We start from the raw sequence: 55,578 nt of genomic DNA, 5'->3' as shown, positions 1-55,578 counted from the left end.
GCCGTATCTGTCGAGGAAGAGCTTCTGGTCCGCGCTGCGGGGCGCGGTCTCGCGGCCGTCGAGCGTGGAGACCTTGTGCCGCTTGGCGTCGTAGTAGACGAAGTATCCGCCGCCGCCGACACCCGCCGAGTACGGCTCGGTGACCCCGAGCGCGGCGGCGGTCGCCACCGCCGCGTCCACCGCGTTGCCCCCGTGCCGCAGTACGTCGATACCGGCCGCCGAGGCGTCGGGGTCCACGCTGGAGACCGCGCCGCCGTAGCCGACGGCCACGGGCGTCTTGGCCGGAGCGCCCTTGTCGGCGCTCTCGTGCCCGGCGGCACCGGCCGGGACGACACCCAGCACCGCGACCATTCCGGCGGCGGCCGCGAGCGCGGGCAACCGGCGCCGGACGGCCGTCCCGGCGGATGCGACGGTGGTGGACCTGGTGGACCTGGTTGACGATGCGGCTGGTCGTGCGGCGTGCCCCATCCGTGACCTCCAAGCGAAACGACAGGGGCCGGAGCCTACCCGCGAGCCACGCACCCCCAACAGGGGTGGATCGGTCCCCCCTCTTTCAAGGGCTCGGTTCGCCTCCGGGGCGCTTATGCCGCTGTCGACAGTCGACGTGCTCGGTCGCTCGTACCTCGCTCCCTGCGCGCGACTCCCTTTCGACAGCGACGCGCCCCTTCGGCTCACTCGCCGACCGAGTACCCCAATACCTGATGGCAACCTTTGCGACCTCTGAGCGCTCGAACATCGACCCGGTCGGCCGCTACGATGCGCGGCCATGACAGACACCCTGCAGGATCTGATCGCCTCCGCGGCCGCCCTGATCGTGGGCCTGGCCGCCGGCTGGGCCGTGCACTCCGCGTTCGCGCGCCGCAAGCGCGCCCGCGAGCAGCGCTTCTTCGGTCTGCCGGACGGTTCGGAGTGTGTGATGGTCACCCATCGGGACAGCACCTCGGCCCACTGGAGCATCCCCCGCCATGATGCGCTGGCGCTGCTGGGGCTGGCGTCGGTCGTGGAGAACTGCGGGGCGCACGCCGAGGTGGCCCCGCATGACACGGGGCTGCAGGGCTTCGGGGCGCGCACCGAGTTCTGCGTCGGCGATCCGACCGCGCACCGCAGGCTCGCCGCCCATATGGCCAATCTACTGCCGGGTGTCGCCGTGCACGCGGGGGACGACTCCGGCACGGACCGGGGGATGTTCACCATCGCCGGTACCCACTACCGCCCGGACCCGGGCGCGGTCGAGCATGTGCTGCTGGCCCGGCTGACGGCGGGCGACGACAGCCGCCCGGTCTTCCTGGCCGCCGGCCAGCGGCCGGTCACCCATCGCGCCGCCGTCCGCCACCTCGTCCGCAACCGCGCCCGGCTGGCCCGGAAGTACGGCGCGCAGGGCTCCTTCTGCGTGCTGCTGAAGGTGGTCAACTCGCAGGCGTACGGCCCGGATCTGGTCGAGGTGGTCGCGGATGTGACCAAGCCCGCGACCACCTCGGTGGGACCGCGCGCGGCGGCGAAGGCGGCCGCGAAGGACGACTGAGTCGGCCAAGGACGGCTGAGTCAGCCGCGGACCCGCCCGAACAGGCGCGCCCCGCCCATCAGGCACAGCGCCGCCAGGGCCAGGGTGACGGCCGCCCCGACGGCGACCGTGGTGTTGGCGTAGTGCCCCAGGAACACCTGGCGCACCGCGTCGACGGTGTAGCGGAACGGCACGGCGCGTGAGGCGCCCGCGAGCCATCCGGGGGCCAGGGCCATCGGCAGCAGCAGCCCGGAGAGCAGCATCAGCGGCATGCCCGCCGTATTGGCGATGGCGGCGAACTCCGAGGGCGTACGGACGTTCATGGCCAGCCCGTAGGAGAGCGCGGACAGGGCCGCCGCGAGCACGGCCACGAACAGCAGCCCGAGCAGCACGCCGAGGAGCGGCGCACGCAGCCCGAAGGCCAGACCCAGCAGCACCAGCAGCACCGACTGGGCCACCAGCTGGACGACATCGCGCAGGGTGCGGCCGAGCAGCAGCGCCAGCGGGCTGACCGGAGTGACCCGCATCCGGTCCAGAACCCCGAGGTTACGGTCCATCAGCAGGCCGAGCCCGACGTAAGACCCGCCGAGCAGGGCGAGCTGGACAAGCACACCGGGGACCAGCGTCTGCCAGGACGATCCGCTGACGCCCAGGTCGAGTTCGGTCAGCAGCGGGCCGAAGAGGGCAAGGAATAGCAACGGCTGAAGCATTCCGAAGAAGAGATTGGTCTTCGAGCGCAGCGTTGAGCGCAGACAGCGGCCGAAGACGATGCCGGTGTGGGCGAGAAGAGTCATGAGAGGCCCTTGGGTGGGTCGGAACGTTCTGGATGGCGCTGATCGCTCTAGATGGCGAGGGGCTGCTCGGCCGTGCCCCGACCGGTGATGGCCAGGAAGGCATCCTGAAGACTGGCGGCCGGATCGCCCGCATAGCGGCTCTTGAGCTCGGCCGAGGCGCCCTCGGCAACGATCCGCCCAGCGTCCACGACCACGATCCGGTCGGCGAGCGCGTCGGCCTCGTCCAGGTAGTGGGTGGTGAGGAACACCGTGGTGCCGTGCTCGGCGCGGACCCGCCGCACCAGGTCCCACAGCTCGGCCCGGCTTCCCGGGTCGAGACCGGTCGTGGGCTCGTCGAGGAAGAGCACCTCGGGCCGGTTGACCAGGCCCAGCGCGATCTCCACCCGGCGGCGCTGGCCGCCGGACAGGGCGGCGGTCGGGCGGTCCATGAGCCCCGACAGGCCGAGCCCACCGGCGAGTTCCTCGGCACGCCCGGCCGCCGCGCCCTTGGTCATCAGATGCAGCCGCCCCTGGGTGACCAGTTCCTCGCGTACGGAGCACCCGGGATCCAGGCCGCCGGACTGGGCCACATAGCCGATCCGGCGGCGCACGCCCGCCGGATCGCGGAGCAGATCGCGCCCGGCGATCTCGGCCTCGCCCCCGCTGGGCGGCAGCAGGGTGGTGAGCATGCGAAGGGTCGTGGTCTTACCGGCCCCGTTGGGGCCCAGGAAGCCGAGGATCTCGCCGCGGCCGACGGTCAGATCGATCCCGCGGACGGCGTGCACGGGGCCACTGCCCAGCGAGAACGTCCGGGTGAGGCCCCGAACGCGGATGACGGATGAGGACATGGCCCGATCAGAGCACAACGCACGCCAAACTTGCAATCGACTTAAAACTTCGCAGCTGATGCAAGTTTGCAACGGGCTACACTGACAGCCATGAGCGAAGGACTGCGGGAGAAGCACAAGCGCCGTACGCGCCGGCGGATCGCGGACGTGGCCACCGGTCTGTTCCTGGAGCGCGGCTTCGACCGGGTCACGGTCGCCGAGGTCGCCGAGGCCGCGGAGGTGTCCGTCAACACGGTCTACAACTACTTCCCGGCCAAGGAGGATCTGGTCCTGCCGCCCGACCAGGCGTCCCCGCGGCGGCTCGCCGACATCGCGCGCGACCGCCCGCCCGGCCGGTCCGCCGCCCAGGCGGTGCTGGACCGGCTGCGCGAGGAGGTGGAGCGGCGCGACCGCTCGCTGGGGCTGACCGAGGGCTTCGGCCCGTTCTTCGCGATGATGCAGGCCGCCCCCACGCTGGTGGCCCGGCTGGAGGAGCTCGGCCGCCGGATGAACGACGAACTGGCCGCCGTGCTCGCCGAGGAGACCGGCGCGGCGCCGGAGGATCCGCTGCCGCGCGTGGTGGCCGCCCAGATCAGCGGCTATCACTCACTGATCTTCGGCGATATCGGACGGCGCGTCACGGCGGGCGAGCGCCCCGACGCCATCGCCAAGGCCGTGACGGAACTCCTCGACGCCATCGAGGAGATGCTCGGCGCGCCGATGCTCGAGTACGCCGTACGGGAGGGACCCCCTTCCCCGCCCCTTCCCGCTACCAGGGGCTCCGCCCCTGGACCCCGGTCCTCAAGCGCCGGACGGGCTTGATTTGCGGCCGCCGCCCGGGGCGTCGACCACGTCAGCAGATGCGACCGTCGTCCACCCCTGGGCCCCGGGGTCTGGGGCGGAGCCCCACACGCGGCGGAGCCGCATATCGTCAGGTGTCGGGAAGGGCCGGGGAGGGGAACAGCCCACCGCAGGCGTCGCGATCCGTCGGACACCCCCTGAGCATGGGGCTCTGGGCCCAGCCCGGGGCCAGGGCCGGACCCGAGGCCGGAGTTCGCCCCGGGGAGGAATGTCGGCCCGGCGCCGGGGCTCGCCGCAAGGCCAAAGCCCGGCGGTCGGCGGGGGCTTCCGCACCAGCGGAATTGGGCGGGGCCGGACCCTGGCGGGCCCGGCCCCCGGATAGCGCCCCGGGCCGGGCCGGCCCCGGCAGCCGACCACGACCCTCTATCGTTACCCATGCGTAACTTACCGCGCTATTACCGCCGGTAAACACCCGAGTTACCGTCAGGTCACAAGCACCGGTGCTCCCCTGCCCCCACGGCATCCCCCACCAGGAGCCATCCCAGGAGCCATCGTGACCCCTGCCCGAAAAACCCTCCGCCCCACGACCGCCGCCGCCCTCTCCGCCACCGTCATGGCCGGAGCGGCATTCGGTCTCGCTCCCTCCACCGCCACCGCCGCCGCCGCGGCACCGGCATCGGCCCCGACCGCCACCACAGCCGCCTCCACCGCCACTACTTCCTCCGGCGTCTCCATCCGCTTCGTCGACATCCCCGGCGACGGCGGCGTCAACCTGGCCGCCAACGTCGTGGCCCCCTCGAACGCCGACGCCTCGCACCGCCTCCCCCTCGTCGTCCTGCCCACCAGCTGGTCCCTTCCCCAGGTCGAATATCTCGCCCAGGCCAAGAAGCTCGCCGAAACCGGCTATGTGGTGCTGACCTACAACACCCGCGGCTTCTGGCAGTCCGGCGGGAGGATCGAGACGGCCGGGCCGCCCGATATCGCCGACGCCTCCAAGGTCGTCGACTGGGCGCTCGCCAACACCCCCGCCGACCCCGACCACATCGGCATGGCCGGGCTCTCCTACGGCGCCGGGATCAGCCTGCTCGCGGCCGGTGCCGACCCGCGGATCAAGGCCGTGGTGGCCATGAGCGGCTGGGCGGACCTGGTCGGCTCGATCTACAGCGGCCGCACCCAGCACGCCCAGGCCGCCGGGCTGCTCGCCGGGGCCGGGACGCTGACCGGCCGGCCCAGCGAGGAGTTCCAGCAGATCCTCGACGACTTCTTCTCCTCCAACCTCGCCAAGGAGAAGGATCTGATCGCCTGGGGCAAGAAGCGCTCCGCCGCCACCTACCTCGACCGGATCAACGCCAATGGCGCGGCCATCATGCTGGGCAACTCCTGGGGTGACTCGATCTTCCCGCCCAACAGCTACGCCGACTTCTTCGAGAAGCTGACCGGCCCCAAGCGGCTGGAGCTGCGGCCCGGCGACCACGCCACCGCCGAGTTCACCGGGCTGCTCGGACTGCCCAACACCACCTGGACCCACGCCCGGCAGTGGCTCGACCGCTACCTCAAGGGCGAGCGCAACGGCATCGACCGCCAGGCGCCGGTGCAGCTGACGTCCCGTACGGCGGACGGAGACGGCTACGAGGGCTACCCCAGCTGGTCGGCCGTCCCCTCCGAGCAGCGCCGCGTCCCGCTCGCCGGCACCGAGAAGGTCACCGCCAACCACGACTCCGGCGCCAACGCCGGAACCGTGCTGCTCGGCGGGGCCCTCGACCAGTTCCTGAAGCTCCCGCCGCTCGCCTCGATCCCGCTGCTGCCCCGGTCCTACGCGGCCGTCTGGCAGACCGGGGCCTACGCCCGCGAGCAGCGCGTCCGCGGCACCGTGCAGCTCCACACCACCGTGACCAGTGACCGCTCCGACGGTACGGCCGCGGCGTATCTGTACGACGTGGGCCCGCTGGGCGTCGGCAAGCTCATCACCCACGCCCCGTTCACCTTCCACGACCGCACCCCGGGCACGCCCTCCGGAGTGGACCTGGAGCTGTTCTCCACCGCGTACGACGTCCCGGCAGGTCACCGGCTGGCGCTGGTGATGGACACCGTCGACCCGCTCTACATCGAGCACAACCCCGACGGCGCCCATCTCACGTTCTCGTCCCCGGACTCGGACCCGTCCCACCTCACGATTCCGGTCCGCGACTGAAGCCGGTTCAGTCGCGGGTGTCCCCCGGCATCGGGGCGGCCGGTTCGGCTGCGGCGACCTCGACCTGACGGGTCTTCACACTGCGCCGCTCCCGCTTGGCCACCCAGTTGGCGAACCACGACAGCAGCATGCACATCCCGATGTAGATGGGTGAGATCACCATGACCACCGGGATGAACGGCAGGTCGTAGTCGAGATTGGACGCGATCAGCTTTCCGGCGTGCAGAAACTCCTCATAGGTGATGAGGAAGCCGAGCGAGGTGTCCTTCAGGGCCACCACCAGCTGGCTGATGATGGCCGGGAGCATCGCCCGCACCCCCTGCGGCACCAGCACGGACATCATGACCTGGGTCTTCCGCAGGCCGAGCGAGTACGCCGCCTCGCGCTGGCCGCGGTCCACCGAGTTCACCCCGGCCCGGAACACCTCGGCCAGCACCGAGCCGTTGTAGAGCGTCAGCCCGGTGACCAGGGCGGGCAGCGGCTGGACCCGCAGCGCCACGAAGACGAAGAAGATCATCACCAGTACGGGCATCGCCCGGAAGAACTCCACCACCAGCGTGGCCACCCAGCGCAGCGGGCGGTGCTCGGAGAGCCGCCCGGCGGCGAGCACCCCGCCGAGGGCGAGCGAGAGGACCGCGGCCATGCCGAACGCCTTGAGGGTGCCCGCGAGCCCGTTCAGCAGCAGCTCCTGGATGCCCTTGTACTCGAAGGGCATCCACTTACGGTAGGCGAACTGGCCGGTGTGGATGAGGAGATAGACGATCCAGCCGAGCAGGACCAGCAGCACGGCCGTCCCGGCCAGCGCGTACATCCGGTGCCGCCGCCGGGTGTGGGGCCCGGGGACGTCGTAGAGGGCGCTGGTGGTCGCGGGGGCGGTCATCGCGGCACTCCCCAGCGCCGCTCCAGCACGGAGAAGATCGCGCTGATGGCGAGGGTGATGATCAGGTATCCGGCGGCGATCCAGACGAAGGACCAGATGATGCTGTAGCCCCGCTCGTTGAGCGGTTTGTAGGTGCCGAGCAGCTCGGTGACGCTGAACGACCCGGCGATGGCCGAGTTCTTGGCGAGCGCGATCAGGGTCGAGCCGATGGGCGGGATGACCGTGCGGAACGCCTGCGGCAGCACCACCGCGCTGAGCGTCTGGTCGAACGTCATGCCCAGGCTGCGGGCCGCCTCGCCCTGCCCCACCGGCACCGTGTTGATGCCCGCTCGCACCGCCTCGCAGATGAAGGCCGAGGTGTAGCAGCCGAGCGCGATCACCGCGAAGACCGTGAACGGCAGCACAAGACCGAAGCGCGGCAGCCCCAGCATCACCGCGAAGAACAGCAGCGTCAGCGGGGTGTTGCGGAGCACCGACACCCAGACGGTGCCGAACACGCGCAGCGAGGCGACCGGCGCCACCCGGAAGGCGGCCATGAGGATGCCGAGCGCGAGGGCGAGCAGCGAGGCGTAGACGGTCAGCTGCACGGTGCCGAGGAAGCCCTTGCCGTAGAGCGAGAAGTTCTGGGTGAGCACGTCCATGGGGTGGCCTTCAGCCGGTGCGGTAGCGGTCGATGGGCGGCGGCTTGGGGGCGGGCACCCCGGAGAGGCCGAGGGTCGCGTCGTACGCCTTCTTCCAGTCGCCGTTGCGCTCGTGGAAGAGGATCGCGTCGTCCAGCGCGAAGCGCAGCGCGTTGTCCCGCTTGGGCACGCCGATGCCGTACGGCTCCTTGGAGAAGGGCCGGCCCACCACCTTCAGCTCCTCGGGGGCCTTGGCCGCGTAGCCGAGCAGGATGGTGTTGTCGGTGGTCACCGCGTCCACCTGGAAGCTGAGCAGGTTGTCCACGCACACCGAGTAGGTGTCGTACGCGACCGCGTGGGCCTTGGGGTAGTCGGCCTGGATGCGCTGGAGCGGGGTGGAGCCGGCCACCGAGCAGACGGTCCTGCCCGCGAGGTCTTCGGGGCCGTGGATGTCGTCCTCGTCGGTGCGCACCAGCAGCGACTGACCGGCCATGAAGTACGGCCCGGCGAAGCCGACCAGCCGCTTGCGCAGCGGATTGATGGTGTAGGTGCCGACGTAGTAGTCGATCTGGCCGCTCTGGAGGGCGGTCTCGCGGTTGGCGGAGGCGATGGTCTGGTAGCGGATGGTGCCCGGGGCGAAGCCGAGGGAGGCGGACATCATACGGGCGATCTCGATGTCGAAGCCCGAGTAGCGGCCGGTGGCTGGGTCCCGTTCGCCCAGATAGGGCTGGTCCTCCTTGACCCCGACGGTGAGATGGCCGCGGCGCTCGGCCCGGCGCCAGGTGGGCGAGGCGGGCAGCCGGAACTCGGTGTCCACCTTGTAGGTGGGCAGCTTCTCGGCCCGGGGGCCCTTGGCGGGCGGGCTGCCCTCCTTGCCGCAGCCGGGCACGAGCAGCACGACCAGGACCGTGGTCAGGGCCGTGGTGAGGGCGGCGGTCGCACGGCGCAGACGCCTCATGTCCGTCATCACCCGGCTCAGTGCTTGAGGATCTTGGACAGGAAGTCCCGGGCGCGCTCGCTCTCCGGGGATCGGAAGAACTCCTCCGGCGTACGGTCCTCGACGATCCCGCCGTCGGCCATGAAGACCACCCGGTTCGCGGCGGAGCGGGCGAAGCCCATCTCATGGGTGACCACGACCATCGTCATCCCCTCCTGGGCGAGCTGCCGCATCACCTCCAGCACCTCGTTGATCATCTCGGGGTCGAGGGCGGAGGTCGGCTCGTCGAAGAGCATCACCTTCGGATCCATCGCCAGTGCGCGGGCGATGGCCACCCGCTGCTGCTGGCCGCCGGAGAGCTGGGCGGGGAACTTCCCGGCCTGGTCGGCGAGTCCGACCCGGCCCAGCAGCTCGCGGGCGCGCCGCTCGGCGTCCTGCTTGGCGCGGCGGCGGACCTTGGTCTGACCGAGCATCACATTGGCCAGCACGGTGCGGTGGGCGAAGAGGTTGAACGACTGGAAGACCATGCCGACCTCGGCCCGCAGCCGCGCCAGCTCCTTGCCCTCCTCGGGCAGCGGACGGCCGTCGACGACGATGGAGCCGGACTGGACGGTCTCCAGCCGGTTGATGGTCCGGATCAGGGTGGACTTGCCGCCGCCGGAGGGGCCGATGACCACGACGACTTCGCCGCGTCCGACGATGAGCTCGATGTCCCGCAGAACGTGCAGCGCGCCGAAGTGCTTGTTGACGCCGCGCAGCTCGATCAACGGCTCACCGACGGCCATACCCGGCCCCACCCGCCTTCCGCTGTGTCCCGGTCAGCGCAAGCTATCCGGACAACTGCGGAGCATTGGGTACGGACACGCATCGATGGCCGTATACCGCCCGACAGGGCCCACGGGGGGGGTGGCTGGCGGGCTGCTCCCCTCCCCGCCCCTTCCCGTAACCAGAGGCTCCGCCCCTGGACCCCGGCGTCGACGAGCCGACCGTCGCTGCGGTGAGCAGTGGGCCAGGCATCCGCGGGTCAGGCGCTGTTCGCGGCGGGCGGCGATGGCGTGAACACCTGCACCGGCGGGCTGATCGCCGTCGGCCCGCCGACGCGGCGGATAAACGGGCGCCCGGCCGCCCACCTCCGTGCCGTCCGGCCAGGATCTGGGACGAAGCCCCGGTGCGGGGGCTGGGGCGGAACCCCGGTGCGGGGGCTGGGGCGAAACCCCGGGGTCTGCGGCAGAGCCCCGGTACGGGGGCTGGAGCGAAACCCCGGCACGGAGGCTGAGGCGAAACCCCGGGAACTGGGGCGAAGCCCCGGTGCGGGAGCTGGGGCGAAGCCCCGGTACGGGAGCTGGGGCGAAGCCCCGGGGTCTGGGGCGAAACCCCGGGGTCTGGGGCGAAACCCCGGGAGCTAGGACGGAACCCCGGTACGGGGCCTGGGGCACAGCGCCGGGAGCTGGGGCGCAGCCCCAGGGCCTGGAGCGGAACCCCGGCACGGGGTCTGGAGCGGAGCCCCGGGTCTGGGGCGGAGCCCCGGTGCGGGGGCTGGGGCGGAGTTCCAGTTTTGGGGAGGGGTGGGGTGGGGGACAGCGTGCCGCAGGGGTCCACAACCCGTCAGGCGCCCCCTACGCCTCCGCGACCTCGGCATAGCGCTGGCAGAGTTCGGGGGCGCCGTCGGCCGCCCACTGCTGACCGGCCTCCACGACGTCGACCTCGCGGCCGGAGGCCAGCCTGACGACGGGTCGGCCGTTGGGCCACACCTGCCAGACGGCCCCGGGGACGGTGCGGACGATGACCGTGCCCAGGTAGAGTCCGGCATCGTTACCGAGCCAGGGGAGCTCGTCCGGGTCGTCGCGCCAGCGCGGCGCCATCTGGTCCAGCGCCTCCAGGGAGGCCGTGGAGTCATCGAGCCCGATGCCCGCGTCGGAGGCCCGCGCGCGCAGGAGTTCGCATTCGGAGAGCAGTTGGGCGACACCCTGGGGGTCCTCCTCCTGGGCACCCATCAGGGCCGCGCCCGAGGCGGGGCCACGTCGCTTGCGCCAGTTGCCCAAGAAGGAGATGTTCATACCGCTCAGCGTGGCATCCAGGCCACCGGCGCACCACAGGGCGCGCGGTATGAGCTGTGACCCGATGCTTGTCTTGACGACACCCACCTGCCTCCATACGTTCTCCGGGCACCTGTCGAATCGCCGGTCGGGTTGGTTGGTTGGTTGCGAGAGGGGACACATATGCGCGTCGCGAGACCGTGGACGACCGCCGGGATCGTCGCGGGAGGTGTCGCCCTCGCACTGCTCGCACCACCCTCCTCCGCCGCACCGGCCGCCGCACCGGCCGGTGTGCCGACCCACAAGCCGCTCCCTCTGGAGCGGCTTTTCGACAACCGGGCGGTCAGCGATGACACCCGCCCGGGTGACGCCGACTTCGACGGCGCGGGTGCCTCGCTCTCCGCGCAGGATCTGCGGGCCGCCGGCTGGACGCCGGGGCGCGATATCGCCCTGGACGCGGCGCGGCTGACCTGGCCGAGGAGCGCGGGGGCACGGCCGGACAATGTGATCGCCGACGGCCAGGCGGTGCGGCTGCGCGGCCGGGGCGAGGCGTTGACCTTCCTGGTGGCGAGCAGTTCGCCGAACGGGCCCGGCGCCGGGGCGAGCGGTGTCGGAACGGTGCGCTACCGCGACGGGTCGAGCCATCCGTACACGCTGAGCGCACCGGACTGGCGGGCGGGCCCCGCCGCCACCAAGGCCGTGGGCCTCCCTCATCTCAACACCGCCGCCGGGCAGCGGCAGGAGACGGCCCGGCTGTACGCGGTGACGGTGCCGCTGAAGCGCGGCCACGAGATCGCGTCGGTGGTGCTGCCGAGGGACCCGGGCCCGGCGGCCGACCTCCATGTCTTCGCCGCGTCACTGCGGCAGCCCGCGTACGGCTGGACCGGGAGCTGGGCGGCGAGCACCGCCGGGTACACCAAGGTGGGGCCGTGGACCGATCAGACGCTGCGGCTGGTGGTGCACACCAGCGCGGGCGGGCCGAGGGCCAGGGTCCGGCTGGAGAACACCTTCGCCGCGTCCCCCGTGGAGATCGGCCATGCGACGGTCGCGCTCCAGGCGAGCGGCGCGGCGGCGCAGGCGCCACCGGTGCCGCTGACGTTCGGCGGGCAGCCGGGGACCTCGATCCCCGCGGGCGCGCAGGTGTTCAGCGATCCGGTGGACTTCCCGGTTCCGGCGGACGCCAATCTGCTGGTGAGCTTCCATCTGCCGGGTCCGGTCGCGGCGGTGCCGGTGCACAGCCAGGCCACCCAGCGGTCGTATCTGAGCGCGGCGGGCAGCGGTGACCGGACCGCCGAGCCGGGGGCCGAGTCCTACACCGGCACCCTCACCACCTGGCCGTTCCTGACCGGGATCGATGTGCGGGGCGGGCCGGGTTCGGTGGTGGCGCTCGGCGACTCGATCACCGACGGCACCAAGTCCACCAATGACGCCAACCGCCGCTGGCCCGATGTGCTCGCGCGGCGGCTGCGCGGACAGTCCGAGGTCCCGGCGTACGGGGTGCTCAACGCGGGCATCTCCGCCAACCGCGTGGTGGCCGACCGCTATCCGGGAGAGGGCGTCTCCACGGACACCGGCGGGGTCAGCACCCAGCACCGGCTGGAGCGGGATGTGCTCGCCCAGACCGGGGCCCGTACGGTCGTCGTCTTCCAGGGCATCAACGATCTGCGGTGGGGCAGCTCGGCCGAGGAGCTGATCGCGGGTCTGCGGTCGGTCGCGGCGCGGATGCGGGAGCGCGGGCTGCGGGTGGTCGGGGCGACCATCGCCCCGTGCGAGGGCGAGTCGCTGTGCACGGCGGACGCGGACGCTCGGCGCTCGGCCGTCAACGCCTTCATCCGGGACAGCGGCGGGGCGCTCGACGCCGTGCTGGACTTCGACGCGGTGGTGCGGGACCCCGAGCACCCGGCGCGGATCCTGCCCGCCTATGACAGCGGGGACCATCTGCACCCGGGCGACGCGGGGTTGCGGGCGATGGCGGAGTCGATCGATCTGCGGAAGCTGGTGGGGTGAGGGGGAGCCGCGAGGGCTCCCCCTGCGACGGTGCTCCGCCGAGGCGGGTCATACCTCCAGGTCGACGACGACCGGGGCGTGGTCGGATGCGCCCTTGCCCTTGCGCTCCTCCCGGTCCACATACGCGTCGCCGACCGCCTTGGCGAACGTCTCGTTCCCGTAGACCAGGTCGATGCGCATGCCGCGGTTCTTGGGGAAGCCCAGTTCGCGGTAGTCCCAGTAGGTGAAGGGGCGGTCGTACTTCAGCGGCCGGGGCACCACGTCCGAAAGACCCGACTCGCGCAGCGCCGCCAGGGCCTCGCGCTCCAGGTCCGTCACATGGGTCAGCCCGTCGAAGGCGGAGCGGTCCCAGACGTCCTCGTCGGTCGGCGCCACATTGAAGTCGCCGAGGACCGCGAAGGGGCGCTCACCGGCCGCGTCCCCGGCGACGGCCGTGCGCAGCGCCTCCAGCCAGCGCAGCTTGTAGTCGTAGTGGGGGTGGCCGATCTCCCGGCCGTTGGGCACATAGACCGACCAGAGGCGGACCGGGCCGCAGGTGGCGCCTATCGCCCGCGGCTCCTGGCCACCGTCGTAGTCCGGGCCGCCGGGGAGGCCCACGGTGACGTCGGTGAGCCCGGCCTTGGAGAGCAGCGCCACTCCGTTCCACCGGCCGGTGGCGTTGACCGCGGCCTCGTAGCCGAGCTCACGCAGCGGCTCGTACGGAAAGGCGGACTCGGCGCATTTGGTCTCCTGGACGCACAGGACGTCCGTGCCGCTGCTCTCCAGCCAGGCCAGCAGCCGGGGCAGCCGGGCGGTGATCGAATTGACGTTCCAGGTCGCGATGCGCATAGGGCACAACCTACATCCCGGCTCTGACAGCCGGCCCGGCCCTCAGAGGGTGAGGGATTCACCCGGGGCCAGTCGCAGATGCTCGGCGCCTTCCGTGCCGGGGCCCTCGGGGCCGAGCATCCGGCCGTAGACCATGTGCGCGGCGTCGGACAGCAGGGCGTCGTGGATGTCGACGGCCCGGCGCGGGCCGACCGCGCGGACGTAGTCGAGGATCTCGGCGAACTTGTTCCAGGGGGCGTGCACCGGCAGCATCAGCGTGTCCACCCGCCGCCCGGCGGGCACGGTAAGGGCGTCGCCGGGGTGGAAGAGCACGCCGTCCAGCAGATAGCCCACATTGGTGATCCGCGGGATGTCGGGGTGGATGACGGCGTGCAGCTGGCCGTGGACCTCGATGTCGAATCCCGCCGCGTTGAAGCTGTCGCCCTCCCCGATGGTGTTCACCCGCCCGGGGAACGCCGCGGAGATGTGGTGGGAGACGCTGCGGAGCGTCCAGATCTGGGCGGCGGGGTTGGCGTCGAGCGCCGTGCGCAGCCGCTCCTCGTTGAAGTGGTCGAAGTGCTCGTGGGTGACGAGGATCGCGTCCGCGCCGATCGCGGCGTCCTCTTCGCTGAAGGCCCCGGGGTCGATGACGAGCGTCTGCCCGTCCTTCTCGATCCGGACGCAGGCATGGCCCTTCTTGGTGAGCTTCATGGAGATCATTGTGCTACCGCGGCCCCCGTCGACCGCACTGCCCTCCGGGCTTGTCTCCTCAGCCTTCCGGCCTCGTCCTGCTCAGCCCTCCGGGCTCGTCTCCTCGCGGATGATCCGCTGGGCCACGGCGAAGGCGGAGTTCGCCGTCGGCACCCCGCAGTAGACGCCGGTGTGCAGCAGCACCTCCTTGATCTCGGTGGGGGTGAGCCCGTTGCGCAGCGCGGCCCGGGTATGGAAGGCGAGTTCGTCGAGGTGGCCGCGGGCGGCGAGGGCGGTGAGGGTGACCACGCTGCGGATCCGCCGGTCGATTCCGGGCCGGGTCCACACCTCACCCCACGCGTAGCGGGTGATGAAGTCCTGGAAGTCGCCGGTGAACTCGTCGGCCAGGGACTCCGCGCGGTCCACATGGGCGTCGCCGAGCACCTCGCGGCGCACCTTGATGCCCTGGTCGTACGCGTCGGCGCGGGCGTCCAGCAGCGGTTCGGGCACGTTGTGGTCGAAACCGACGACCTCGGCGCCGGGCGGCATGGGCGAGAGCACGGGCTTGGGCGGGGGCGCGGGGATCGCGGTCATCCCGGTCGGGTGGTCCGGGCTCTGCCAGGAGCTGGAGAAGTGGCGCACCAGCAGATCGGTGACGGCCATCGGCTGTTCGACGGGGGTGAGATGGGAGGCGCCGGGGACCAGCGCGAGCCGTGCGTCGGCTATCCCGGCGACCAGGACGCGGGCGTCGGCGGCCGGGGTGACCTGGTCGTCGGCGCCGGCCACCACGAGGGTGGGGACGCCGATCCGGCTGAGCTCGGCGCGGATGTCGAAGGCGGCGAGTGCCTCGCAGGCGGCGATGTAGCAGCCGGGGTCGGTGGTGCGGACCATCTGGACGGCCCACTCGACGATGGCGGGCTGGGCGGCGGCGAAGCCGGGGGTGAACCAGCGCTCGGGGGTGGCGCGGGCGATCGGGTCGAGGCCGTTGGTGCGGACCACGACGCCGCGCTGCCGGAAGGAGTCGGCGGTGCCGAAGCGCGGGGAGGCGGAGACGAGGGCGAGTGAGCCCACTCTCTGGGGATGTCGCAGGGCGAGTTCGGCGCCGATGGCCCCGCCGATCGAGCAACCCGCGTAGCCGAAGCGCTCGACGCCGAGCTGGTCGAGGGTGGCCAGCAGCCGGGCGGCCAGCTCGGCCACGGAGGGGGCCGGATGGGCGGGGGCGCCGCCGTGGCCGGGGAGGTCGAAGCGGAGGACGCGCCAGTGGCGGGAGAGCTCGGGTATCTGGCGATCCCACATGTGCCAGGTGGTGCCCAGCGACGGTCCGAGGACGAGCACGGGCCCGTCCTCGGGGCCGTCGGTCCGGTACTGAAGTGTCTTCGTCTCGCTCACCCGAAAACGGTATCCGACACGGGTGGCGGGGTTTTCGGGCGCGATGTACCCAGGATGTGAAGGCCTTACGGCGTGACCGTGGAGACCACGTAAACCTTCGGATGCGCCGGGTTGTCGAACTTGACCGTGATCCTCAGCTTGGGTTGCGGATCTTGTTGCTTGATGACCATCCCCGCCCAGTCGTGACCGGGGGCTCCGACCTGCCAACCGACCCTCTGCGCCTGCGCCTTGGTGATGGGCACCTCGCCCTTGTCCAGGGCGGAGCGGCGGGTGCCGAGCTTGGTCAGGAAGGAGTCCAGACCGTCGCGGGACGTGACGAACTGCACGTACAGCGAGCTGACCTTCCAGGAGTTGGTCTCGTAGAAGGCGACCTTCTTGGAGTACGGCGGCACCGGCACGTCGTATATGCGCCGCTGCACCCGGGTCGGGTAGCCCGCGCTGAGGCCCTTGGCCGACGCCGCCTCCGCCTTGTCCTCACCGCCGTTGCGGCTCTGGAGGGCGGAGATCACCAGATAGCCCGCCGGGATCGTGATCAGCAGGAAGACGACCACGGCCTTGAGCCAGCGGCGGGGCGGACGGCCGCCACCGGGCATGGGCCCGCCGGACGTGGGGCCGCCCGGTGTGGGCCCGCCGGGGCGCATACCGTCGGCCGGGGGCATCGCGGCGCCGGGCCGCTGGTCGGCGGCGGTCATTCGCGGCCTGCCTGGCTTCGCGGCGCGAGCCGCAGCGGGGAGGAGGACCCGGCGCGCTCGTACCGCTCGACGCGGCGGCGGTTGGCGCGGCGGAAGCGGCGGGCGACCAGCCGGGCGAGGTCGGCGGCGCCGACCATCCCGGCCTCGGGGCCCAGCTGCGCCTTGACGATCCGGGCCTCCGGCCGGTAGCCGCGGCCGGTGAGGGTGCGCCGGAAGGCGTTCCGGGCGGGGTCGATCAGCAGGTCGTCGGCGGCGCTGACGCCTCCGCCGATGACGAAGCAGGAGGGGTCGAGGGCGGCGGCGAGATTGGCGATGCCGACGCCGAGCCACTGGCCGATGTCCTGGAGCAGTTCGACGCACATGGCGTCGCCCTGGCGGGCCAGCTCGGTGATCAGCGGCCCGGTGATCTCCTGGATGTTGCCGCCGACCCGGTCGTTGATCCCGTACGCCACCGGCGATTCGGCGGCGGCCAGTTCACGGGCCTCGCGGACCAGGGCGTTGCCGGAGCTGTACTGCTCCCAGCAGCCACGGTTGCCGCACGGGCAGCGGTGACCGGCCGGGACGACCTGCATATGGCCGAATTCCCCGGCGACCCCGTACTTGCCCCGCTTGACCTGGCCGTCCTCCAGGATCGCGCCGCCGATCCCGGTGCCGAGGGTGATCATGACGAGATGGTCCTCGTCCCGTCCGGCGCCGAACCGCCACTCCGCCCACGCGGCGGCGTTGGCGTCGTTGTCGACCAGGACCGGGACGGCGAGCCGCTCGGCGAGCCGGTCGCGCAGCGGTTCATTGCGCCAGGACAGGTGCGGGGCGAACAGCACGCGGTTGCGGTCGGCGTCCACCCAGCCCGCGGCGCCGATGCCCACGGCGTGCACATCGTGCCGGTCGGAGAGGTCGAGCACCAGCTCGGTGATGGTGTCCTCGACGACCTTGGGGCTCTTGGACTTGTCCGGCGTCTCGGTGCGCAGCTTCTCGAGGATGTTGCCGTCGGCGTCGACGACCCCGGCCATCACCTTGGTGCCGCCGATGTCGATGCCGACCGTGGGCACCCGGGGCGCGCTGAGATGCGAGCGGCGCTCGCGGGTGCCGACGGTCCGCAGCACGGTGGCCCGAGCCGAGCCCCGGTGCACTCGTTCGCGGTAGATGCTCATCGGCCGGCCCCCTCGCCGGTGTGGGGGGTGCGGTCGCTGCGGGTACGTGCTCGCAAGAGTTCGTCGTCCCTGCGGGGGTCTCGGGAGGCCGCGGGGCCTCGGCTGCGTCGGTCGTGGCGGGTGTGGCCCGCCGTGCGATTGTGCCTCACCCGCGCCTCATGCCGCATGGCGAGCCTACGGCGCGCTGCCCCCAGGAAGCACCGGAACACGGCCGACGCCCCGACCGCTCAGCCCTTGGCGAACCCTCTCAACCTTTGGCGAACCCTCTCAACCTTTGGCGACCCCGCTCAGCCCTTGGCGACCCCTCCCGACAGATCGGGGGCGGGGGTGCGGGCCAGCTCATGGCTGAGCTGCTCCAGCTCGCTGCCGCCCGCCATCTGCCGGGTGAGCTCCTCCAGGGCGATCCCGTCCTTGGCGTGGCTGCCCGCCATGGCGCCGCGCTTGAGCAGCACGAAGCGGTCGCCGACGAGATAGGCGTGGTGCGGGTTGTGCGTGATGAGGACCACGCCGAGGCCCGCGTCCCGGGCGGCCGCGACGTACTTGAGCACGACGCCGGACTGCTTGACGCCCAGCGCCGCCGTGGGCTCGTCCAGGATGAGCACCTTCGCGCCGAAGTGGACGGCGCGGGCGATGGCCACGCACTGGCGCTGGCCGCCGGAGAGGGTGCCGATGGGCTGGTCGACATCGCGCAGATCGATGCCCATGCGCAGCAGTTCGCGGTGGGTCGTGGTGCGCATCGCCTCCACGTCGAGGCGGCGGAGCGGTCCGCGGCCCTTGTGGATCTCCGAGCCCAGGAAGAAGTTCCGCCACACCGGCATCAGCGGGACCACGGCGAGGTCCTGGTAGACCGTGGCGATCCCACGGTCGAGGGCCTCGCGCGGGGAGCCCAGCCGGGCCTCCTCCCCCTCGATGGCGAGGGTGCCGCCGTCGTGCTGGTGCAGCCCGGCGACGATCTTGATGAGGGTTGACTTGCCCGCGCCGTTGTCCCCGAGGACGCAGGTGATCTCCCCGGCGTGCACCTCGAGGGAGACGCCCTCCAGCGCCTTGACGTTGCCGTAGTACTTGCTGATGTCGCTCAGCGCGACCAGGGCGGCCCGGGACGCCGGAGATGTCTGAGAGGCCTTGGATGTCGGGGACGCACTCATTTGCTCTCCTCCGCCCGCTTGCGGACCCACCAGTTGAGCAGCGTGGCGAGCAGCAGCATCGCCCCGAGGAAGAACTTGAACCAGTCGGCGCCCCACTGCGCGTAGACGATGCCCTTGTTGGTCATGCCGAAGATGAACGCGCCGACGGCCGCGCCGACCGCCGAGCCGTAGCCGCCGGTCAGCAGACAGCCGCCGATGACGGCGGCGATGATGTAGAGCAGCTCATTGCCCACGCCCTCGCCGGACTGGACCACGTCGTAGTTGAACAGCAGATGCTGGCCGGAGATCCAGGCGGCCAGCGCGACGCCCAGATAGAGGCCGATCTTGGTGCGCTCCACGGGGACGCCGACCGCGCGGGCCGCCTCCTTGGCGCCGCCCACCGCGAAGATCCAGTTCCCGGCGCGGGTGCGCAGCAGGATCCAGGTGGCGAGCGCGATCAGGGCGAACCACCACAGGACGGTGATCTGCACTTCGACGTCCCCGATGGTCAGATGCGAGGCGAAGACCTTACGGGCGGAGGGGAAGCCCTCCATGTCGGAGATGCTCTTGGTGGAGACGGTGTCGCTGATCAGCTTGGTGAAGCCGAGATTGCAGCCCTGGAGGATCAGGAAGGTGCCGAGCGTGATGATGAAGCTCGGCAGGTTGGTGCGGACCAGCAGATAGCCGTTGAAGAAGCCGATCGCGAGGGTGGCCAGCAGGGACACCCCGACCCCGGCCCATACGTTCGCCGTCATCTGGTACGAGAACATCGAGGAGATCAGCGCCGAGCTGGTCACCAGGACCCCGGTCGAAAGATCGAACTCCCCGCCGATCATCAGCAGCGCCACCGGCACCGCCATGATCCCGATGGTCGAGGAGGCGTACAGCACGGTGCTGAAGCTGGACCACTGCAGGAAGGCGTCGGCTACGACCGAGAAGAAGACGAAGACGGCGACGGCGCCGACGACCGCCCCCAGCTCCGGACGGCCCACCAGCCGGCGCGGCAGCGAGCCGCGCAACGGCCGCGGGGACGAGAGCTCCTCCTTGACGGGCGGTGCCTCCGCGCTCATCGGGTTCCCCGCTTCGTGTACGACGCGAGCTCGGCGGCGTCGTCCTTGGTGATGATCTGCGGACCGGTGAGCACCGGCTTGCCGCCACCGAGCACATCGGCGTTGTAGCGGTTGAGCCACAGCAGATCCACGGCCTCATAGCCCTGGAGATACGGCTGCTGGTCCACGGCGAAGCCGAGCGTGTCGTCCTGGAGCGCGGCGGCGACCTTGGCGTTGAGGTCGAAGGTGTCGATCTCGGCCTTGCTGCCCGCCTGGTCGGCGGCCTTGGCGGCGGTGTCCGCGAAGGGCGCGCCGAGGGTCAGCACCGTGTCGATGCCCTTGTCCGACTGGAGCTTGGCCTCGATCGAGGACTGCACATCGGGCATGTTGGTGCCCTCGACGTAGATCTTCTCCATCTTGCCGTCGAAGGTCTTGGCCGCGCCGTCGCAGCGCTGCTCGAGGCCGACGTTGCCCTGCTCGTGGATCACGCACAGCGCCTTCTTCTGGCCCCGCTTGTTGAGCTCGTCGCCGACGGCCTCGCCCGCGATGGTCTCGTCCTGGCCGATGTGGGTGAGCGCGCCGAACGCCTTGGACACCTCGGCGCCGGAGTTGACAGTGATCACCGGTATCCCGGCCTTGCGGGCCTTCTTCACCACGGACTTCATGGCGTCGGGCTTGGCGAGGGTGACGATCAGGCCGTCGACCTTCTGGTCGATGTAGGACTGGACCAGCTGGGCCTGCTCCTTGCCCTCCTCGTTGTGGGCGTAGAGGAACTTGATGTTGTCCTTGACCGCGGCCTGTTTGGCGCCGCTCTGCACGATGTCCCAGAAGGTGTCCCCGTCTCCGGAGTGGGTGACCATCGCGAAGGTCCACTTCGGGGTGTTGACCGCCGCCCGTCCCCCGGCGGCCGCCTCCCGTGCGGCCCGCTCCTCGGCCCGCTTGCCTCCCGTATCGCTGCAGCCCGCCAACGCCGTACCCAGCACCGCCGCGAGCACGGCGGCGGTCATCGCGCGTGCCCCTCTCCGCACCGTCGCCACGAAGACCCGCCCTTCTCACTGTGTGTTCGTCCCGCTGTCACCTTCACGGCCGGGCACCGCATGATCGGTCCCGGCCGCCGCCCAAGTATCCGTCACCGGTCATCGCCGGGGCTGCCGGGGTGGGCGGGGGCCCGGCACCCGTACGGCTTGAGGACTTGTAGCCGGGGACGCGGGACACGTCAAGGACAAAGGGCGCGGCACATGGCGTGAGGCAGGGGTCAGGGGCGTACGAGCAGCTGGAACTCGAAGGCGTAGCGCGAGGCCCGGTAGGTGTGGGAGCCGAACTCCACGGCCCGGCCGGTGTCGTCGAAGGTCGTGCGCTCCATGGTCAACAGGGGCGCACCCGCCGGCTCCCCGAGCTGCTCCCCCTCCTCGGCGGTGGCCGCGCGGGCGCCGACCGCCTGGCGGGCGCTGTGCAGGGTGATCCCGGCCGCGCGCATCAGCCGGTACAGCCCGGTGTCCTCCAGCTCGGCGCTGTCCAGCTTGAGCAGGCCCACCGGGAGGTGGTTGCGCAGATGGGCCATGGGCTCGCCGTGCGCCAGCCGCAGCCGCTCGATCAGCACCACGTCTTCGCCCTCGGCGACGCCGAGGGCGGCGGCCACCTGGGCGGTCGCGGGCTCGGTGGTGTTCCGCAGCACCTGGGTGGCGGGCCGCTGACCGGCCGCCTCCAGGTCGTCGTAGAGGCTGCTCAGCTCCAGCGGGCGCTTGACCTGGCTGTGCACGACCTGGGTGCCCACGCCCCGGCGGCGCACCAGCAGCCCCTTGTCGACCAGCGACGAGATGGCCTGCCGGACGGTGGGGCGGGACAGCCCGAGCCGCCCGGCCAGCTCGATCTCATTGCCCAGCAGGCTCCCGGGCGCCAGCCGCCCCTGCTCGATCGCCGCCTCGAGCTGCTGGGACAGCTGGAAGTACAGCGGGACCGGACTGCTGCGATCGACGCTGAGCTGGAGCGCCTCCGCCCCGCCCGAAGCGTCTTCTTCCTCCATAGCCACGGGCCGAGGGTATCCGGATGAGCACATGACGGGAAGTCGTGAAGTTCTGTTGTCAGGACAAACTACGCACAGGTGATCAGTTGGAGCCGACTGATCAGCTGAAGCCGACAACGCTGTCCGCCGTCACGGCGCGGCCGGAGGCGGCAGCCGTCCCCGGCCACCACCTCGCGCCGCTCTGCGTCCCTCCACGCCGGACACCCCCGGTCCGCCGCCCGGCGGCGTCACGCGCCCGTCTGCTCGCGCAGCCGGGCGGCGGACCGGGCCAGCCGTATGGCGCCGACCACGGGCAGGGTGAGCGCTATCAGCAGGGAGGCCACGAACGCGGGGGCGCTGATCCCGTCGAACGCCAGGGAGAGCGCCACCGCCAGCACCGGCACCGTCGCCAGGGGCGACAGGACGAACAGCGTGGCCTGCCGCTTCTCGCGCCGGGCCCATGGCGCGGACCGCCACAGCCGGACGAGCGCGCCGAGGGCGGCGACCAGCCCCAGGGGTATGCCCACGCCCGGGACCAGGCACAGCGGTACGGGCAGCACGGCGAGGCCGAGCGTCACCCAGGTGGCACCGGCGTCCTCCGGCTCGGGCGGGATGCTGCCGGACTCCTCGGCCAGCGCGTCCGCCGCGATCTCCTCCGGGGTTCCGATCCAGTCGAGCACCTGCCGCACCCGCTCATCTCCGATCACGGAATCGCCGTCCCCGAGGGCATCGCCGTCCCCGGCGGCATCGCCGTCCCCGGCGGCATCCTCGGCGAGGTCGTCCGCGAGCGCCGCCGCGATCTCCTCGCGCAGGTCCTCCAGCAACTCCTCCCGCCACGCGGCGGGAAGCGCCGCGGTCCGCCGCTCGACCGAGGACAGAAAGGTCCGCACGAGGGGGTGGCTGAGGGGGCTGCTCATGTCGTCTCTCCGGGGGCGAGGAAACGGTCACCGGTCCAGGGCATTACAACCGGCATCCGTCAGCGTGTAGCACCCGCACGAGGGCCGCGCCCCGATTCGCGCAAATGCGCATCCCGCTGTGTTCGACAGGCTAATAGGCCGCCGCTTCCCCCGCGCCACGGGTCATGACCCGGTCCAGTTCGGTCCCGGTGAGCCCGTCGGGCAGCGGGACGGTGTCGGGGCGGGCGCGCAGACCGTCCAGGACGAGCGCGGCGATACGGCGGGCGGCACGCCCCCAGGCGTCGGACGGGAGTTGGGCCTGGGCGAGCATCGCGCCGGTGACGACGAGGTCGGCGGTGGTGGCGTCGGGGCGGATCGAGCCGTCGCCGACACCCCGCTTCAGGACCGCGGCCAACGACCGGGAGATCCGCGAACCGAGAGGATCGGCCTCGTCCGCCAGGAGGAGCGGGCCGGGCGCGCCGAGCAGCGGCAGGGCGAGATGGTGCCGTTCGGCGAGCAGGCCGCGCAGAAAACCGGCCAGCGCGGCCAGCGGCGGTGCCGCGCTGTCCTCGGCCTCCTGGGCGAGGGCCGCCACGAGCTCGTAGGAACGGTGCACGACGGCCGCGTACAGCTCCTCGCGGTCGGCGAAGTTCCGGTACAGCGTGGCGATGCCGACCCCGGCCTCGCGCGCCACCACGTCCAGCGGCACGGCGGGCCCGTCGCGGAGCAGGACCAGCTCGGCCGCGTCGAGGAGGGCGGCACGGTTGGCGACGGCGTCCGAGCGGCGGCGCACAGGCTGGGCGGGACTCATGGGGTCATCTTCCCGCTCCGGGCCCGGCGGATGCGCGACGGACGCGAGAGTCGTACGGCGATGCCCAGATTTTCAGCCGCTCCGTCGCTCTCGCGTCCGCCGCCGCGTCACCGCCGCATCATCGCTTCATCATCGCTTCATCCACTCATCCTCGTACTTCTTGTACGTACCGTCGTGGGTGGCCAGATGGACCCACTGGTCGACGTACTCCTTGAACTGGACGTCGCCGCGCGGCAGTACGTAGGCCTTCTCGGAGAAGGAGAACGGCTCGTCGGGGTGGACCGCGCACAGCTCCGGGTGGATGGCGGACTGATAGCGGGTCTCGCTGGCGTCCGTCATCATCACATCGGCGCGGCCCGCGATGATCTCGTCGAAGATCGTGGTGTTGTCCGGGTGGACGGTGAGGGTGGCCTGTTTGATATGGGCTCGGGCGAACTGCTCATTGGTGCCGCCCGGGTTGACCACGACTCGTACGCCCGGCTGGTCGATCTCCTCCAGCGTCCGGTACTTGTCCTTGTCCTCGCAGCGCACGATCGGCGTCTTGCCGTCGGTGAGGTACGGCTCGCTGAAGGACGCCTTACGGGCGCGGGCCAGGGTCACCGACACCCCGCCCATGCCCACGTCGCAGCGCCCGGCGGCGAGGTCGTCCACCAGGGTGGCCCAGGTGGTGGGCACGTACTTCGGTTTGGCGTCCAGGCTCTTGGCGAGGTCCCCGGCCATCTTGATGTCGATACCGGTGTAGGCCCCGGACTTGGGGTCGCGATGGCTGAAGGGCCGGTAGTCGCCCGTGGTGCACACCCGGAGCACCCCGCGCTCGGGCACCCGGTCCAGCAGGGTGCCGCGCTGCTGCCGGGCCCGGTCGGCGGCGTTCACCTGCGCCGACTCGGCCTGTGAGGTGGGGTGCGAGGTGGGTTGCGAGGTGGAGCCGACGGCCAGCGCCGAACCGGCGGCGGTGGCGGCGAGCACGGCGGCGAGGGCGGACAGCGTGACGGTACGTCTCACGGCATCTCCTGGGCGCGGGCGGGCGGCCGCTACGAGCCGCATGATCACAGCGCGCTCAGGGTGGCAGAAGTCCCGGCCCGCGGGAAGCGGTTGTATCGCCGTGAGTACGGGGAGCGTCCTGCCGCCGGTACGGGGCCGGGCACAGCCGTCGGTACGGGGCGCGCACCGCCGTGTCAGTACGGCTCGTGCGGAGAGTCCAGCGGGGGCGCCACATCCGCGAGGCGGGCCAGCAGTTCGGCGGCGCGCTTGGACACGGTGTCCCGGTCGCCCTCGGACAGCGCCGAGCCCATTCCGCACGCGACGGCCCCGGCCGCGATCCAGTCCGGGGCCTCGGCCAGGGTCACTCCGCCGGTGGGGACCACGGCGGCCTGCGGCAGCGCGGCCCGTACGTCGCTGACCCATCTGGGCCCGTAGGCGGAGGCGGGGAAGAGCTTCAGGGCGTCCGCGCCCAGCTCCATCGCGCGGACCGCCTCGGTGGGTGTGGCCACGCCGGGGAAGACCGGCAGACCGTAGCGGTGGCCGGTGCGGATGACGTCGGGGTCCAGGCTCGGCGAGACGAGGAAGCGGGCGCCCGCGTCCACCGCCATCCGGGCCGAGGCGCCATCGAGTACCGTGCCCGCGCCGATCACCGCGTCATCGCCGACCTCCCGGATCAGGGTGGTGACCGCCTCCAGTGCGAAGGGCGTGGTGAGCGAGATCTCCAGGCTGGTGATACCGGCGGAGAGCAGGCTGTCCGCCGTGGCGTGGGCGTGGTCGTAGCTGTCGCTACGGACGATGGCGAGGACGCGCTGCGCGAGCGCGGCCCTGGTGATCTCCCAGCGGTACACGGCGGTCGCCGCCTTTCCTTTCCCAGGTGCTGCTGGCGATGCCGCCCCGGCTTGCCTCCGGGATATGCGGCGGTTTCGGTGTGCGGTGGACGATACGCGGTGCTGTGTGCGCTTGGTGGATCGGTATCTGGGTTGTCCGTCTTACCGGTGCTGCTCTGTGTTGTTGTGACGTGTGCGGCCCCGCGCTGTCCGGGCGGGCCGTGGGTGCCGCGGCGGGTTCAGCGGTATACCGCGTCCCCGCCCTTGGAGCCCTTGGACAGCTCGGCGAGCGCCCGGTCCCGCGCGGCGGCGGTGGGCAGCCCGTCCGTATCGGTGGCCGCCTGGACGACCAGGGCGGCCACGCACGCCGCCTCGGCGAGCGCCTGATCCTCGTGCAGCCCGCGCAGCCGCGCCGACAGATAGCCGGCCGCGAAGCCGTCACCGGCGCCGATCGGGTCGACGACCGGCACCGCGTGGGGCGACTGGTCCCAGCCGCCGTCCGCGGTGAGGACGGTCGAGGAGTGGTCGGTGCGCTTGATCACGACCTCGTCGGCCCCGCCGCGCAGCAGCTCCCGCGCGGCCTCGTCGGCGGGTTGGGCGGTGAGCAGCTCCAACTCCTCCTCGCCCGCGAGGACGATGTCGGCGTCGCGCAGCAACGGGCCCGCCGTCTGGGCCCACTGCGCCGCGCCGCCCAGCTTGTGCCGTACGTTCGGATCGAAGGACACCTTGGCCCCGGCCGCACGGGCCAGCTCCACCAGGCGGCGGCTCGCGGCCGCCGCGGTCGGCGAGAGCATCGGCGTGATCCCGGACAGATGCAGCAGTTGGGTGCCTTCGAGTGCCTCGGGGCGTATCTGCTCGGGCGTCAGCCGGGAGGCGGCCGAGCCCATGCGGTAGTACTGCACATCGATGGCGCGGTACGCATGGCTGTCCCGCATCAGCAGCCCGGTGGGGGCATGGTCGTCCACGATCGCGTGGGCGACGTCCACACAGTCGGCGCGCAGCTCGCGCAGCACCGCCTCCCCCGCCGGGTCGGCGCCGACCCGGCCGAGCCAGCGCACGCCGTGGCCGAGCCGGGCGAGGCCCACGGCCACATTGGATTCGGCTCCCGCCACCGACCTGCGGAAATGCACGGCCCGGTCCAGCGGAACCCCGGGCTCGGCGAGCAGGAGGAGCATTGCCTCCCCGCACGTGACCACTTCCGGACCCTTCGCCACCATGCCTCCCCGCACGTCCGCTGCTACCGAGACGGTATCGGGAAGCAACGACAATGGCCCGCTCGGGGTTCCCGGGGTCTGCGGCCGATACGGGGCGGACGGGGGCGGGCGGGACGGGCGGGCACAGCACCGCGGCCGCCGCCCCGGTGGGCACAGCACCGCGGCCGCCGCCCCGGTGGGGGCAGCGGCCGCGGTTGCGGGGGGTGGCGGTCTTCGGTGGGCCGCGTCAGCAGCCGCGGTCCACCAGGTCGAACGAGGCGTAGTGGTCCGCGGTGTAGTAGTCCTCGTCCGTCTGCTCACCGGTGACGATGCGCCGGGCGCCACGGTCGTCGGAGCCCGGGGTGATCACGGTGTACTCGTGGTAGTAGCCGGAGGACTGGGACGGAAGGACGCCTTCACGGTTCTGGAAGACGGTCCCGTCCTGCGGGAACGGGTAGGGGCCGCCCTTCTCGATCAGGTCCAGGGTGTCATGGGCCTGGGAGGGCAGATCCGAGTAGCAGATGTCACCAACCGCGGCGATGACCTGCGACGACGCAACGGTCTGCGATACCGCCGGGGTGACGGCGGTGGCCGCCGTGGCCGCGCCACCGATGAGCAGCGTCGAGACGAGGGCGCCGAGGGCACCGATGCGGGCGATCCGTGGGGGGATTGTCATAGACATAGCATGACGCGCGTAGACGCTGTCGTGTCAATGCCAAGTAACCGCCGTTCTCCGGGAGTTCACAAGAGCTGCGCAAAGCGCCAGAAGAGGTAACGGAAACGTAACCTCTTGCCTCTGAGGCAAACTTTTTGCCTCAGAGGTCAAGGCTGGCTATACCGGAGATATGAACCCGCTCCCCCACGGGCCCGCCGAGTGGCCCACGGGCGGACCGGCCGACGGTGACCCCGGCGGACCGTCCGCCGAGCTGCCCACTGTCGCTCCCCGCCTGCGTGACCTGCGGCGACGCAGCGGTCTGACGCTCGAGGCCGCCGCCCATCGCGTCGGGCTCTCCCCCGCGCATCTGTCCCGGCTGGAGACGGGCCGCCGCCAGCCCTCGCTGCCGATGCTGCTGGCCCTGGCCCGTACCTACGGAACAACGGTATCCGACCTGCTGGGCGAGGTGCCCGCGGAGCGGGACCCGGTCGTGCGGGCCGACCGCATGGAGGCACAGGAGGCCGGTGGCTGGACCTACTGGCAGGCCGGCGGCTCCGGCCGGGCCATGCAGGCGCTGCGGCTGCACGTACCGGAGCGCTCCGCCGCCCAGGAGGACCTGGTGCGGGTCCACCCCGGCGAGGAGTGGCTCTACGTCCTGGGGGGACGGCTGCGGCTGACGCTCGGCGAGGCCGTGCACGCCCTCTCCGCGGGCGACGCGGCCCACTTCGACTCGCTCACCCCGCACCGCATCGCCGCCGCCTCGCCCGGCGGCGTGGATCTGCTCTTCGTCCACACGCTGCTGCAGAGCGGCGCGGCCGAGCTGTGCCTCGGCGACGCCGCTCGCCGAGGAAGGCCCGGTACGCCATGAAGGACGGGAACGACATGAGTGCGGCCGATGCGATCGATGCGACCGATGCCCCGACGACCCCCGCGACGCCGGCCCGGACCGGCCCGAACGAGGAGGACCGGGCGCCGATGTCCTTCACGGTGCGGGTCTTCATCTACCTCGTGGGCGTCCACTTCATCGCCGCGTTTCTCTTCTTCCTCTTCTACGTGGCGGGCGCGAAGTAGGCGGAGTCCGGCGGACTGTGGCCCGGGGGGCCCGGGGGTTCGGGGCCCGGGGTCCGCCCTGGCGCCGAACCGGCTTACCCTGCCCTGCTCCGCAGGGCTTCGATTCCTCCCCCGCCTGAAGGCGGGGAACGCCCCTGGCGCCCGCTGGCCCCCGAGCAGGTGGCGGCCCTGGTCCGCCTCCTCACCCCTGACCACCGCGTGCGCCACCGCCCTGTGAGGGGCCACGACGGGGGCGTCCGGGTGGCCGAAAGCTCGTAGTCGGCGGTCAGCTTCTCGCGCCGCACGCGAGGTGACCGGAACGCCCGCGGTCAGTCCGCGACGCCCTGCATCGGGGCCCAGAACTCCTCGAACGACATCGTGCCATCGCCGTCCATGTCGAGTACATCGATGAATTGCTGCGCCTGTTCGTCGGTGAGGTGCTCGCCGCGCAGCTCGGCGACGACCTGCTGGTATTCCTTGGCGGTTATCTGCCCGTCGGCATCGAGGTCGTATGCGTCAAAGACCTTGCGCGCGGCCGCTTTCATGTCCACCACGTGAGTTCGCCCTTCCTCGTTGGATGTTGTGCGATGTTACTGCGCATTGATCGCTTGCAGCACGCCGAAGCGGGACGCGCGCCGGGCCGACCAGATGGCTGCCAGGACACCGATGACCAGGGAGGGCAGGGCGAACATGGCGAGTCGTGCCCACGGCAGGATCGTTGCGTACGTGTCCAGCCTGTAGCCGCCCGCGAAGTCTGAGGGCGAGCGGCGCACGGTCAAGACAGCTCGGTACGTTCCAGCAGCGGCACCCCGGCCCGCACTTGGTCCGGCTCGGCCCAGAAGCGATCCGGCTCGGCGGTCAAGAACTTCGCGGTTCATCCGCCGAGCGGCCCTCATCGCTACCCTGCTCAGGGGGCTCGAAGTCCGCCATTTTCGCTGCGGAGAGCCCAAGCCGGCTGGGAACCGGAACCCGCCGGGCCAGCAGGCGGCGATGGTCGGCCGGGACCGGATCGGTGCCGGAGTGGTGCGCCCAGAAAGGGGCCTGCGGAGTGAGCGCTGAGGCAGCTGCCATCAATCTCGGGCGGACGGTCGCGACCCGCGTCGTGCGGTTATGGCTCGAACCGCGCCGGCGCGAGCAGGAGAGCCGGATGGAGATGTCCGCCCTGGTCCGGCGGCGGGTGCCGGGGCTGCGGGCGCAGCGGGGTGTGGAGCGGCAGTTCGAGCAGATCGCGGACGCGGTGGCGGCGCGGCTGGAGCCGATGTGCGGGCATGAGTTCCGCGGTCTGGAGGAGGGCGGGCGGCAGGCGGCGCTCGACGCCGTGACGGCGGCCTTCGGCCGCGCGGACCTGTCCGACGAGGCGATCCTCGGGTCCGACGCCAACCCCGCCGAGCTGGCCCGCCGGGTGCGGGCCTCCGCTCCCCCGCCCGCCGGGCTGGGCGAGGCGGCCACGCACTTCTACGAGCTGGTGCTGGCCGAGTGCTGCGACTGCTATGTGCGGATCCTGCAGCGGCTCCCGGTCTTCACCGAGCGCGGGATCGCCGAACTGCTGGGGCGGGTCGGCGAGCTCGGCCCCGAGCTGAGCCGGGTGCTGGAGCGGCTCCCGGTCAGATCGCTGTACGCGCCGCAGGGGGCGGATCAGGACGCCGCCTTCCGCAGGGAGTACCTGGAGTTCCTCAGCCGCACCCTGGACGAGGTGGAGCTGTTCAGCTTCACGGCCGGTCAGGCCCCGCGCACCAAGTTGTCCGTCGCGTACATCAGTCTGCGGGTCAGCACGGACGGGGACGGCCGGGCGGCGCGGCGGACGGCCGGCGGGTCGGCCGACCGGATACGGACGGGCATCGGCGACTGGGACCGGGCCGAGCAGGAGTCGTCGGCGAGCGTACGGGTCGAGGCGGCGCTGCGGCAGTCGCCGCGCGTCCTGCTGCGCGGGGAGGCGGGCTCCGGCAAGACGACGCTGCTCAACTGGCTGGCCGTCACCGCCGCGCGGGGCACGTTCGGCGGGGATCTGGCCGACTGGAACGGCCTGGTCCCCGTCCTCGTCAAGCTCCGTCACTACGCGAACCGCGAGCTGCCGCGCCTGGAGCAGCTGCTGGACGTCACCGCCGGGCCGCTGACCGGCCATATGCCCGCCGCCTGGGCGGACCGCCAGTTCCAGGCGGGCCGGGTGCTGCTCCTGGTGGACGGGCTGGACGAACTCGTCGCGGGTGAGAGGCGCAAGGTCCGCGACTGGTTACGGCTTCTGCTCAGCGCCTACCCGGACACGCGCTCGGTGGTGACGACCCGGCCGACGGCCGCGCACGGCGACTGGCTCCGGTCGGAGGGCTTCGCCCCGGTGGGCCTGGACCGGATGACCCCCGCCGACCTGCGTGCCTTCGTACGGCAGTGGCATCAGGCCGTACAGCTGCACTCCGGCGAGGCACCCTGCGCGCCCGAGGAACTGCCGCACTACGAGCGGGCGCTCGTGACCAGCCTCCAGGACCGGCCCCATCTGCGCGCGCTCGCCGCCAACCCGCTTCTGGCCGCCCTGCTGTGCGCGCTGCACCTGGGGCGGCGCAGCCGGCTGCCGCGCAACCGCATGGAGCTGTACCGCATCGCGCTGGAGCTGCTGGTGCAGCGCCGCGACGCGGAGCGCGGGGTGCCCAGCGCCATGGACGTGACGCTGGGCCTCACCGACAAGCTGTGCCTGCTGCGCGATCTGGCGTGGCGGCTGTCGGACAACAACCGCAGCGAGATCGCCCGGGAGAAGGCGCTCGACCATGTCACCGCCAAGCTGCGGTCGATGCGCCATCTGGAGGTGGAGGGCGGACCGGTCCTGGACCATCTGGTGACCCGTTCCGGAGTGCTGCGCGCCCCCGCCGACGACCGCGTCGACTTCCTGCACCGCAGCTTCCAGGAGTATCTGGCGGCCGAGGAGGCGGCGGCCGAGGACCGTATCGGCAATCTGATCGAGCGGGCCCATCTGGACACCTGGCGGGAGACCATCATCATGGCCGCGGGCCATGCCAACCGCGGCCAGCGGGAGGAACTGGTCACCGGCATCCTCGACCGCGCGGAGGCCGAGGGCCGCCATGCGCGTGCGCTGCGGCTGTTGGCGGCGTCGTGCCTGGAGACCATGGAGTCGGTCCCCGCCGGGCTCGCCGGGCGGCTGGACCACAACCTGGGCGTGCTGGTGCCGCCCCGGCGCGGAAGCGACGCGACCTCCCTGGCGGCCGTGGGCGAGCCGGTGCTCGGCAGGCTGCCGCGCTCGCTGGGCGACCTCACGGAGACCGCCGCGCGGGCCGCGGTGCGCACCGCGGCCCTCATCGGCGGCGAGGGGGCGCTGGGTCTGCTGGCCGGGTACGCGGAGGACGAGCGCGGCGATGTGCGGCAGGAGCTCGCCAATATGTGGAAGTACTTCGACCCCGATGAGTACGCCCGGCGGGTGCTGGCCCGGCTGCCGCTGGAGGACGTCCACCTCGGCCTCTCCCATCCCAGCCAGTGGAGCGCGGCGACGCGGCTGCGGTCGGCCCGGAAGGTGGGGATCAACTACCCCTTCACCTCGGGGCTCGCCGCTCTCAAGGAGCTGCCCCCGCTTTCCCATCTGACGATCAATCGGCTGATGGACGGGAACGACCTCGGCCCGCTGGCCGACCGCCCGGAGCTGACGGACCTCTCGGTCAACGGAAGGGGGCCGTTGAGAGGCGCCAAGGTGCTGGAGGGGTTCACCCGCCTGCGGCATCTGCAGCTCAACTACTGGTGGCCCCTGCCTCCGCTGGACCAGCTTCCCCTGCCGCGGTCGCTGACCAGACTGTCGCTCGGAGAGCTCCCGGCCGATCCCGATCTGGGGTTCCTCGACCGGCTCGGGCCACTCGACTATCTGTCGCTCGACGGCTCGGGGGAATTGCGCGGTCTCCTGGATTCCGCCCCGCTCCTCGGCGTCGGGCGGCTGCGTCTGGCCGGATTCGATCTGACCGAGCAGCTCCGGTCGTTCCCCGCCGCCGGTCTCCGGACGAAGAACCTCGGCTTCTACCTCTGTGACCTCCCCGCCGACCTCAGCCCCCTCAATGCGCTCCCCTCGCTCAGCACGGTGTTCTTCGGCATGTGCGAAGGCCCGGTGCCCGGTCCGCTGGATCTGTCCTCGCTGGCGGGTCGCCCGGCCGGTCCCCGCCTCACCGTCGAGGTGGGGACGGGGCAGGTCGTCACCGGCGCGCGCGGGCTCGGTCCCGGCATCCGCGTCCGGTACCTGTAGGCGGCGAGTACCTGTGGGCAGCGAGTACCTGTGGGCGGCGAGTACCTGTGGGCGGCGAGCCTGAGGGCTTGAACCTCTCGTAACGGCCGGTTCTAGCGCGGGCGACGTGATCGGGAAGGACGCCACCGGACGTCGGTGGAGCATCGGTGAGCTGGCGCGGGCGAGCGGGGTGACCGTGCGGGCGCTGCGGCACTACGACGAGGTGGGGCTGGTGCGGGCCAGTGGGCGGACCGGGGCCGGGCACCGTCGGTATACGGCGGAGGATCTGCGGCGGCTGTACCGGGTGCGGGCGTTGTGCGGGCTGGGGCTGTCCCTGGCGGAGATCGGCGACGCGCTCGATGATGTCGATGCTGGACGGCTATTTCACCCAGGAACAACGCGATGAGCTCGCCCGGCGCAGGACCGAGCTGGGGCCCGGCGCGATCGAGGCGGCCAAGCGCGAGTGGGCCGGGCTCGTGGAGGCGCTGCTGGGGCATCTGGAGGCCGGGACTCCGGTGGATGACGCGGACGTACGGGAGCTTGTGGGGCGCTGGGACGCGGTGGGCGAGTCCTTCCACGGCGGCGGTGAGCGGGCACGGGCGGAGAGCAGGGCGGCGGCCCGGCGCATGTGGCGGGACCACCGCGACGAGCTCGGCGACCGGCTGCCCTGGCCCGGCGAGCGGATGGCCGAGTTGGTGGGCTATGTGGAGCGGGTGCGGGAGGCCCGTCCGGGAGGGAGCCAGTCGTGGAGCTAGTCGGTCAGCTCCGTGTGGCGCGCGGCGAGGTGGATCGCGCCGTGCTCGGTCAGCGAGCCGTGCAGCCGTAGCCGGGCCACGCCGCCGTCCGGATGGATGTCGATCCGGACGTGGGTCACCGGCGGGGCGGCGTCCAGGAGGAAGCGGTGGACCGTATCGGGCTGGAGGCGGGTGCGGGACAGGAGTTCGGTCCAGGCCGGGGCGGTGTGGTCGGCCGGGTCCGCGCCGGTTGTCGCGTCGAGGCCGTACAGCGCCGCCCAGCCCGGTGCGTTGCCCTTGTAGCAGCCGGTGTCGATCTCCACGGCGCGGATGGTCCCCTGGGCGGCGAGGCGGTAGCGGACCCAGTCGTGGCCCGTGTCGCGGCGGCGGCGGGTCTCCCAGCCCTCGTCCATCCGGGTGGAGCGGCCCGGCCCGATGGAGTTGGCGGGCGGGGAGTAGAAGCGGTCGGAGGCGTCCTCGGCCGCCCCGCCGTGCTCCAGCGCCACCAGGTCGAAGGTGCCGAGGGCGGTGAGCCACACCGGGTCGGGGGCGACCTCGCCGTGGACGCGGAGGCGGGCGATGCCGCCGTCGGGGTGCTGCTTGAGGCGGAGGTGGGTGAAGCGGCGGCGGACGGAGACGGGGAAGCCGTTGGCCGCGTGGCCGCCGATCCGCGTACGGGGCACGAGCTCGGTCCATACGACGTCGTCGGCGAGGAGCTCCTCCGGGGACGGGGTGCCGTGCACCGCCGTCGCCTCGACGCTCACCGCCCGCGGGTAGTTGCCGCGGAAGTGGGCGGTGTCGACGACGATGCCGTGGATGGCCCCGGGCGCGCCGAGGCGGATCAGGGCCCAGTCGTGGTCGTCCTCGGCCGGATGCGGGGTGTCGGCCGAGGCCCCGCGCCGCCGCCGGGTCTCCCAGCCGTCCATGACCTTGCCCTTGTGGCCGAAGGACTCGGGGTCGAAGCGTGGCGCTTCGGGCCTCAGCAGATTCTCGCGCTCGGCGAAGAACTCGTCGTTGGCCGCGATCACGCTTCCGCCGAGCCGCCGGTCGGCCAGGTCCACGAGGTGGGTGAAGGGGAGGTCGGCGGTCCGGTAGTCGGCGTACGGGTCGCCACCGCCGTACGGGGCGGCGTCGCCGGTGAAGCGGGGGATCGGCGCGGTCATGGGCGGGCCTGCCGTTCCATCGGCGTGGTCATGTGCGGGGCTGCCTTTCCGTCGGCGTGGTCATGTGCGGGGCTGCCTTCCGTCCGCGCGGTCATGTGCGGGGCTGCCTTTCCAGGAGTCGGCCGGTGGGTTCGGTCGGCGTGCCATGGTCGGCGATCTTCCGGCCGCGCAGCCATGTGGACCGTACGACGCCGTACAGCGTTCTGCCCGCGTAGGCGGTGACCTGGTTGCGGTGGTGGAGGGCGACGGGGTCGACGGTGAAGGTCTCGTCGGGGGCGAGGACCGCGAAGTCGGCGTCGCGCCCGGCCTCGATGGCGCCCTTACGGTCGAGACCGACGAGCGCGGCGGGGCCGGTGGACATCCAGCGGGCCACGTCGTGGAGGGTGTGGCCGCGCCGCCGGGCCGCCGTCCAGACGGCGGGGAGCCCGAGCTGGAGCGAGGAGATGCCGCCCCAGGCCCGCCCGAAGTCGCCGACCTTGAGGTCGGCCGTACAGGGCGAGTGGTCGGAGACGACGCAGTCGATCTCCCCGGCCGCCAGCCCCGCCCACAGCGCGTCCTGGTTGGCGGCCTCCCTGATGGGCGGACAGCATTTGAACTCCGTCGCGCCGTCGGGGACTTCCTCGGCGGTGAGGGTCAGGAAGTGCGGGCAGGTCTCGACGGTGATCCGGACGCCCTCGCGCCGTGCGTCGGCGATCAGCGGCAGCGCGTCGGCGGACGACAGATGCAGGACGTGGACGCGGGCGTCCAGCTCGCGGGCGAGGGCGATGAGGCCCGCGATGGCCTCGTTCTCGGCGGCGCGCGGGCGGGAGGCGAGGAAGTCGGCATAGCGCGGGCCGGTGGGCGGCCGGGCGCCGTCGATGAGACGGGCGTCCTCGGCGTGGACGATCAGCAGTCCGCCGAAGCCCGCGATCTCGCGGAGGGCGGTCCGGAGCTGGTCGGGGGCGAGTGGCGGGAATTCGTCCACGCCGGAGGGGAGCAGAAACGCCTTGAAGCCGAGGACGCCCGCGTCGTGCAGCGGCCGCAGTTCCGGGGCGTTCCCTGGCACGGCGCCGCCCCAGAACCCGATGTCGACATGGGCCGACCGCCGGGCGACGGCCCGTTTGACCTCCAGGGCGGGGACGGTGGTGGTCGGCGGGACGCTGTTGAGCGGCATGTCGACCAGGGTGGTGACGCCGCCGGCCGCGGCGGCGCGGGTGGCGGAGCCGAACCCCTCCCATGCGGTGCGGCCGGGGTCGTTGACATGGACGTGGGTGTCGACGAGGCCGGGGAGCAGGACGTCGTCGCCGAGATCCTCGACCGCCGCGCCCTCCGGGTCCGGTGCGTCGTACGGCCCGACGGCCACGATGCGGCCGTCGGCGACGGACACGGAGGCCGCGCGCGGGCCGTCCGGGGTCATGACGCGTCGTGAGCGCAGCACCAGCTCCGGTTCCGGCACCAGCTCCGGCACCAGCTCCGGCACCAGCTCCGGCTCCGGCTCCGGCTCCGGCTCCGGTTCCGCACGCGCTTCCGGATCCAGGTCGAACACGTCACCAGCCTTTCGTTATACGGAATTAACCTTCCGTTGAGCAGGGCAAGTCTTTACTCCGCCACCGGGCGGGTCAAGACCCCACCCGTCGTGACCTGCGATGTGATCAGCGTCTGGGCCATGGCGCCGCCGACCCTGGCCTTCGCGGATCTCAGACCGTAGATACCCCCGGCGATGGCCAGTCCGAAGCACCAGGAGAACGGGGCGACGTCCGCGAAGAACTTGACCAGCGCGAGCACCGCGGAGACGGCGGCCGCGGGCACGAAGGCGATGACGGCCTCGGGGTTGAAGCCCCGGCGGTAGTAGTACGCCCCCGCCTCGTCCGCGCGGAACAGGGCGTCGACATCGATCCGGCCGCGCCGCACCAGGTAGTAGTCGACCAGCAGGATCGCGACGAGCGGGCCGAGGAAGGCGCCGAGGCCGCCCAGGAAGTACTGGATGACGACCGGGCTGGAGTACAGCTTCCACGGCATCACGACGATCGCGAGCACCGCCGTGACCATGCCGCCGCGCCGGAAGTCCAAGTGCTTGGGGGCGAGGTTGGCGAAGTCGTACGCCGGTGAGACGAAGTTCGCCACGACGTTGATCCCGATCGTGGCGATCATGAAGGACAGCGCGCCGACCACCGTGACCACCGGGTTGTCGATCCGCGCGATGACATGGACCGGATCGGCGACCGCGGTGCCGAAGACCGAGATCGTGCCCGCCGTCATCAGCACGGAGACGACGGCGAAGGCGGTGAAGTTCACCGGCAGCCCCAGCAGATTGCCGCGCCGGTACGAACGGTGATCCGGGGTGAAGCGGGCGAAGTCGGCGTAGTTGAGCACCAGGGTGAGGAAGGTGGCCACGGTCAGACTGACCGCGATCACGCTCTGGTGCAGCTGTTCGCCACCGCTCAGCCCGGTCAGGCTGCGGGTGAGCGAGATGTCGCCGCCCGCCTTGACCACCAGCCATACGGCGAGCACGAGCATGACCAGCCAGACCACCGGGCCGGTGGCGAAGTCCTGCACCTTGCGGATGAACTCCATGCCCCGGGTCAGCAGCACCGCCTGGAGCAGCCACATCACCAGGAACGCGATCCAGCCCAGGGTGGACAGGCCCAGGATGGAGTTGTGGTCGTACGCCGCGAGCCCCGGCTCGAGCTGGACGCCGAGCAGGATGAGCGCCTCGGAGGCCAGCCAGGTCTGGATGCCGTACCAGGCGACCGCCATCACCGCCCGGATCAGCGCCGGGATATTGGCCCCGTACACCCCCCAGCTGGCCCGTGCCAGGACCGGGAAGGGCACTCCGGTGCGGTGGCCCGCGTGACCCATGCGGTTCATGAGCCAGTGGACGATGGTGATGCCGGCGAGCAGGGACAGGAACACCTCCCACGTGGGCAGCCCGAGGACGAACAGGCTCGCCGCGAAGGCGTAGTTGCTGATCGCGTGGGTGTCCGACATCCACAGGGCGAAGATGCTGTACGTCCCCCAGTTGCGCTCCTTCGCGGGCGCGAGGTCCTCGTTGTAGAGGCGGGGGTCGGGCGATTGGGGTGCTGCCATGGTGCCCTCCGAAGGGGTGGTGCGGAACTGCCGTCACGCGGCCCATCTCTTCCGCATGACGGTGACGTGCGGGCGTTGCCGATCGATGACACCGGCGTTTCCCGCGGTGTCAGGGCACCGGCGCCAGCGTGCCTCGGCTCCGGCGCCGGACCGGATCACGGCGGGTTCGGGCGGCGCTCGCCGATCGGCCGGCCGACGATGGTCTTGGGTCGCGGCGGGGCGAAGGCCCGCGCCTTGCTGGTGGAGAGGCCGAGTCCGACGAGCGCCTCGGCGAACCTCACGGCGGCGGCGACCCCGTCGACGACGGGCAGACCGCCCAGCGCCTTCGAGACCCGCTCCCGCAGCCCGGCCATGCCCCCGCAGCCCAGACAGATCACCTCGGCGCCGTCCCGCTCCACCACCTCCCGCGCGGTCGCCACGATGACCTCGACCGTCCGCTCCCGGTCCGCCTCCAGCTCCAGTACGCCCAGACCGGTGCCGCGCACACCCGCGCAGCGCCCCAGCAGGCCCGCCGTGAGCAGCCGGTCCCGGATCTGCGGCACGGCCCGGTCGAGGGTGGTGACGACGCCGTAGGAATGGCCGAGCATCATGGCCATCTGGGCGGCGGACTCGGCGATGTCGAGGACCGGAACGTCGAGCAACTCCTGCGCCCCCTCCCGCCCCGGCTCGCCGAACCCGGCCATGACCAGCGCGTCGAAGGGTTCGTCGAACGTCGTCAGCCGGTCCAGTACGGCGGCGGCGCTCAGATACCCGTCGAAGTGACCCTCGATCGATTCGGGGCCCCACAGCGGCTCGGTGGCCACAATGGTGGTGCCGGGGCTCGCACTGGCCTCGGCGAGGTCCCGGATGGAGGCGGTCATGGCGGCTGTGGTGTTCGGATTCAGTACAAGGATGCGCATAGCACTCCCGCAACGACTCTCTGTTTCCATAGAATGGAAGTCACTTTTCGGGATGCAGAAATTAGTCAGCGTGGTCAGCCTCGTCAATGGATCGGACAGAGATCGTTGACAAGCAGCTACGGGAGGTCGCCGCGGACGGGTAGGCTGCCCGTGGCCGGTCGGCCGCGGCGTCCGACGCGTGTGCGAGGCCGGCGCCGCCCACCGTGAAAGGAAATCGCCGACGTGCCGTCCGCCGAGTCCAAGACCGCCGCCACCACCGCCGGATCCGGTGGCGTCCAGTCCCTGGAGCGCGCCTTCGATCTGCTGGAGCGGATGGCCGACGCCGGTGGCGAGGTCGGACTGAGCGAGCTCTCCAACAGCAGCGGGCTGCCGCTGCCCACCATCCACCGCTTGATGCGCACGCTGGTCGCCTGCGGCTACGTCCGCCAGCAGCCCAACCGCCGCTACGCCCTCGGGCCCCGGCTGATCCGGCTCGGCGAGAGCTCGTCCCGGCTGCTGGGCACCTGGGCGCGGCCATATCTGGCGCGGCTGGTGGAAGAGACCGGCGAAACCGCGAACATGGCGCTGCTGGACGGCGATGAGGTGGTGTACGTCGCGCAGGTGCCCTCGCGCCACTCGATGCGGATGTTCACCGAGGTCGGACGGCGGGTGCTGCCCCACACCACGGGCGTCGGCAAGGCGCTGCTGGCGGACACGCCCCCCGAGGAGGTGCGCGCCCTCCTGGCCCGCACCGGCATGCCCTCGGTCACCGAGAAGACGATCACCACGCCGGACGAGTTCCTCGCCGCGCTGCGGCAGGTCCACGAGCACGGCTACGCGGTGGACGACAACGAGCAGGAGATGGGCGTGCGCTGCCTCGCCGTCTCGGTCCCCGACTCCCCCGCCCCGGCGGCCATCTCCATCTCGGGCCCGGCGGGCCGGGTGACCGACGAGGCCACGGAACGGATCGTGCCGATCCTCAAGGAGGTCGCGGCCGAACTGTCGGGCGCACTGGCCAACACGGGGTCCGCCTGACGGCGGAGGGGGTCGGCGGGCGGACCGCTGCGGGGTTCGGCCCGACGCGCACCACCACGGGGTTCGGCCCGACGGCCGAAGGGACGACGACGCCACGCCACCACCGGGTCCGGCCCGACGCCGAGGGGACGACGACGGCACGCCACCGTCGGGTCCGGCCCGACGGCCGAGGGGAGCGGACCGGCAGCGGGCGACCCGAGCGGGCGGGGCCCGCTGAGCCGCCGCCGGGCGGGGGGCGGGAGCGCTGGACCACCACCGGGTCCGCCTGACGGCGGAGGGGGTCGGCGGCGGACCGCTACGGGGGTCCGGGGGACCACGCGGCGGAGCCGCATATGGGTGCTTTCCCCTCCCCGCCCCTTCCCGATACCAGGGGCTCCGCCCCTGGACCCCGGGGTTTACGGGCGGAGCCCCACCACGCGGCGGAGCCGCATATCGATGCTGCGGGAAGGGGCGAACCCCCGGCCCGGGGCCTGGGGCGGGAGCCCCCTGGCCCGGGGACCGGGGCGTGGAGCCCCTGGCCCGGGGCCGGGGCGGAGGCTCGAGCGGGGGCTGGGGCGGAGCCCCAGTTTCGGGAAGGGGCGGGGTGGGGAACAGCCCGCCGCAGGCGTCACCCGACCAGCGCGGGCGGAAGCACCGAGGCGACGCCGGGCGCCGGGCGAGAGCAGGACCGGCGGGCCACCGCCCGGCGCGAGCGGGGCCACCCCGACCACCACCTGGCCACCCGGCCCGAGCGGGGCCCCGGACAATCGCCCGGCGCGGACGGGGTCGTAGGGCCGGTCGGTTCGGCCTTGTCCGTGCCCGTTGTCCGTGCGCTCAGTCTCTCCCTATGCCCGTCTGTGGCACATTGCCGAACTGGTCGATCGCCGCACGAACACCCGTCAGGGCGGGGCCCAGGGCGCTGACCGAGCCCAGGGCACCCGCGATGAGGAGCAGCGAGCGGCGCAGCCGGTGCAGTTCCGGGGCGCCGGTCCGGGCCATGGCGTCGAGCGCGGCCAGTTCGTCGTCCGCGATCGCCCGGTCGGGTAATTCCGCCGGGTGGGCGGCCAGATCGCGCCTGAGCCGGGCCACGGCACGGCGCAGTTCGGCCGCCCTCGGATCGTCCTCGGTGCCCGCCACTCGCCTGACTTCCACGACTGCGGCGCCCTCCACTGACAAGGCGCCGGGTTCACCCCAGAGCCTCGCGCCTTCGTTGGCCAACACTGCCCTTCTCCCCCTCGCGCCCTCTCGCACGAGCCTGCCCCCTCTCCCGCCTGACCGCCCCAACCCTCCACCTCGCGTGGATTCGGACACAAGGGGCCGCGGATCAGTTAACGCCACTCAGTGCACGACGCGCTATACGGAGAGCGAAAATCAGACCGGCTGGGATGAAGCCCCCGCATGGCCCTGATGTGCGGTAAGCAGGGCCCATGGAACGTACAACGGAGGACTCCGCGCAGGTCGCCGGGATCGTACTGGCGGCCGGGGGCGGCCGGCGGCTGGGCGGGCGGCCCAAGGCCCTTTTGACGCATCGGGGGCGGCCGCTGGTGGAGCGCGCCGCGCACGCGCTGCGGGAGGGCGGCTGCGCCCCGGTACACATCGTGCTGGGCGCCGCGGCCGGGGCCGTACGGGCGCGGGCGCACCTGGACGGGTACGTCCTGGTGGACAACCCCGACTGGGAGGAGGGCATGGGCTCTTCGCTGCGGGCCGGGCTCACCTCACTGGCCGGTACGGGCGCGAAAGCGGCGCTGATCGCGCTGGTGGACCAGCCGGGGATCGGCGCCGACGCGGTGGCTCGGGTGGTGGCCGCGTACCGCTCTCCGTCCACCCTGGCGGCCGCCGCGTACGCCGGGGAGCGGGGGCATCCGGTGCTGTTCGGCGCGGACCGGTGGGCGGATATCACGGCGAGTGCGGTGGGCGACCGGGGGGCACGTGCCTATCTGCGGACGCATCAGTCCGCGATCACGCTCGTCGATTGCTCGGATATCGCCCGTACGGACGACATCGACACCCCTGAGGACTTGACGCTGCTGGAGTGAGGGGTGCCGACGGACAAGGCGACGCGACGGTCCAACAGAACATCGAACCTCCACCAGCGGTTCAACGGAAGATTGAACTTCCACCATGAGAAACTTATTATCCGCAAAGCAGAGGTATCGCGAGCGTCCAGCCAGACTCGCCCAAGGAGTGACAGCCCATGTCCGCACCAGCGCCGTCCCCGCTGGCCATCGTCGACGCCGAACCGCTGGAGCGTCAGGGAGAGGTGCTGACCGACGCGGCCCTGGCCTTCCTGGCCGAGCTCCACCACCGCTTCACCCCGCGCCGGGACGAGCTGCTCGCGCGCCGCGCGGAGCGCCGCGCCGAGATCGCCCGCACCAGCACCCTGGACTTCCTCCCGGAGACCGCCCACATCCGGGACGACCCGGACTGGCGTGTCGCCCCGGCCCCGCCCGCGCTGGAGGACCGCCGGGTGGAGATCACCGGCCCCACCGACCGCAAGATGACCATCAACGCCCTCAACTCGGGCGCCAAGGTCTGGCTCGCCGACTTCGAGGACGCCTCCGCCCCGACATGGGCGAATGTGATCGGCGGCCAGCTGAATCTGATCGACGCCTATGAGCGCCGGATCGACTTCACCTCCCCCGAGGGCAAGAGCTACGCCCTGCGGCCCGACGACGCGCTCGCCACCGTCGTCACCCGGCCGCGCGGCTGGCACCTCGACGAGCGCCATCTGCGCTCCGCCGACGGCCGCCCGGTCCCCGGCGCCCTCGTGGACTTCGGGCTGTACTTCTTCCACAACGCCCGCCGGCTGCTCACCCGGGGCCAGGGGCCGTACTTCTACCTCCCCAAGACCGAGTCCCACCTCGAGGCCCGCCTCTGGAACGACGTCTTCGTCTTCGCTCAGGACCACCTCTCCATTCCGCAAGGGACGATCCGCGCCACCGTTCTGATCGAGACGATCACGGCGGCGTACGAGATGGACGAGATCCTCTACGAGCTCCGCGACCACGCCTCCGGGCTCAACGCGGGCCGCTGGGACTACCTCTTCTCGATCGTGAAGAATTTCCGCGACGGCGGCCCCGGTTTCGTCCTGCCGGACCGCAACGCGGTCACGATGACCGCCCCGTTCATGCGCGCCTACACCGAACTGCTCGTCCGCACCTGCCACAAGCGCGGCGCGCACGCGATCGGCGGCATGGCGGCCTTCATCCCCTCGCGGCGCGACCCCGAGGTCAACGCCGTCGCGTTCGACAAGGTCAAGGCCGACAAGGACCGTGAGGCCGGTGACGGCTTCGACGGCTCCTGGGTCGCCCACCCCGATCTGGTCCCGGTGGCCCGCGCCTCCTTCGACGCGGTCCTCGGCGACCGGCCGCACCAGAAGGAGCGGCTGCGCGAGGACGTCCAGGTCACCGCGGCCGAGCTGATCGACATCGCCTCGCTCGACGCCACCCCCACCCATCAGGGGCTGCGCAACGCCGTCCAGGTCGGCATCCGCTATATCGAGGCGTGGCTGCGCGGCCTCGGCGCCGTCGCGATCTTCAACCTGATGGAGGACGCGGCCACCGCCGAGATCTCCCGCTCCCAGATCTGGCAGTGGGTCAACGCGGGGATCGTCTTCGAGAACGGCGAGAAGGCCACCGCCGATCGTGTCCGTAAGGTCGCCGCGGAGGAGCTGGCGGCGATCCGCGAGGAGGTCGGCGAGGACGCCTTCGCCGCGGGCAGGTGGAGCCAGGCGCACGATCTGCTGCTGAAGGTCGCGCTGGACGAGGACTACGCCGAGTTCCTGACCCTGCCCGCGTACGAACTGCTGGACTGACGCGGCGCGTTCACGCGGAGGAGAGGCCCCGGACCGCCACCGATGCGGTCCGGGGCCTGGCCGTCCCTACGGCGTGTAGAGCTGGGAGCGCGGCACGATCTGCTGGGGCACGCTGGGGCTGGACCACAGCAGCTTCATATGCGCCTCACCGGTCTGCTCGGTGTACTCGATCCGGATGGCGTGCTTCGTTCCGGCGCGCAGCGCGACGGTCGCCTTGTCGACCTGTGGACCGTGCGGGGTGGTGCTGTCGATGACCAGACGGCCGTCGATCCACACCCGCGCGGTGTCGTCGGAGACGGTCGAGAGCGTGTAGGTCTCGCTGTGCCGGGGCTGGAGGTAGCCGGTCCAGCGGACGCCGAAGTGGTCGGCGGGGACGTCGGCGGCCGGGGAGCCGGCGAACCGCCAGGTGTGGTTGACGGCCGGGTCGGTCCGGGTGACGGCCGGCGGTCCGGTGAAGGTCTCGTTGGCGAAGGCCTCCTCCCGCAGCCCCTGGCCCCGCCCCTGGGGCGCGGCCGGGGCCGGTTTCACCGTCAGCTCGATCACCGAGGCGATGTCGTCGACCGCCCCGCCGGAGGGGGTGAGATCGAAACCGTCGCCCGCCGTCGCCACCTCGACCCGCTGTCCGCTGCCCAGCACCCGGGCGCCGACCACCGTGAACGGCGCCTTCGCGGTGAGGTGGAGCGGCTGACCGGCGGCGGGCCAGGAGGTGACGGACGCGTACAGCCGGTTGCCCGACCGGCTGACCGCGCCCCAGGACGGCTCGTCGACCAGCCCGGTGGCCCCGGCCCCGTACACCGCGCGGCCCTGGCCGGAGGTGCGCAGCCAGGAGCCGATCTCGCGCAGCCGGTCCACGGAGGGCTGGGGCACGCGGCCCAGTTTGTCGGGGCCGACATTCAGCAGGTAGTTGCCGCCGCGGCTCGCGATGTCGAGGAGATTGCGGGTGAGGGTGGTGGGCGACTTCCAGTCCTGGTCGTACTTGGCGAAGCCCCAGTGGCCGTTGAGGGTCATACAGCTCTCCCACAGCTGCCCGGCCACGGGCGCGTCCGGGATCTCCTGCTCGGGCGTTCCGTAGTCGCCGTCCACCACGCGCCGCTTGCCGACCCGGTTGTTGGTGATCAGATCGGGGTCGAGCCCGTGCAGATACGACTGGAGCCGCTCCCCGTCCTGGGCGGACCAGCGGTTGGTGGGGTTGTCCGCGTCCCATTCCCCGTCGAACCAGAGCAGCGCCGGATCGTAGTTGTCGACCAGCTCCTTGAGCTGGGCGTACATCCGCTTCTCATAGCGCGGGAAGGTGGCGGGGTCGGCGAAGTCGGGGTCGTGCCAGTCCCAGATCGAGTAGTAGAAGCCGAGTTTGATCCCGGCGGCGTCCGCGGCGGACTTCAACTCGGCCAGGATGTCGCGCCGTTGGTCGAAGGAGGAGTGGTCGCGCAGATTCCAGCTGTTCTGCTTGGTGGGCCACATCGCATAGCCGTCGTGGTGCTTGGAGGTGATGACGATATAGCGCTGCCCGGCGTCCTTGGCCGCCTTGACGATGGCCTTGGCGTCGAAGGACGACGGGTTGAAGTCCTGGGCGGCGTCCTCGTACTCGTCCATCGGGATCTGGCAGTTCCGCTTGATCCACTCCGCGTCACGGCAGACGGTCCCGTCCGCGCGCCGGTATTCGCCCTCCAGCTGGGAGTAGGCGCCGAAGTGGATGAACATCCCGAAGCGGTCCTGCCGCCACCAGTCGGTGCGGGCGGAGGTGAACGGATCGTCGGTCGCGTAGTCGGTCCCGGGGCCGGGCTCCCGGGCCGTCGTCGGCGTCGCGGCGGCGGAAGGGCCGCTGAGGATCGTCGCCAGCACCATGCCGAGCAGAAGGCTGAGCGCTCGGAGGGGGATGACGGCCCGTCGTCTGGACGTACGCATGGCGGCTCCTGTGCTCGTGGGGTGGTCGGACAGGAGGGCTGGCCAGCCGCGTACGGGAACCTAGAGCCGGAAAGATGGGATGTCAACGGGGCTCGAACGCCCTGACGGGCCGCTGATGGCGCCCGTAAGGCGGCCACCCCGGCGACCCATCCGATGTATCGGCTGCGGCGTTCAGCCTTCTTCCGCGATACGGGCCAGGCGCCGCGCCTCGGTGCGGGCCTCCCGCGCGATCTGGTCCTCGTCCACGGTGAGCAGCCGGCCCGACTCCACCACCGGAGCGCCGTTCACCAGGGACAGGGTCACCGGGGCCGGGGCGCCGAGGACGAGCGCCGCCACGGGGTCGGCGATGGACGAGTGGCCGAGGCCGTCCAGCTTCCACAGCACCAGGTCGGCCAGTTTGCCCGGCTCCAGCGAGCCGATCTCCTCCTGGCGGCCGAGCACCCGCGCACCGCCGTGGGTGCCCAGGCGCAGCGCCTGACGGACGTTCAGCGCCTTCTCGCGGTGGCCGCCGAGCCGGTTGATCAGCAGCGCGTTGCGCAGTTCGGTGTGGAGCTCACCGGATTCGTTGGAGGCGGTGCCGTCCACGCCGAGGCCCACCGGTACGCCCGCGGCGAGCAGATCGGGGACGCGGGCGATCCCGGCGGCGAGCCGGGCGTTGGACGAGGGGCAGTGGGCCACCCCGGTGCCGGTCCGGGCGAACGCCTGGATGTCGGTGTCGCTCATATGGACGCAGTGGGCCATCCACACGTCCTCGCCCAGCCAGCCGGTGGATTCGAAGTAGTCGGTCGGCCCCATTCCGAACCGCTCATGGCAGAACTTCTCCTCCTCCACCGTCTCCGAGCCGTGGGTGTGCAGCCGTACGCCCTTGCGGCGGGCCAGCGTCGCGGACTCGCGGAGCAGTTCGGTGGAGACGGAGAAGGGCGAGCAGGGCGCCACCGCGATCCGCAGCATGGCGTCGAACGCCGGGTCGTGGTGGGTGTCGACGGCCGCCTCGGTGGCGGCCAGCGCGTCCTCCATGGACTCCACGGCGAAGTCCGGCGGCAGACCGCCGTCGGAGGCGCCGAGGTCCATGGAGCCGCGGGCGGCGGTGAACCGCACCCCCAGCTCGCGCGCCGCGCGGATCTCGGCGCCCAGCAGATCGCCGCTGCCGCGCGGAAAGACGTAGTGGTGGTCCATGGCGGTGGTGACCCCGCCGCGCACCATCATCGCGAGCGAGCCGCGGGCCGCCGCGTGGACCATCGGCTCGTCGATCCGCGCCCAGACGGGGTAGAGCGCGACCAGCCAGTCGAAGAGGTTGCTGTCCTGGGCCAGGCCGCGGGTGAGCCACTGGTAGAAGTGGTGATGGGTGTTGACCAGGCCCGGGGTGACCAGATGCCCCGTGCCGTCGACCCGGCGGACGACGCCCTCCAGCCCCTCCGGCGCGGGCCCCTCGCCCACCGACTCGATGCGGTGGCCCGCCACGACGACATGGCCGGAGGCGTACTCGGTGTCGTGGGCGTCCACGGTGGCGACGGCGCAGTTCTCGATGACGATGCGGTTCACGGAGCGTGGCCCTCCCGTCGTATCGGTCGGTGGGGATCGGTGAGGTCTGTCAGTCGGTGGGGATCCGGGGCTCGGCGCCGTCCCGCACCACGGTGGCCTCGATGAGCCCGTACGGCCGGTCGGCGGCGAAGTAGACCTCGTTGTCATTCGTGAGGCCGAAGGGTTCCAGATCGACCAGGAAGTGATGCTTGTTGGGCAGCGAGAGGCGTATCTCGTCGATCTCGGGGCGGTGCTCGATCACCCGCGCGCCCATCTGATAGAGCGTCTGCTGGAGCGAGAGCGAGTAGGTCTCGGCGAACGCGCTCAGCAGATGGCCGCGCGCCTCGGCGTGGCCGTGGTCCCAGTCCGGCATCGGCCGGGTGTCCTCGCTCCAGCCGTAGCGCCAGCGGGCGTGCACATCGGTGGCGAGGATGCGGTCGCGCGCCTCCGGAAGCGTGGTGTACCGGTCCTTCACATAGCCCCAGAACTCGGAGTCCGTGGTGTTCAGGACGGTGAGGCCGGTGAGCCCGGAGACCACCTCCCAGCGCTCGCCGTCGAAGGTGATCTGGGCGGTGCGGACCTCCTGGCCGCGGCGGACGAAGGAGTGCTCGGCGCGCCCGGCCGTCCCGATCCGCTCCCAGGCGTACTCCTCGACGCGGACGCGGGCGCGGTGGATGGGCTCCTGGCTGGTGACGAAGTGGCGGGCCAGCCGGATGCCGAACTCCTCGGCCGTGTCGATGCCGTGCTCCTTGGCGAAGGCGTACACGGTGTTCTTGGTGGTGTCGGTCGGCAGGACGTTGGCGTTGCCGCCGGAGAGGTGGACCTCGTCCATCTCTCCGGAGAGGGCCACCGAGACGTTGAGGTCCTTCAGGTGGTGCACGGCGCCGTCGCGCACCACCCGGACGACACGGGTTTCGGCTTTGCCGTAACTGTTCGGGCCGAGCGTGGGCATCGGTGCTAGCTCCCTCGGTAGACGGAGTAGCCGAACGGGGTGAGCAGCAGCGGTACGTGGTAGTGCTCACCCGGCTCGACGGCGAAGGCGACCGCGACCTCCGGGAAGAAGGCGTGGGTCAGATACGGCCCGGTCTCGAAGCGCAGCCGTGCGTGGGTGGTGCCCTCGGGGAGGGCGGGCAGGTCCCCGCAGCGCCCGTCGGCGTCGGTGAGGGAGTCGGCGTGCGGCGTCCACTCCGCGCCGGGCCCCGAGCGGACGGACAGCTCGACGACCACGCCCACGGCGGGGCGGCCGATGCTGGTGTCCAGGATGTGGGTGGACACCGAGGTGGCGCCGCTCGCCATCACCGCTCTCCTTCCGCCGGGGCCCGCGGGGCCTCCAGGGTTTCCGCCGGGGTTTCCGCCCGGGTTTCCGTCAGTGTCTCCGCCCGGGTTTCCGCCAGCGTCTCCGTCAGCCGGGTCAGCCGGATGCGATTGATCTTTCCCAGTTCGGTGCGGACGATGTCGCGCTCGGTGTCGGCGTCGTGGTGGATCCGCTCGCGCAGCGCGGCCAGCATCTCCTCGCCGGTGCGGCCGGTGGCGCAGATCAGGAAGACATGGCCGTGGCGCTCCTGGTACGCGAGGTTCAGCTCCAGCAGCTCCGCGCGCTCCGCGTCCCGTACCCCGCGCTGCTCCCGCGCCGAGGCCGCGTCGCCCGGGGCCGGCCGCCCGATGGGCGGATGCGCGGCCATCGCCTCGGCCAGGTCGGCGGCGGTCAGCCCGGCCATGGCCGCGTCGGCGGCGTCGAGCAGCTCCCCGACCGTGGCGTACGGCCGCCCGGCCGCCACCGCCGCGCCCCAGACCCGGCTGGCGCACACCTCGCGCAGCATCGCGGCGGCGTCCCGGTCGTCCACCGCGTTGAACCGGGCCAGCCCCGGCGGTGCACTGGAAGTCACTCTCGCAAGCTAGGAGGCTCCCGCGCCAACGTCAACAGTTTGTTGAAAACTCTGGGTAACGGGAGCCCACCGCCAGTCCGTGAGACGGGCGCGTAACGGGGCGCGGTCAGTCCCCGCCCTTCTCGCGATTGAGGTAGTTGTAGACGGTGAAGCGGCTCACCCCGAGGGCCCCGGCGACCGTCTCGACCCCATGGCGCACCGTGAACGCGCCACGCTGCTCGAGCTGGCGCACCACGGACTGCTTGGTCTTGCGGTCCAGGGCCGAGAGCGGTACGCCGTGGCGGCGCTGGAGGTCGGCGAGGATGCGGTCGAGCGAGTCCGACAGATGCGGCAGCCTTACGGCGACCACCGGACGGCCCTCCCAGGAGAGCACCACATCGTCGCCCCGGGCCCGGTCGGGGGCGATCATCTCGCCGCCCATGGCGTCGACGAGCGGCTTCACCGCGGCGGCGAAGGGGTGGTCGGCCGGTACGCTCACGCCTCGGCCTCCCCGAGGACACTGACCTGGAGCGAGATCCGGGTGGCACCAGCTTCGAGGGAGCCGCGCAGCAGCCGGTCGACGGTCTCCAGCACCGCCTCCGCCCCGCCCTCGGCGGTGTTGCCGAAGGGGCCGACGTCCACGGCGTCCAGCGGGGCGGCCTGGACGGTCTCGCGGGCGGTCACGGCGTGCGGCGGCACCTCGTCGAGGTCGAACGGTTCGGTGGTGAACTCAACCCTCAATCTCACGCCGCCAACCTACTGCGTCCCGCCTAGGGTCTGTCGTCAAAGGGGGCGTCCGGCCGCGAGCAGGGGGCCCCTCCCAGCGGTAGCTGGGGGAGTCTGGTGCGGTGCCTGGCAAGGCGGAGCGTCGCCCTCGTACTGGGCGTACTTGGGCGACGCGACAACGCAGCCGGGGGCACCTCCCAGCGGTAGCTGGGGGCGCCGTGCCAGGCGTCGGGAGCAGGGCGCCCCCTTTGACGACAGGCCCTAACACGGCGCCCCCGCTACGGGGGTCAGAACGCCCAAGTCCCTCCCCGCGGCCGCCCGCTTCGGGGAGCATGGACCGATACCGCATCCGCCTTCCGCCCACGGAGCGCCCCGATGACAGACCACGTGCCGGTGCGTTGTCCCGCGTGCCGTCGCGAGCAGTCGTTCACGCCGCCCGCCTTCCCCTGTGCGTGCGGCGCCCCGGTCACCCTCCCCGTCCTCCGCGACGGCAGCCCGGAGGAGCTCGGCCACCGCACCTGGGAGAACCTCTGGGTGGCGGTGAACTGCCCGTCCTGCGGCCGCCAGGGCCACTGGCCGCAGCCGGAGCTCGGCTGCGACTGCGGCGCGGTGGTCCGCGTCCCCGTCGCCGCCGCGCCGCCCCCGGTCGGCCCGGGTGCGACGGCCGGGCCCGGCGGCCCGGCGGTGCGGCGCCCGGCCTTCCGGCCAGTCACGATCCGTACCGCGCGGGACGCGGTCACCGCCGCCGCGCAGTATCTGAAGTGGCTCGGCTTCCACAGCCTGCGGCCCTCGGAGGACCGGGCCGTCTCCGGAGTGGACCTCTACGGGACGGGCGTGGTCGCCCAGGTCGATCCGACCACCCGCCCCACCGGGCTGCGGGACATCGAGTGCCTGTGGCTGAACGGGCTCCACAAGTCGGCGATGAGCGTCTTCTTCTCGCTCGCGGGCTATGCGCGGGAGGCGCGGGCGCGCGCCGACGCGCTGCATCTGCCGCTGTTCATCATGGATCTCACCGGCACCCCGCAGCCCGTCAACGACCCGGCGGACGTACTGATCCGGATGGGCCCGCCGGACGGCTGACCCGGTCGGCTCTTGTGCTCATGACCGGGGAACGCTTCCTTTGAGGGACCGCTGATGTACCACCGCGGGACCACCCCCCACCGTTCACCCGTCCCATCCGCTCGACCGGCCGGAGGCCGAACGATGGCTGTTCCGTGGTATCCGAGGTCATGGGCCGCTCTCGCCGCCGTCCTGATCCTCCTCCTGGTGACCGGATGCGGGGGCGCCGATGTGCCCCGCCCCACGGTGGAGAGCTCCTCGCCCGCGCCCGGCCCGCTGTCCAGCACGCCCGCCCCGCCGACCGGCGGCGCCGGCCCCGACGGTGGAGGGAGCGTGGAGGAGGACATCCAGGCGGCGGTCTCCGTCACCAACACCTACTGGCAGACCCACTGGTCCCAGCTGTTCACCGGCGGCTACAGCCCGCCCCGGGTCGTGGGGGCCTACGACGGCGGCACCCCCGGCACTCCGGTGTGCGGCAACGCGCCCCTCCCGGACGACAACGCCGTGTACTGCCCGGACGGCGACTACATAGCGTGGGACATGGATCTGATGCGCTGGGGTCACGCGCGGGGCGACGCCTGGGTCTATCTGGTGATCGCCCATGAGTGGGGCCACGCGGTCCAGAACCGGCTGGACGCGGGGTTGGTCGATCTGGCCCGTGAGCTCCAGGCCGACTGCCTGGCCGGGGCGGTCCTCTTCGGCGCCGCGCAGGACGGGACGCTCACCTTCGAGGACGGCGACACCGAGGAGCTGGCGGACGCCCTGACCGCGCTCGCCGACCGGACCCCGTGGACCGATGTCTCCGACCACGGCGACGCCTCCCAGCGGGTCTCCTACTTCAGCCGCGGCGCGCGATCCGGGGTGAAGTCCTGTCTGCCGAACGGCGTTCGGTGACAGGAGGCCGGTGGCACACGGCGTTCCCGGCTCGGGGGTGTGGGCCCCTGCTGTGGTAGAGGGGCCCGCATCTCATCAGCTGGGTGCGGCCTGGGGTTCGGCGCGCTCGGCAAGCGTTTCCGATCTGGCCGGATCGGCCTCGGACCGGGTCTCGGGCAGCAGCTCCCGGGCGGCCGTCTCACGCAGCTCGACCTTGCGGACCTTGCCGCTGACCGTCATCGGGAAAGCGTCCATGAGCCGCAGATAGCGGGGGACCTTGTAGTGGGCGAGGCGGCCCCGGCAGAAGCGGGCGAGCTCGTCGCGGGTGAGGGTCCTGGCGCCCTCGCGCAGGATGACGCAGGCCAGGATCTCCTCGCCGTACTTCTCGTCGGGTACGCCGACGACCTGCACATCCGCGACCTTGGGGTGGGTGTGCAGAAACTCCTCGATCTCCCGCGGATAGACGTTCTCCCCACCGCGGACGATCATGTCCTTGATCCGGCCCACGATCTGGACGTATCCCTCGTCGTCCATCACCGCGAGGTCGCCGGTGTGCATCCAGCGCGCCGAGTCGATCGCCTCGGCGGTCCGCTCGGGCTCCTGCCAGTACCCGAGCATCACCGAGTAGCCGCGGGTGCACAGCTCGCCGCGGGTGCCGTGGGGCACGGTCGCCCCGGTCACCGGGTCGACGATCTTGACCTCGACATGCGGCAGCACCCGGCCGACCGTCGAGGTGCGGCGCATGAGGTCGTCATCGGGCCGGGTCTGGGTGGAGACCGGCGAGGTCTCGGTCATGCCGTAGCAGATGGACACCTCCGCCATGTGCATCTCGTCGACCACCCGCCGCATCACCTCCACCGGGCAGGGCGATCCGGCCATGATCCCGGTGCGCAGCGAGGTGAGGTCGAAGGTGGCGAAGTCCGGCAGGGCCAGCTCGGCGATGAACATGGTGGGGACGCCGTACAGCGAGGTGCAGCGCTCCCGTTCGACGGCGGAGAGGGTGGCGACGGCGTCGAAGGTGGGGGCGGGGATGACCACGCAGGCGCCGTGGGTGGTGGCCGCGAGGTTGCCCATCACCATGCCGAAGCAGTGGTAGAAGGGCACCGGCACACAGATCCGGTCCTGGGCGGTGTAGCGGACCGTCTCCCCCACGAAGAAGCCGTTGTTGAGGATGCTGTGGTGGGAGAGGGTGGCGCCCTTGGGGAAGCCGGTGGTGCCGGAGGTGTACTGGATGTTGACCGCGTCGTCGCAGCCGATCCGGGACTCGCGCTCGGCCAGCCGCCCGGGGGCGACATCGGCTCCCGCGCGCACCAGCATGTCCCAGGTCCGGTCGCCGATGTAGATGACATCGCGCAGGGCGGAGCAGGCCGAGCGCACCTGCTCGACCATCCGGCGGTAGTCACTGGTCTTGTGCTCGGTGGAGGCGACCAGGACCGAGATGCCCGCCTGCTGGAGCACATACCGCAGCTCGTGGACGCGGTACGCGGGGTTGATATTGACCATGATGGCGCCGATGCGGGCGGTCGCGTACTGCAACAGCACCCATTCGGGGCAGTTGACGGCCCAGATGCCGACCCGGTCGCCCTTGGCGACCCCCTTGGCCATCAGCCCGAGCGCGACCTCCTCCACCGACCGGCCGAACTCGGCGTAGGTCCAGCGGCGGCCGGAGGGGATGTCGACGAGCGCGTCGCGCTCGCCGTACAGCTCGACGGCGCGGGCCAGATTGGCGCCGATGGTGTCGCCGAGCAGTGGGAGGTCACCGACTCCACTGGCGTAGGAGAGCCCGGCTGGGCTCGGTGGGTCGGACGTCAGGTCGGTCATGGCAGCTCCTTGGTGTCAAGGTCACGGACGCCTTCACGTTCGTGAGGGTGGGTCATCATATGAGCGTCAGTCATCAGATTTCCTCATGAAACTCGATACCGCCGCCTTGTGCCGTGCGTTCACGCAGCTCGATCCGGCGAATCTTCCCGGAAACCGTCTTGGGGAGGTCGGCGAACTCCAGTCGGCGGATCCGCTTGTACGGCGCGAGCACCGCCCGCGAGTGCGCGAACAGCGCCTTTGCCGTGTCCGGGCCGGGCTCCCAGCCCTCCGCGAGGACGATGTACGCCTTCGGCACGGCCAGCCGCACCGGGTCGGGGGCCGGGACGACGGCGGCCTCGGCGACCGCCTCGTGCTCCAGTAGCGCGCTCTCCAGCTCGAACGGGGAGATCTTGTAGTCGGACGCCTTGAAGACGTCGTCGGCGCGGCCGATGTAGGTGATGTAGCCGTCGGCGTCGCGCGAGCCGATGTCCCCGGTGCGGTAGTAGCCGCCCGCGGTGGCCTCGGCGGTGCGCTCCTCGTCGCCCTCGTAGCCGGTCATCAGGCCGACCGGGCGGCCCTCGGGGCCGGTGAGGTCGAGGCAGATCTCGCCCTCCTCACCGGGCCGGCCGGTGACCGGATCGAGCAGGACGACCCGGAACCCGGGGGTGGGCCGTCCCATCGAACCTGGCTTGAGCGGCTGTCCGGGGGTGTTGGCCACCTGAACGGCGGTCTCGGTCTGGCCGAAGCCGTCCCGGATCGTGACCCCCCAGGCGCGCCGCACATGCTCGATGACCTCGGGGTTCAGCGGCTCGCCCGCGGCGACGGCCGCCCGGGGCGGGGTGCGCAGCTGGGTGAGATCGGCCTGGATGAGCATCCGCCAGACGGTGGGCGGGGCGCAGAAGGTGGTGATGCCACAGCGGTCCATCTCGGCCATCAGGCGGGTGGCGTCGAACCGCGTGTAGTTGTGGACGAAGACGGTGGCCTCGGCGTTCCAGGGGGCGAAGAGATTGGACCAGGCGTGCTTGGCCCATCCGGGGGAGGAGATGTTGAGGTGGACATCGCCCGGCTCGACCCCGATCCAGTACATCGTCGACAAATGTCCGATGGGGTACGAGATGTGAGTGTGCTCGACCAGCTTGGGGCGGGCGGTGGTGCCGGAGGTGAAGTACAGCATCAGGGGGTCGGTGGCGAGGGTGGGCCCGTCGGGGGTGAAGGTCTCGTCGGCCCCGGCGCCTTCGTCTCCGGCGCCGTCGTCCGTGGCGCCCGCTGTGGTGCCCGCCGTGCCGGTTGCCGTGCCGGTTGCCGTGCCGGTTGCCGTGATGGCGGCGGTCCCCGCGTCCTCGTAGGCGAGCCAGCCCTCGGGCGCGCCGCCGACCGCGATCCGGGTGTAGTCCCCGGCCACGTCCGCGAACTTGCCGGTGTCCCCGGCCCGCACGATCACATGTCGCGCCCGGCCGCGCTCGATGCGGTCGGCGAGGTCGAGCGGCCCGAGCAGCGGGGTGGCGGGGATGACGACGGCGCGCAGCTTCATCGCGGCGAGCGCGGTCTCCCACAGCTCGGCCTGGTTGCCGAGCATGACCACGATGCGGTCACCGGCCCGCACACCCCGCTCGCGCAGCCAGTTCGCGGCCCGGTCGGAGCGGCGGCGCAGCTCCTCGAAGGTCAGGCGGATCTCGCTGCCGTCCTCCTCGACGATGTGCAGGGCGGTACGGTCGCCGCTGCGCCGGGCGATCCCGTCGAACCAGTCCAGGGCCCAGTTGAACCGCTCCGGGCGGGGCCAGCGGAACCCCTCGTACGCCGCCACGTAGTCCTCCCGGTGACCGAGCAGGAAGTCCCGTGCCACGCGGAAGTCCTGGGCCGGATTCATTGCTGTCACTTGTCCTCCTGAAGGGCGTACCGCTCGCTAGCATCGTGCGACGGGTGATCTGAGTCTCACTACCCCCGGACGGGGGTGGCGCTGGATGTGGGAGGTGGCCGTGGCGGGATCGGACGGGGCGGGATCGGACAGGGCCGCCGACATGCGAAGCGCGCTCCAGCGGATGCGCCGGCGCGGTGGACTGCCCGTCGCGTTCGGCGGACTCTTCTCTGGCGCACGGCAGTTCCGGATCTCGGAACTCACCGGCACCACGACCAACTCCCTGCGGGGACTGGCCATCACACCCGGCAACGGCCTGGGCGGCAAGGTCCTCACCATGTCCCGGCCGATCTCAGTGGCGGACTACCCCACCTCGCGGGCGATCAGCCATGAATACGACGCGGCGGTGGGCGCGGAGGGGCTGCGCTCGATGCTCGCGGTGCCGGTGGTGGTGCGCGGGCAGGTGCGCGGGGTGTTGTACGGCGCGCTGCGCCAGCCGCTGGTGCTCGGCGACCGGGCGCTGGGCTCGGCCGTGGAGGCGGCCCGCGAACTGGAACGGGCGCTGGAGCACGAACTGGCGCAGGAGCTGGCGGCGCGGGACGAGGCGCAGCGGCTGCTGGCCGAGGCGCGGCAGCGGCGGCTGCGGGGGCTGCGGGGGCAGCCGCAGCCGCAGTGGGCGCCGCCGACGGAGGAGACCGATCCGGCGGTGTGGGAGGAGGTGCGCGAGGCCCATGGCGATCTGCGGGCCCTGGCGCACCGGGTGCCCGACCCCCAGCTGCGGGCGGAGATACTCACCGCCTGTGGCCGGCTGGCCAGGGCCTCGTCCGGGCACGGCCGCGAGCGGGAGCGCCCGAGCGGGGTGGAGCTGTCGCCGCGCGAGGTGGACGTACTGGCGTGTGTGGCGTCGGGGGCGACGAATTCCGCGGCGGCGGAGCGGCTTGGTTTGCGGCCGGAGACGGTCAAGAGCTATCTGCGGTCCTCGATGCGGAAGTTGGGGGCCCGCACCCGTCTCCACGCGGTGGTCGAGGCCCGCCGGGCGGGGCTTCTGCCGTAGCGCGCGTAGCGCGCCGGGCGCTGAGGTTCTTGGGTCGGCTGGGTCTGCTCAGGTCGGCTGGGTGCGGCTTTCGTCTCGCGCCTTCGGCGCGATTGAGCAGCGGGGCAGGAGGCGGGAGCGCGGCCCCGTCGCCGGGCGCCGGGTCGGCGGGGGC

Annotated in this window: 52 protein-coding genes and 1 pseudogene (1 of these 53 only partly in view); 14 read left to right on the top strand and 39 right to left on the bottom strand. The window is 71.8% G+C overall.

Features of this window, described 5'->3' with window-relative positions; genetic code table 11:
* On the bottom strand, positions 1 to 351 hold the 5' portion of the coding sequence (gene ggt, locus J2Z30_RS46290) for a gamma-glutamyltransferase (protein ID WP_209469136.1). It extends 1,425 nt beyond the left edge of the window; 351 of the gene's 1,776 nt are visible here — the first part of the coding sequence; the start codon lies at positions 349 to 351; its stop codon lies off the left edge, out of view.
* Positions 352 to 766: 415 nt separating this feature from the next.
* Here ggt and J2Z30_RS46285 point away from each other — a divergent pair, with 415 nt between their 5' ends.
* Complete coding sequence (locus J2Z30_RS46285; protein ID WP_044569073.1) at positions 767 to 1,522, top strand: hypothetical protein; 756 nt, start codon at positions 767 to 769, stop codon at positions 1,520 to 1,522.
* Between the two features lie 20 nt (positions 1,523 to 1,542).
* On the opposite strand, the gene J2Z30_RS46280 is transcribed toward J2Z30_RS46285, so the two are convergent.
* Entirely contained in the window at positions 1,543 to 2,295 is a 753-nt protein-coding gene (locus J2Z30_RS46280) for an ABC transporter permease (RefSeq protein WP_044569075.1), read from the bottom strand.
* Positions 2,296 to 2,342: 47 nt separating this feature from the next.
* A complete protein-coding gene (locus J2Z30_RS46275; protein ID WP_044569077.1) occupies positions 2,343 to 3,122 on the bottom strand; it encodes an ABC transporter ATP-binding protein in 780 nt (259 codons plus the stop codon).
* 90 nt (positions 3,123 to 3,212) lie between these two features.
* On the opposite strand from J2Z30_RS46275, the gene J2Z30_RS46270 reads away from it, so the two are divergent.
* Positions 3,213 to 3,923: a TetR/AcrR family transcriptional regulator gene (locus tag J2Z30_RS46270; protein WP_245389244.1), complete on the top strand. Its 711-nt coding sequence runs from the start codon at positions 3,213 to 3,215 to the stop codon at positions 3,921 to 3,923.
* 532 nt (positions 3,924 to 4,455) lie between these two features.
* The gene (locus J2Z30_RS46265) at positions 4,456 to 6,093 is read left to right on the top strand and encodes a CocE/NonD family hydrolase (protein WP_044569079.1); all 1,638 of its coding nucleotides are present in this window, start codon (positions 4,456 to 4,458) and stop codon (positions 6,091 to 6,093) included.
* 7 nt (positions 6,094 to 6,100) lie between these two features.
* On the opposite strand, the gene J2Z30_RS46260 is transcribed toward J2Z30_RS46265, so the two are convergent.
* The 5 genes from J2Z30_RS46260 to J2Z30_RS46240 form a co-directional block, all read right to left on the bottom strand.
* Positions 6,101 to 6,973: an amino acid ABC transporter permease gene (locus tag J2Z30_RS46260; protein ID WP_044569083.1), complete on the bottom strand. Its 873-nt coding sequence runs from the start codon at positions 6,971 to 6,973 to the stop codon at positions 6,101 to 6,103.
* Positions 6,970 to 7,614 carry an amino acid ABC transporter permease gene (locus tag J2Z30_RS46255; RefSeq protein ID WP_044569084.1) on the bottom strand — a complete coding sequence of 215 codons (645 nt, stop codon included), beginning with the start codon at positions 7,612 to 7,614 and terminating at the stop codon, positions 6,970 to 6,972. The genes J2Z30_RS46260 and J2Z30_RS46255 overlap by 4 nt, the downstream gene beginning before the upstream one ends.
* Positions 7,615 to 7,624: 10 nt before the next feature.
* The gene (locus tag J2Z30_RS46250) at positions 7,625 to 8,560 is read right to left on the bottom strand and encodes a glutamate ABC transporter substrate-binding protein (RefSeq protein WP_044569085.1); all 936 of its coding nucleotides are present in this window, start codon (positions 8,558 to 8,560) and stop codon (positions 7,625 to 7,627) included.
* 8 nt (positions 8,561 to 8,568) lie between these two features.
* Positions 8,569 to 9,315, bottom strand: coding sequence for an amino acid ABC transporter ATP-binding protein (locus tag J2Z30_RS46245; protein WP_044569086.1), 747 nt, complete (start codon positions 9,313 to 9,315; stop codon positions 8,569 to 8,571).
* Positions 9,316 to 10,146: 831 nt separating this feature from the next.
* Entirely contained in the window at positions 10,147 to 10,587 is a 441-nt protein-coding gene (locus tag J2Z30_RS46240; RefSeq protein WP_044581248.1) for a DUF6278 family protein, read from the bottom strand.
* Between the two features lie 162 nt (positions 10,588 to 10,749).
* On the opposite strand from J2Z30_RS46240, the gene J2Z30_RS46235 reads away from it, so the two are divergent.
* Positions 10,750 to 12,573, top strand: a complete 1,824-nt coding sequence (locus J2Z30_RS46235; RefSeq protein ID WP_044569087.1) for an SGNH/GDSL hydrolase family protein — start codon at positions 10,750 to 10,752, stop codon at positions 12,571 to 12,573.
* Positions 12,574 to 12,621: 48 nt separating this feature from the next.
* Here the strand turns inward: J2Z30_RS46235 and J2Z30_RS46230 are convergent, their stop codons facing one another.
* The 15 genes from J2Z30_RS46230 to J2Z30_RS46160 all read right to left on the bottom strand — a co-directional run bounded on the left by J2Z30_RS46230 (position 12,622) and on the right by J2Z30_RS46160 (position 26,861).
* Positions 12,622 to 13,401 (bottom strand): exodeoxyribonuclease III, encoded by a 780-nt coding sequence (locus J2Z30_RS46230; RefSeq protein WP_044569088.1) that lies wholly within the window; start codon positions 13,399 to 13,401, stop codon positions 12,622 to 12,624.
* Positions 13,402 to 13,443: 42 nt separating this feature from the next.
* The gene (locus J2Z30_RS46225; RefSeq protein WP_044581249.1) at positions 13,444 to 14,091 is read right to left on the bottom strand and encodes an MBL fold metallo-hydrolase; all 648 of its coding nucleotides are present in this window, start codon (positions 14,089 to 14,091) and stop codon (positions 13,444 to 13,446) included.
* 81 nt (positions 14,092 to 14,172) lie between these two features.
* Positions 14,173 to 15,459 (bottom strand): bifunctional 3-oxoadipate enol-lactonase/4-carboxymuconolactone decarboxylase PcaDC, encoded by a 1,287-nt coding sequence (pcaDC, locus tag J2Z30_RS46220; protein ID WP_044569089.1) that lies wholly within the window; start codon positions 15,457 to 15,459, stop codon positions 14,173 to 14,175.
* A gap of 65 nt (positions 15,460 to 15,524) precedes the next feature.
* Positions 15,525 to 16,151, bottom strand: coding sequence for a hypothetical protein (locus tag J2Z30_RS46215; protein WP_044569090.1), 627 nt, complete (start codon positions 16,149 to 16,151; stop codon positions 15,525 to 15,527).
* A complete protein-coding gene (locus J2Z30_RS46210; RefSeq protein WP_020867702.1) occupies positions 16,148 to 17,302 on the bottom strand; it encodes an ROK family glucokinase in 1,155 nt (384 codons plus the stop codon). The genes J2Z30_RS46215 and J2Z30_RS46210 overlap by 4 nt, the downstream gene beginning before the upstream one ends.
* A 287-nt stretch (positions 17,303 to 17,589) precedes the next feature.
* A complete protein-coding gene (locus J2Z30_RS46205) occupies positions 17,590 to 18,447 on the bottom strand; it encodes an ATP-binding cassette domain-containing protein (RefSeq protein ID WP_044569091.1) in 858 nt (285 codons plus the stop codon).
* Positions 18,444 to 19,496, bottom strand: a complete 1,053-nt coding sequence (locus tag J2Z30_RS46200; protein ID WP_044569092.1) for an ABC transporter permease — start codon at positions 19,494 to 19,496, stop codon at positions 18,444 to 18,446. Before J2Z30_RS46200 ends, J2Z30_RS46205 begins: the two co-directional genes overlap by 4 nt.
* Positions 19,493 to 20,482, bottom strand: coding sequence for a sugar ABC transporter substrate-binding protein (locus J2Z30_RS46195; protein WP_044569093.1), 990 nt, complete (start codon positions 20,480 to 20,482; stop codon positions 19,493 to 19,495). The genes J2Z30_RS46200 and J2Z30_RS46195 overlap by 4 nt, the downstream gene beginning before the upstream one ends.
* 248 nt (positions 20,483 to 20,730) lie before the next feature.
* Positions 20,731 to 21,498 (bottom strand): GntR family transcriptional regulator, encoded by a 768-nt coding sequence (locus J2Z30_RS46190; RefSeq protein WP_044569095.1) that lies wholly within the window; start codon positions 21,496 to 21,498, stop codon positions 20,731 to 20,733.
* 227 nt (positions 21,499 to 21,725) lie between these two features.
* Positions 21,726 to 22,394 (bottom strand): DUF1700 domain-containing protein, encoded by a 669-nt coding sequence (locus J2Z30_RS46185; protein WP_044569096.1) that lies wholly within the window; start codon positions 22,392 to 22,394, stop codon positions 21,726 to 21,728.
* Positions 22,395 to 22,524: 130 nt separating this feature from the next.
* Positions 22,525 to 23,184 (bottom strand): TetR/AcrR family transcriptional regulator, encoded by a 660-nt coding sequence (locus J2Z30_RS46180; RefSeq protein ID WP_052701302.1) that lies wholly within the window; start codon positions 23,182 to 23,184, stop codon positions 22,525 to 22,527.
* Positions 23,185 to 23,313: 129 nt separating this feature from the next.
* Entirely contained in the window at positions 23,314 to 24,186 is an 873-nt protein-coding gene (locus J2Z30_RS46175; protein ID WP_209469135.1) for a transporter substrate-binding domain-containing protein, read from the bottom strand.
* Between the two features lie 173 nt (positions 24,187 to 24,359).
* The gene (locus tag J2Z30_RS46170) at positions 24,360 to 25,013 is read right to left on the bottom strand and encodes a bifunctional 4-hydroxy-2-oxoglutarate aldolase/2-dehydro-3-deoxy-phosphogluconate aldolase (protein ID WP_044569097.1); all 654 of its coding nucleotides are present in this window, start codon (positions 25,011 to 25,013) and stop codon (positions 24,360 to 24,362) included.
* Between the two features lie 218 nt (positions 25,014 to 25,231).
* Positions 25,232 to 26,209 carry a sugar kinase gene (locus J2Z30_RS46165; RefSeq protein ID WP_044569099.1) on the bottom strand — a complete coding sequence of 326 codons (978 nt, stop codon included), beginning with the start codon at positions 26,207 to 26,209 and terminating at the stop codon, positions 25,232 to 25,234.
* A 223-nt stretch (positions 26,210 to 26,432) separates the two neighbouring features.
* Positions 26,433 to 26,861: a ribonuclease gene (locus tag J2Z30_RS46160; RefSeq protein WP_044569101.1), complete on the bottom strand. Its 429-nt coding sequence runs from the start codon at positions 26,859 to 26,861 to the stop codon at positions 26,433 to 26,435.
* A 169-nt stretch (positions 26,862 to 27,030) separates the two neighbouring features.
* On the opposite strand from J2Z30_RS46160, the gene J2Z30_RS46155 reads away from it, so the two are divergent.
* Together J2Z30_RS46155 and J2Z30_RS46150 are read left to right on the top strand one after the other, a co-directional pair.
* A complete protein-coding gene (locus J2Z30_RS46155; RefSeq protein ID WP_245389242.1) occupies positions 27,031 to 27,708 on the top strand; it encodes a helix-turn-helix domain-containing protein in 678 nt (225 codons plus the stop codon).
* Between the two features lie 14 nt (positions 27,709 to 27,722).
* Positions 27,723 to 27,911, top strand: coding sequence for a DUF6126 family protein (locus tag J2Z30_RS46150; protein ID WP_245389241.1), 189 nt, complete (start codon positions 27,723 to 27,725; stop codon positions 27,909 to 27,911).
* A 308-nt stretch (positions 27,912 to 28,219) separates the two neighbouring features.
* Here J2Z30_RS46150 and J2Z30_RS46145 read toward each other — a convergent pair whose 3' ends face one another.
* Positions 28,220 to 28,435 (bottom strand): EF-hand domain-containing protein, encoded by a 216-nt coding sequence (locus J2Z30_RS46145; protein WP_217489762.1) that lies wholly within the window; start codon positions 28,433 to 28,435, stop codon positions 28,220 to 28,222.
* A 45-nt stretch (positions 28,436 to 28,480) separates the two neighbouring features.
* Positions 28,481 to 28,669, bottom strand: coding sequence for a hypothetical protein (locus J2Z30_RS46140; protein ID WP_209469134.1), 189 nt, complete (start codon positions 28,667 to 28,669; stop codon positions 28,481 to 28,483).
* 269 nt (positions 28,670 to 28,938) lie between these two features.
* On the opposite strand from J2Z30_RS46140, the gene J2Z30_RS46135 reads away from it, so the two are divergent.
* Both J2Z30_RS46135 and J2Z30_RS52190 read left to right on the top strand, forming a co-directional pair.
* Positions 28,939 to 32,118, top strand: a complete 3,180-nt coding sequence (locus J2Z30_RS46135; protein ID WP_044569107.1) for an NACHT domain-containing protein — start codon at positions 28,939 to 28,941, stop codon at positions 32,116 to 32,118.
* A gap of 106 nt (positions 32,119 to 32,224) precedes the next feature.
* Positions 32,225 to 32,852, top strand: a pseudogene (locus J2Z30_RS52190) (MerR family transcriptional regulator).
* Here J2Z30_RS52190 and alc read toward each other — a convergent pair.
* From alc to J2Z30_RS46105, 4 genes are all read right to left on the bottom strand, one after another.
* The gene (alc, locus tag J2Z30_RS46120; protein ID WP_044569108.1) at positions 32,849 to 33,994 is read right to left on the bottom strand and encodes an allantoicase; all 1,146 of its coding nucleotides are present in this window, start codon (positions 33,992 to 33,994) and stop codon (positions 32,849 to 32,851) included. The pseudogene J2Z30_RS52190 and the gene alc overlap by 4 nt on opposite strands.
* A 91-nt stretch (positions 33,995 to 34,085) precedes the next feature.
* Positions 34,086 to 35,429, bottom strand: coding sequence for an allantoinase AllB (gene allB / locus J2Z30_RS46115; RefSeq protein ID WP_078956572.1), 1,344 nt, complete (start codon positions 35,427 to 35,429; stop codon positions 34,086 to 34,088).
* Positions 35,430 to 35,572: 143 nt separating this feature from the next.
* Positions 35,573 to 37,060, bottom strand: coding sequence for an NCS1 family nucleobase:cation symporter-1 (locus tag J2Z30_RS46110; protein ID WP_044569109.1), 1,488 nt, complete (start codon positions 37,058 to 37,060; stop codon positions 35,573 to 35,575).
* 155 nt (positions 37,061 to 37,215) lie between these two features.
* Positions 37,216 to 37,959, bottom strand: a complete 744-nt coding sequence (locus tag J2Z30_RS46105; protein WP_044569111.1) for an aspartate/glutamate racemase family protein — start codon at positions 37,957 to 37,959, stop codon at positions 37,216 to 37,218.
* A gap of 222 nt (positions 37,960 to 38,181) precedes the next feature.
* Here J2Z30_RS46105 and J2Z30_RS46100 point away from each other — a divergent pair, with 222 nt between their 5' ends.
* The gene (locus J2Z30_RS46100; protein WP_044569112.1) at positions 38,182 to 38,973 is read left to right on the top strand and encodes an IclR family transcriptional regulator; all 792 of its coding nucleotides are present in this window, start codon (positions 38,182 to 38,184) and stop codon (positions 38,971 to 38,973) included.
* Positions 38,974 to 39,786: 813 nt separating this feature from the next.
* Here the strand turns inward: J2Z30_RS46100 and J2Z30_RS46095 are convergent.
* Complete coding sequence (locus tag J2Z30_RS46095; RefSeq protein ID WP_044569113.1) at positions 39,787 to 40,104, bottom strand: DUF5955 family protein; 318 nt, start codon at positions 40,102 to 40,104, stop codon at positions 39,787 to 39,789.
* A 275-nt stretch (positions 40,105 to 40,379) separates the two neighbouring features.
* On the opposite strand from J2Z30_RS46095, the gene J2Z30_RS46090 reads away from it, so the two are divergent.
* Both J2Z30_RS46090 and aceB read left to right on the top strand, forming a co-directional pair.
* Entirely contained in the window at positions 40,380 to 40,988 is a 609-nt protein-coding gene (locus J2Z30_RS46090; RefSeq protein ID WP_044569114.1) for a nucleotidyltransferase family protein, read from the top strand.
* Between the two features lie 158 nt (positions 40,989 to 41,146).
* A complete protein-coding gene (gene aceB / locus J2Z30_RS46085; protein ID WP_044569116.1) occupies positions 41,147 to 42,766 on the top strand; it encodes a malate synthase A in 1,620 nt (539 codons plus the stop codon).
* Positions 42,767 to 42,832: 66 nt separating this feature from the next.
* Here aceB and J2Z30_RS46080 read toward each other — a convergent pair whose 3' ends face one another.
* The 7 genes from J2Z30_RS46080 to J2Z30_RS46050 form a co-directional block, all read right to left on the bottom strand.
* Entirely contained in the window at positions 42,833 to 44,671 is a 1,839-nt protein-coding gene (locus tag J2Z30_RS46080; RefSeq protein WP_044569119.1) for an alpha-L-fucosidase, read from the bottom strand.
* Positions 44,672 to 44,842: 171 nt separating this feature from the next.
* Positions 44,843 to 46,213: an 8-oxoguanine deaminase gene (locus J2Z30_RS46075; RefSeq protein ID WP_044569120.1), complete on the bottom strand. Its 1,371-nt coding sequence runs from the start codon at positions 46,211 to 46,213 to the stop codon at positions 44,843 to 44,845.
* A 49-nt stretch (positions 46,214 to 46,262) separates the two neighbouring features.
* Positions 46,263 to 47,144 carry a factor-independent urate hydroxylase gene (gene pucL / locus J2Z30_RS46070; RefSeq protein WP_044569121.1) on the bottom strand — a complete coding sequence of 294 codons (882 nt, stop codon included), beginning with the start codon at positions 47,142 to 47,144 and terminating at the stop codon, positions 46,263 to 46,265.
* Between the two features lie 5 nt (positions 47,145 to 47,149).
* Complete coding sequence (gene uraH / locus J2Z30_RS46065; RefSeq protein ID WP_037949319.1) at positions 47,150 to 47,488, bottom strand: hydroxyisourate hydrolase; 339 nt, start codon at positions 47,486 to 47,488, stop codon at positions 47,150 to 47,152.
* The gene (gene uraD / locus J2Z30_RS46060; RefSeq protein ID WP_078956573.1) at positions 47,488 to 48,078 is read right to left on the bottom strand and encodes a 2-oxo-4-hydroxy-4-carboxy-5-ureidoimidazoline decarboxylase; all 591 of its coding nucleotides are present in this window, start codon (positions 48,076 to 48,078) and stop codon (positions 47,488 to 47,490) included. Before uraD ends, uraH begins: the two co-directional genes overlap by 1 nt.
* 106 nt (positions 48,079 to 48,184) lie before the next feature.
* On the bottom strand, positions 48,185 to 48,556 hold the full coding sequence (locus J2Z30_RS46055) for a helix-turn-helix domain-containing protein (protein ID WP_044569123.1): 372 nt from the start codon (positions 48,554 to 48,556) through the stop codon (positions 48,185 to 48,187).
* Entirely contained in the window at positions 48,553 to 48,804 is a 252-nt protein-coding gene (locus J2Z30_RS46050; RefSeq protein WP_044569125.1) for a hypothetical protein, read from the bottom strand. The genes J2Z30_RS46055 and J2Z30_RS46050 overlap by 4 nt, the downstream gene beginning before the upstream one ends.
* Positions 48,805 to 49,158: 354 nt before the next feature.
* Here J2Z30_RS46050 and J2Z30_RS46045 point away from each other — a divergent pair, with 354 nt between their 5' ends.
* Both J2Z30_RS46045 and J2Z30_RS46040 read left to right on the top strand, forming a co-directional pair.
* Positions 49,159 to 49,863, top strand: a complete 705-nt coding sequence (locus J2Z30_RS46045; protein ID WP_044569126.1) for a hypothetical protein — start codon at positions 49,159 to 49,161, stop codon at positions 49,861 to 49,863.
* A 123-nt stretch (positions 49,864 to 49,986) separates the two neighbouring features.
* Complete coding sequence (locus J2Z30_RS46040; RefSeq protein ID WP_044569127.1) at positions 49,987 to 50,736, top strand: neutral zinc metallopeptidase; 750 nt, start codon at positions 49,987 to 49,989, stop codon at positions 50,734 to 50,736.
* Between the two features lie 75 nt (positions 50,737 to 50,811).
* On the opposite strand, the gene J2Z30_RS46035 is transcribed toward J2Z30_RS46040, so the two are convergent.
* On the bottom strand, positions 50,812 to 52,536 hold the full coding sequence (locus J2Z30_RS46035) for an AMP-binding protein (RefSeq protein WP_044569128.1): 1,725 nt from the start codon (positions 52,534 to 52,536) through the stop codon (positions 50,812 to 50,814).
* Between the two features lie 73 nt (positions 52,537 to 52,609).
* Entirely contained in the window at positions 52,610 to 54,382 is a 1,773-nt protein-coding gene (locus J2Z30_RS46030) for an AMP-binding protein (RefSeq protein WP_044569129.1), read from the bottom strand.
* Positions 54,383 to 54,533: 151 nt separating this feature from the next.
* Between J2Z30_RS46030 and J2Z30_RS46025 the strand changes: the two genes are divergently transcribed.
* Complete coding sequence (locus tag J2Z30_RS46025) at positions 54,534 to 55,424, top strand: helix-turn-helix transcriptional regulator (protein WP_245389240.1); 891 nt, start codon at positions 54,534 to 54,536, stop codon at positions 55,422 to 55,424.
* Positions 55,425 to 55,578: the final 154 nt, after the last annotated feature.

The sequence above is a fragment of the Streptomyces iranensis genome, from assembly GCF_017874715.1.
Classification (GTDB): Bacteria; Actinomycetota; Actinomycetes; order Streptomycetales; family Streptomycetaceae; genus Streptomyces; species Streptomyces iranensis.
Note: the sequence above shows the minus strand (reverse complement) of the source record. Positions and strands in the feature narration are given on the sequence as shown.

What these genes read in the sequence shown, in the direction of transcription:
- J2Z30_RS46285 (WP_044569073.1), top strand. Translation starts at nt 767, where the DNA reads ATGACAGACACCCTGCAGGATCTGATCGCCTCCGCGGCCGCCCTGATC.
- J2Z30_RS46280 (WP_044569075.1), bottom strand. Translation starts at nt 2,295, where the DNA reads ATGACTCTTCTCGCCCACACCGGCATCGTCTTCGGCCGCTGTCTGCGC.
- J2Z30_RS46275 (WP_044569077.1), bottom strand. Translation starts at nt 3,122, where the DNA reads ATGTCCTCATCCGTCATCCGCGTTCGGGGCCTCACCCGGACGTTCTCG.
- J2Z30_RS46270 (WP_245389244.1), top strand. Translation starts at nt 3,213, where the DNA reads ATGAGCGAAGGACTGCGGGAGAAGCACAAGCGCCGTACGCGCCGGCGG.
- J2Z30_RS46260 (WP_044569083.1), bottom strand. Translation starts at nt 6,973, where the DNA reads ATGACCGCCCCCGCGACCACCAGCGCCCTCTACGACGTCCCCGGGCCC.
- J2Z30_RS46255 (WP_044569084.1), bottom strand. Translation starts at nt 7,614, where the DNA reads ATGGACGTGCTCACCCAGAACTTCTCGCTCTACGGCAAGGGCTTCCTC.
- J2Z30_RS46250 (WP_044569085.1), bottom strand. Translation starts at nt 8,560, where the DNA reads ATGACGGACATGAGGCGTCTGCGCCGTGCGACCGCCGCCCTCACCACG.
- J2Z30_RS46245 (WP_044569086.1), bottom strand. Translation starts at nt 9,315, where the DNA reads ATGGCCGTCGGTGAGCCGTTGATCGAGCTGCGCGGCGTCAACAAGCAC.
- J2Z30_RS46240 (WP_044581248.1), bottom strand. Translation starts at nt 10,587, where the DNA reads ATGAACATCTCCTTCTTGGGCAACTGGCGCAAGCGACGTGGCCCCGCC.
- J2Z30_RS46235 (WP_044569087.1), top strand. Translation starts at nt 10,750, where the DNA reads ATGCGCGTCGCGAGACCGTGGACGACCGCCGGGATCGTCGCGGGAGGT.
- J2Z30_RS46230 (WP_044569088.1), bottom strand. Translation starts at nt 13,401, where the DNA reads ATGCGCATCGCGACCTGGAACGTCAATTCGATCACCGCCCGGCTGCCC.
- J2Z30_RS46225 (WP_044581249.1), bottom strand. Translation starts at nt 14,091, where the DNA reads ATGAAGCTCACCAAGAAGGGCCATGCCTGCGTCCGGATCGAGAAGGAC.
- J2Z30_RS46215 (WP_044569090.1), bottom strand. Translation starts at nt 16,151, where the DNA reads ATGACCGCCGCCGACCAGCGGCCCGGCGCCGCGATGCCCCCGGCCGAC.
- J2Z30_RS46210 (WP_020867702.1), bottom strand. Translation starts at nt 17,302, where the DNA reads ATGAGCATCTACCGCGAACGAGTGCACCGGGGCTCGGCTCGGGCCACC.
- J2Z30_RS46205 (WP_044569091.1), bottom strand. Translation starts at nt 18,447, where the DNA reads ATGAGTGCGTCCCCGACATCCAAGGCCTCTCAGACATCTCCGGCGTCC.
- J2Z30_RS46200 (WP_044569092.1), bottom strand. Translation starts at nt 19,496, where the DNA reads ATGAGCGCGGAGGCACCGCCCGTCAAGGAGGAGCTCTCGTCCCCGCGG.
- J2Z30_RS46195 (WP_044569093.1), bottom strand. Translation starts at nt 20,482, where the DNA reads ATGACCGCCGCCGTGCTCGCGGCGGTGCTGGGTACGGCGTTGGCGGGC.
- J2Z30_RS46190 (WP_044569095.1), bottom strand. Translation starts at nt 21,498, where the DNA reads ATGGAGGAAGAAGACGCTTCGGGCGGGGCGGAGGCGCTCCAGCTCAGC.
- J2Z30_RS46185 (WP_044569096.1), bottom strand. Translation starts at nt 22,394, where the DNA reads ATGAGCAGCCCCCTCAGCCACCCCCTCGTGCGGACCTTTCTGTCCTCG.
- J2Z30_RS46180 (WP_052701302.1), bottom strand. Translation starts at nt 23,184, where the DNA reads ATGAGTCCCGCCCAGCCTGTGCGCCGCCGCTCGGACGCCGTCGCCAAC.
- J2Z30_RS46165 (WP_044569099.1), bottom strand. Translation starts at nt 26,209, where the DNA reads ATGGTGGCGAAGGGTCCGGAAGTGGTCACGTGCGGGGAGGCAATGCTC.
- J2Z30_RS46160 (WP_044569101.1), bottom strand. Translation starts at nt 26,861, where the DNA reads ATGACAATCCCCCCACGGATCGCCCGCATCGGTGCCCTCGGCGCCCTC.
- J2Z30_RS46155 (WP_245389242.1), top strand. Translation starts at nt 27,031, where the DNA reads ATGAACCCGCTCCCCCACGGGCCCGCCGAGTGGCCCACGGGCGGACCG.
- J2Z30_RS46150 (WP_245389241.1), top strand. Translation starts at nt 27,723, where the DNA reads ATGAGTGCGGCCGATGCGATCGATGCGACCGATGCCCCGACGACCCCC.
- J2Z30_RS46145 (WP_217489762.1), bottom strand. Translation starts at nt 28,435, where the DNA reads ATGAAAGCGGCCGCGCGCAAGGTCTTTGACGCATACGACCTCGATGCC.
- alc (WP_044569108.1), bottom strand. Translation starts at nt 33,994, where the DNA reads ATGACCGCGCCGATCCCCCGCTTCACCGGCGACGCCGCCCCGTACGGC.
- J2Z30_RS46110 (WP_044569109.1), bottom strand. Translation starts at nt 37,060, where the DNA reads ATGGCAGCACCCCAATCGCCCGACCCCCGCCTCTACAACGAGGACCTC.
- J2Z30_RS46105 (WP_044569111.1), bottom strand. Translation starts at nt 37,959, where the DNA reads ATGCGCATCCTTGTACTGAATCCGAACACCACAGCCGCCATGACCGCC.
- J2Z30_RS46090 (WP_044569114.1), top strand. Translation starts at nt 40,380, where the DNA reads ATGGAACGTACAACGGAGGACTCCGCGCAGGTCGCCGGGATCGTACTG.
- aceB (WP_044569116.1), top strand. Translation starts at nt 41,147, where the DNA reads ATGTCCGCACCAGCGCCGTCCCCGCTGGCCATCGTCGACGCCGAACCG.
- J2Z30_RS46080 (WP_044569119.1), bottom strand. Translation starts at nt 44,671, where the DNA reads ATGCGTACGTCCAGACGACGGGCCGTCATCCCCCTCCGAGCGCTCAGC.
- pucL (WP_044569121.1), bottom strand. Translation starts at nt 47,144, where the DNA reads ATGCCCACGCTCGGCCCGAACAGTTACGGCAAAGCCGAAACCCGTGTC.
- uraH (WP_037949319.1), bottom strand. Translation starts at nt 47,488, where the DNA reads ATGGCGAGCGGCGCCACCTCGGTGTCCACCCACATCCTGGACACCAGC.
- J2Z30_RS46045 (WP_044569126.1), top strand. Translation starts at nt 49,159, where the DNA reads ATGACAGACCACGTGCCGGTGCGTTGTCCCGCGTGCCGTCGCGAGCAG.
- J2Z30_RS46040 (WP_044569127.1), top strand. Translation starts at nt 49,987, where the DNA reads ATGGCTGTTCCGTGGTATCCGAGGTCATGGGCCGCTCTCGCCGCCGTC.
- J2Z30_RS46035 (WP_044569128.1), bottom strand. Translation starts at nt 52,536, where the DNA reads ATGACCGACCTGACGTCCGACCCACCGAGCCCAGCCGGGCTCTCCTAC.
- J2Z30_RS46030 (WP_044569129.1), bottom strand. Translation starts at nt 54,382, where the DNA reads ATGAATCCGGCCCAGGACTTCCGCGTGGCACGGGACTTCCTGCTCGGT.
- J2Z30_RS46025 (WP_245389240.1), top strand. Translation starts at nt 54,534, where the DNA reads ATGCGAAGCGCGCTCCAGCGGATGCGCCGGCGCGGTGGACTGCCCGTC.